The 41,588-nt window shown below is 67.2% G+C and carries 43 protein-coding genes, 4 tRNA genes and 1 pseudogene; 24 read left to right on the top strand and 24 right to left on the bottom strand.

Features of this window, described 5'->3' with window-relative positions:
* Positions 1-333: 333 nt before the first annotated feature.
* The 10 genes and pseudogenes from ACVOKU_RS17705 to ACVOKU_RS17660 form a co-directional block, all read right to left on the bottom strand.
* A tRNA-Arg gene (locus ACVOKU_RS17705) sits at positions 334-410 on the bottom strand.
* A gap of 32 nt (positions 411-442) precedes the next feature.
* A tRNA-Arg gene (locus tag ACVOKU_RS17700) sits at positions 443-519 on the bottom strand.
* A 58-nt stretch (positions 520-577) separates the two neighbouring features.
* A tRNA-Arg gene (locus ACVOKU_RS17695) sits at positions 578-654 on the bottom strand.
* Positions 645-1,572, bottom strand: a pseudogene (locus ACVOKU_RS17690) (alpha/beta hydrolase family protein). Before ACVOKU_RS17690 ends, ACVOKU_RS17695 begins: the two are co-directional and overlap by 10 nt.
* A complete protein-coding gene (gene thiD, locus ACVOKU_RS17685; RefSeq protein WP_111185422.1) occupies positions 1,569-2,378 on the bottom strand; it encodes a bifunctional hydroxymethylpyrimidine kinase/phosphomethylpyrimidine kinase in 810 nt (269 codons plus the stop codon). Before thiD ends, ACVOKU_RS17690 begins: the two are co-directional and overlap by 4 nt.
* A gap of 90 nt (positions 2,379-2,468) precedes the next feature.
* Positions 2,469-3,137, bottom strand: coding sequence for a YoaK family protein (locus ACVOKU_RS17680; protein WP_053517265.1), 669 nt, complete (start codon positions 3,135-3,137; stop codon positions 2,469-2,471).
* Positions 3,138-3,148: 11 nt separating this feature from the next.
* Entirely contained in the window at positions 3,149-3,655 is a 507-nt protein-coding gene (locus ACVOKU_RS17675; protein ID WP_481560518.1) for a hypothetical protein, read from the bottom strand.
* Complete coding sequence (locus ACVOKU_RS17670) at positions 3,652-5,052, bottom strand: PhoH family protein (protein ID WP_481560517.1); 1,401 nt, start codon at positions 5,050-5,052, stop codon at positions 3,652-3,654. Before ACVOKU_RS17670 ends, ACVOKU_RS17675 begins: the two co-directional genes overlap by 4 nt.
* Positions 5,053-5,133: 81 nt before the next feature.
* The gene (locus ACVOKU_RS17665) at positions 5,134-5,613 is read right to left on the bottom strand and encodes a peroxiredoxin (protein ID WP_065174941.1); all 480 of its coding nucleotides are present in this window, start codon (positions 5,611-5,613) and stop codon (positions 5,134-5,136) included.
* Positions 5,614-5,694: 81 nt separating this feature from the next.
* Positions 5,695-6,255 carry a glycine cleavage system transcriptional repressor gene (locus ACVOKU_RS17660; protein ID WP_025879444.1) on the bottom strand — a complete coding sequence of 187 codons (561 nt, stop codon included), beginning with the start codon at positions 6,253-6,255 and terminating at the stop codon, positions 5,695-5,697.
* A 164-nt stretch (positions 6,256-6,419) separates the two neighbouring features.
* On the opposite strand from ACVOKU_RS17660, the gene dapA reads away from it, so the two are divergent.
* Both dapA and ACVOKU_RS17650 read left to right on the top strand, forming a co-directional pair.
* On the top strand, positions 6,420-7,313 hold the full coding sequence (dapA, locus tag ACVOKU_RS17655) for a 4-hydroxy-tetrahydrodipicolinate synthase (RefSeq protein ID WP_111185428.1): 894 nt from the start codon (positions 6,420-6,422) through the stop codon (positions 7,311-7,313).
* Between the two features lie 32 nt (positions 7,314-7,345).
* Positions 7,346-7,864 (top strand): hypothetical protein, encoded by a 519-nt coding sequence (locus tag ACVOKU_RS17650; RefSeq protein ID WP_065174942.1) that lies wholly within the window; start codon positions 7,346-7,348, stop codon positions 7,862-7,864.
* Between the two features lie 122 nt (positions 7,865-7,986).
* On the opposite strand, the gene fdxA is transcribed toward ACVOKU_RS17650, so the two are convergent.
* Positions 7,987-8,310, bottom strand: a complete 324-nt coding sequence (gene fdxA, locus ACVOKU_RS17645) for a ferredoxin FdxA (RefSeq protein WP_049411316.1) — start codon at positions 8,308-8,310, stop codon at positions 7,987-7,989.
* Between the two features lie 192 nt (positions 8,311-8,502).
* Here fdxA and ACVOKU_RS17640 point away from each other — a divergent pair, with 192 nt between their 5' ends.
* Positions 8,503-9,924, top strand: a complete 1,422-nt coding sequence (locus ACVOKU_RS17640) for a sugar porter family MFS transporter (RefSeq protein WP_481560516.1) — start codon at positions 8,503-8,505, stop codon at positions 9,922-9,924.
* 173 nt (positions 9,925-10,097) lie between these two features.
* On the opposite strand, the gene ACVOKU_RS17635 is transcribed toward ACVOKU_RS17640, so the two are convergent.
* Positions 10,098-10,172 (bottom strand) — tRNA-Glu (locus ACVOKU_RS17635).
* Positions 10,173-10,224: 52 nt separating this feature from the next.
* On the opposite strand from ACVOKU_RS17635, the gene pcnB reads away from it, so the two are divergent.
* The 6 genes from pcnB to pgi all read left to right on the top strand — a co-directional run bounded on the left by pcnB (position 10,225) and on the right by pgi (position 15,831).
* Complete coding sequence (pcnB, locus tag ACVOKU_RS17630; RefSeq protein WP_065181273.1) at positions 10,225-11,604, top strand: polynucleotide adenylyltransferase PcnB; 1,380 nt, start codon at positions 10,225-10,227, stop codon at positions 11,602-11,604.
* A gap of 3 nt (positions 11,605-11,607) precedes the next feature.
* The gene (gene folK / locus ACVOKU_RS17625; protein WP_481560515.1) at positions 11,608-12,093 is read left to right on the top strand and encodes a 2-amino-4-hydroxy-6-hydroxymethyldihydropteridine diphosphokinase; all 486 of its coding nucleotides are present in this window, start codon (positions 11,608-11,610) and stop codon (positions 12,091-12,093) included.
* Between the two features lie 34 nt (positions 12,094-12,127).
* A complete protein-coding gene (gene panB / locus ACVOKU_RS17620) occupies positions 12,128-12,943 on the top strand; it encodes a 3-methyl-2-oxobutanoate hydroxymethyltransferase (RefSeq protein ID WP_053517276.1) in 816 nt (271 codons plus the stop codon).
* On the top strand, positions 12,940-13,779 hold the full coding sequence (gene panC / locus ACVOKU_RS17615; RefSeq protein WP_074901264.1) for a pantoate--beta-alanine ligase: 840 nt from the start codon (positions 12,940-12,942) through the stop codon (positions 13,777-13,779). Before panB ends, panC begins: the two co-directional genes overlap by 4 nt.
* A gap of 163 nt (positions 13,780-13,942) precedes the next feature.
* A complete protein-coding gene (gene panD / locus ACVOKU_RS17610; RefSeq protein WP_053517331.1) occupies positions 13,943-14,323 on the top strand; it encodes an aspartate 1-decarboxylase in 381 nt (126 codons plus the stop codon).
* Positions 14,320-15,831, top strand: coding sequence for a glucose-6-phosphate isomerase (gene pgi / locus ACVOKU_RS17605; protein ID WP_065174946.1), 1,512 nt, complete (start codon positions 14,320-14,322; stop codon positions 15,829-15,831). Before panD ends, pgi begins: the two co-directional genes overlap by 4 nt.
* 33 nt (positions 15,832-15,864) lie before the next feature.
* Here the strand turns inward: pgi and ACVOKU_RS17600 are convergent, their stop codons facing one another.
* Both ACVOKU_RS17600 and ACVOKU_RS17595 read right to left on the bottom strand, forming a co-directional pair.
* Entirely contained in the window at positions 15,865-16,434 is a 570-nt protein-coding gene (locus ACVOKU_RS17600; RefSeq protein ID WP_053517280.1) for a response regulator transcription factor, read from the bottom strand.
* A complete protein-coding gene (locus ACVOKU_RS17595) occupies positions 16,431-17,657 on the bottom strand; it encodes an ATP-binding protein (RefSeq protein ID WP_481560514.1) in 1,227 nt (408 codons plus the stop codon). Before ACVOKU_RS17595 ends, ACVOKU_RS17600 begins: the two co-directional genes overlap by 4 nt.
* Before the next feature lie 114 nt (positions 17,658-17,771).
* On the opposite strand from ACVOKU_RS17595, the gene ispG reads away from it, so the two are divergent.
* The 3 genes from ispG (at position 17,772) to ACVOKU_RS17580 (ending at position 20,616) form a co-directional block, all read left to right on the top strand.
* Complete coding sequence (gene ispG / locus ACVOKU_RS17590) at positions 17,772-19,037, top strand: flavodoxin-dependent (E)-4-hydroxy-3-methylbut-2-enyl-diphosphate synthase (protein ID WP_053517283.1); 1,266 nt, start codon at positions 17,772-17,774, stop codon at positions 19,035-19,037.
* Entirely contained in the window at positions 19,018-19,767 is a 750-nt protein-coding gene (locus ACVOKU_RS17585; RefSeq protein ID WP_481560513.1) for a phosphatase PAP2 family protein, read from the top strand. The genes ispG and ACVOKU_RS17585 overlap by 20 nt, the downstream gene beginning before the upstream one ends.
* A 201-nt stretch (positions 19,768-19,968) precedes the next feature.
* Positions 19,969-20,616: a response regulator gene (locus ACVOKU_RS17580; protein WP_065174949.1), complete on the top strand. Its 648-nt coding sequence runs from the start codon at positions 19,969-19,971 to the stop codon at positions 20,614-20,616.
* Between the two features lie 107 nt (positions 20,617-20,723).
* On the opposite strand, the gene eda is transcribed toward ACVOKU_RS17580, so the two are convergent.
* From eda to zwf, 5 genes are all read right to left on the bottom strand, one after another.
* Positions 20,724-21,383 carry a bifunctional 4-hydroxy-2-oxoglutarate aldolase/2-dehydro-3-deoxy-phosphogluconate aldolase gene (eda, locus tag ACVOKU_RS17575; RefSeq protein ID WP_065181278.1) on the bottom strand — a complete coding sequence of 220 codons (660 nt, stop codon included), beginning with the start codon at positions 21,381-21,383 and terminating at the stop codon, positions 20,724-20,726.
* Positions 21,384-21,512: 129 nt separating this feature from the next.
* Positions 21,513-23,429 (bottom strand): phosphogluconate dehydratase, encoded by a 1,917-nt coding sequence (gene edd, locus ACVOKU_RS17570; protein ID WP_481560512.1) that lies wholly within the window; start codon positions 23,427-23,429, stop codon positions 21,513-21,515.
* Positions 23,430-23,487: 58 nt separating this feature from the next.
* Positions 23,488-24,210: a 6-phosphogluconolactonase gene (pgl, locus tag ACVOKU_RS17565; protein WP_340044812.1), complete on the bottom strand. Its 723-nt coding sequence runs from the start codon at positions 24,208-24,210 to the stop codon at positions 23,488-23,490.
* Positions 24,207-25,214 (bottom strand): glucokinase, encoded by a 1,008-nt coding sequence (glk, locus tag ACVOKU_RS17560; RefSeq protein WP_481560511.1) that lies wholly within the window; start codon positions 25,212-25,214, stop codon positions 24,207-24,209. Before glk ends, pgl begins: the two co-directional genes overlap by 4 nt.
* Positions 25,211-26,647, bottom strand: a complete 1,437-nt coding sequence (gene zwf, locus ACVOKU_RS17555; RefSeq protein WP_197571627.1) for a glucose-6-phosphate dehydrogenase — start codon at positions 26,645-26,647, stop codon at positions 25,211-25,213. The genes glk and zwf overlap by 4 nt, the downstream gene beginning before the upstream one ends.
* A 354-nt stretch (positions 26,648-27,001) precedes the next feature.
* On the opposite strand from zwf, the gene ACVOKU_RS17550 reads away from it, so the two are divergent.
* Entirely contained in the window at positions 27,002-28,084 is a 1,083-nt protein-coding gene (locus tag ACVOKU_RS17550; RefSeq protein WP_053517292.1) for an ABC transporter ATP-binding protein, read from the top strand.
* Positions 28,085-28,153: 69 nt separating this feature from the next.
* On the opposite strand, the gene ygfZ is transcribed toward ACVOKU_RS17550, so the two are convergent.
* Positions 28,154-29,026 carry a CAF17-like 4Fe-4S cluster assembly/insertion protein YgfZ gene (gene ygfZ, locus ACVOKU_RS17545; protein WP_481560510.1) on the bottom strand — a complete coding sequence of 291 codons (873 nt, stop codon included), beginning with the start codon at positions 29,024-29,026 and terminating at the stop codon, positions 28,154-28,156.
* A gap of 39 nt (positions 29,027-29,065) precedes the next feature.
* On the opposite strand from ygfZ, the gene ACVOKU_RS17540 reads away from it, so the two are divergent.
* The 10 genes from ACVOKU_RS17540 to ACVOKU_RS17495 all read left to right on the top strand — a co-directional run bounded on the left by ACVOKU_RS17540 (position 29,066) and on the right by ACVOKU_RS17495 (position 36,115).
* The gene (locus ACVOKU_RS17540; RefSeq protein WP_074901279.1) at positions 29,066-29,236 is read left to right on the top strand and encodes a DUF1674 domain-containing protein; all 171 of its coding nucleotides are present in this window, start codon (positions 29,066-29,068) and stop codon (positions 29,234-29,236) included.
* 56 nt (positions 29,237-29,292) lie between these two features.
* Positions 29,293-29,685: a succinate dehydrogenase, cytochrome b556 subunit gene (gene sdhC / locus ACVOKU_RS17535; protein ID WP_004153151.1), complete on the top strand. Its 393-nt coding sequence runs from the start codon at positions 29,293-29,295 to the stop codon at positions 29,683-29,685.
* Entirely contained in the window at positions 29,682-30,068 is a 387-nt protein-coding gene (sdhD, locus tag ACVOKU_RS17530) for a succinate dehydrogenase, hydrophobic membrane anchor protein (protein WP_053517295.1), read from the top strand. The genes sdhC and sdhD overlap by 4 nt, the downstream gene beginning before the upstream one ends.
* A 31-nt stretch (positions 30,069-30,099) precedes the next feature.
* Positions 30,100-31,890 carry a succinate dehydrogenase flavoprotein subunit gene (sdhA, locus tag ACVOKU_RS17525; protein ID WP_481560509.1) on the top strand — a complete coding sequence of 597 codons (1,791 nt, stop codon included), beginning with the start codon at positions 30,100-30,102 and terminating at the stop codon, positions 31,888-31,890.
* 67 nt (positions 31,891-31,957) lie between these two features.
* The gene (locus tag ACVOKU_RS17520; RefSeq protein ID WP_053517298.1) at positions 31,958-32,743 is read left to right on the top strand and encodes a succinate dehydrogenase iron-sulfur subunit; all 786 of its coding nucleotides are present in this window, start codon (positions 31,958-31,960) and stop codon (positions 32,741-32,743) included.
* Positions 32,744-32,833: 90 nt separating this feature from the next.
* Positions 32,834-33,082 (top strand): FAD assembly factor SdhE, encoded by a 249-nt coding sequence (locus tag ACVOKU_RS17515; protein WP_312553291.1) that lies wholly within the window; start codon positions 32,834-32,836, stop codon positions 33,080-33,082.
* Positions 33,033-33,482: a hypothetical protein gene (locus ACVOKU_RS17510; RefSeq protein WP_481560508.1), complete on the top strand. Its 450-nt coding sequence runs from the start codon at positions 33,033-33,035 to the stop codon at positions 33,480-33,482. The genes ACVOKU_RS17515 and ACVOKU_RS17510 overlap by 50 nt, the downstream gene beginning before the upstream one ends.
* A gap of 23 nt (positions 33,483-33,505) precedes the next feature.
* A complete protein-coding gene (locus tag ACVOKU_RS17505) occupies positions 33,506-34,747 on the top strand; it encodes a lipoprotein-releasing ABC transporter permease subunit (protein ID WP_065174956.1) in 1,242 nt (413 codons plus the stop codon).
* Positions 34,740-35,558: an ATP-binding cassette domain-containing protein gene (locus tag ACVOKU_RS17500; RefSeq protein WP_065174957.1), complete on the top strand. Its 819-nt coding sequence runs from the start codon at positions 34,740-34,742 to the stop codon at positions 35,556-35,558. The genes ACVOKU_RS17505 and ACVOKU_RS17500 overlap by 8 nt, the downstream gene beginning before the upstream one ends.
* A 107-nt stretch (positions 35,559-35,665) precedes the next feature.
* The gene (locus ACVOKU_RS17495) at positions 35,666-36,115 is read left to right on the top strand and encodes a DUF6491 family protein (protein WP_053517332.1); all 450 of its coding nucleotides are present in this window, start codon (positions 35,666-35,668) and stop codon (positions 36,113-36,115) included.
* A 66-nt stretch (positions 36,116-36,181) separates the two neighbouring features.
* Here the strand turns inward: ACVOKU_RS17495 and ACVOKU_RS17490 are convergent, their stop codons facing one another.
* Genes ACVOKU_RS17490 through ftsY form a run of 3 tightly spaced genes read right to left on the bottom strand, consistent with a single transcriptional unit; the run spans position 36,182 to position 38,863 of the window.
* Complete coding sequence (locus ACVOKU_RS17490) at positions 36,182-36,451, bottom strand: oxidative damage protection protein (protein ID WP_053517303.1); 270 nt, start codon at positions 36,449-36,451, stop codon at positions 36,182-36,184.
* A 5-nt stretch (positions 36,452-36,456) separates the two neighbouring features.
* Positions 36,457-37,569 (bottom strand): A/G-specific adenine glycosylase, encoded by a 1,113-nt coding sequence (mutY, locus tag ACVOKU_RS17485; protein WP_481560507.1) that lies wholly within the window; start codon positions 37,567-37,569, stop codon positions 36,457-36,459.
* A complete protein-coding gene (gene ftsY, locus ACVOKU_RS17480; RefSeq protein WP_481560506.1) occupies positions 37,562-38,863 on the bottom strand; it encodes a signal recognition particle-docking protein FtsY in 1,302 nt (433 codons plus the stop codon). Before ftsY ends, mutY begins: the two co-directional genes overlap by 8 nt.
* A gap of 129 nt (positions 38,864-38,992) precedes the next feature.
* On the opposite strand from ftsY, the gene ACVOKU_RS17475 reads away from it, so the two are divergent.
* A complete protein-coding gene (locus ACVOKU_RS17475; RefSeq protein WP_128989068.1) occupies positions 38,993-39,292 on the top strand; it encodes a hypothetical protein in 300 nt (99 codons plus the stop codon).
* A 70-nt stretch (positions 39,293-39,362) separates the two neighbouring features.
* On the opposite strand, the gene htpG is transcribed toward ACVOKU_RS17475, so the two are convergent.
* Entirely contained in the window at positions 39,363-41,255 is a 1,893-nt protein-coding gene (gene htpG / locus ACVOKU_RS17470; protein ID WP_481560505.1) for a molecular chaperone HtpG, read from the bottom strand.
* Between the last annotated feature and the right edge of the window lie 333 nt (positions 41,256-41,588).

Below are 41,588 nucleotides of genomic sequence, written 5' to 3'. Positions count from 1 at the left end.
GTGGCATGAGGGGGGGGGTCGGGTTGCGTGAGACGCCGTAATCCGGCCCGTGGGGGCTTGGCCGCGGCATCCATGCCGCGGACACTCCCGCAACCGGACCCACCCCGCCTTCGACAGTTTTCCGCGATCTGTCGGAACGGCGTACTGCTCTGGTGGGTGTCGACCAAGGTCGACACCTACCAACAGCTGGGTGAACCTGTCGAAGGTGGGGCGGTGTCGGAATGCGCGCTGTTGCTGTTGCTCCGGCTTTGGCTTCGGCGGGTGCAGGGCGCAGCCCTGCCGAAGAACACACATAAAAAAAACAGCAGGCCGAGGCCTGCTGTTTCGGTGTAATGGTGCGCCCGGAGAGATTCGAACTCCCGACCGCCTGGTTCGTAGCCAGGTACTCTATCCAACTGAGCTACGGGCGCCAATTACATAAACCTGTTGTGTTGATCGTGTATGGTGCGCCCGGAGAGATTCGAACTCCCGACCGCCTGGTTCGTAGCCAGGTACTCTATCCAACTGAGCTACGGGCGCGCGGTACACAATCAAATTTTACTTCATTTCCAGCGGCGGATGCCGGAAACCTGTCGAGTGGTGCGCCCGGAGAGATTCGAACTCCCGACCGCCTGGTTCGTAGCCAGGTACTCTATCCAACTGAGCTACGGGCGCCCTGCGACAGGAGCGGAATTATGCGGATGTCGGCGCGTACCGTCAACCGTTTTTGTGAAGAATTTCATCCAGCTGAATGAAAAATTGGTGGGCGACCGCCTGTGGCGCCTTCATCCACGCGAAGTGGTCGGCACGCGCGCCCAGTTCTCCGGCGGATAGCACATGCAGGCGTGATGCCACATTCGGCAGTTTGTCCAGCAACGCCCGCATCGAACCGATCGGTGCCAGCCAGTCGTGCTCCATCACCACGGCCTGCGCGCTGCCGTGCACGCGTGCCATCTGCGCATCGAGATCCTCGGTCATGCCCGCGGCTGCGTAATGGTTGTTCAGCCCCACCCGCGACCAGTCGGCAATCAGGCCGCGTGCTTCGGTGCCCCCAAAGCCCAGGCGCCGGCCGTGCAGCACGCCCTGGCGGCGCGCGATCCAGGGCAGGAAGCGGTACACCAGCGGCAGCAGCCATCCGCGCGGAGGCGGAAACGTACGCCAGAACGGCGTGCCACTGGCGGCCAGCCACAGGTGCTCGAAGTGCTGCGGTTGCCGTCCTGCATGCACGCAGGCCAGCTGCCCACCCCGGCTGTGCCCACCGATGATCCAGGGCAGCACGCCTTCGTCGGCATCGGCGTTGGCGAGCAAAGCCTGGCTGGCAGGCAGGTCCTGCTCGAGCACTTCACGATAGCCCCAGTCCTGCGTGCGCGAAGGGCGCAGTGAACTGCTGCCGTTGCCACGCCACTCGTGCAGGTAGACCGCGATGCCTTTCGCAGCGAGGGCCTGCGCCAGTGGCAGGTAATGGCGCGCGGCCACGCCCAGTGCGGGGAGCCATAGCAGCCGCGCCAGCGGCTGCTCGGGTATGCAGGCCATCACCTCGAAGCGATGGCCGTCGCCGCATTCCACGGCCAGTGTCCGTGATGGCAGGCTCATGCGTGGGGCGCTGCGCCGAAATGATCCAGCACGCGCACATCGCTGCGCCCCGGCATGTAGCCCAGTTGCAGCCCGCGTGCCACGTAGTCGATCGATGCTTCGCAGGCGTTGGCCAGGCTCAGGCCATTGCACAGCTGCGCGGCGATGGCCGAGGCCAGTGTGCAGCCGGTGCCGTGGGCATCCAGCGGCAGGCGCGCGTGACTGAATTCCTCGCTGCTGACGCCATCGAAGTAGCGATCGATCACCCGGTTGCCCTCGTGCAGGTGGCCGCCCTTGAGCAGCACCGCGCCGGCCCCGAGATCCAGCAGTGCCGACGCGGCCCGCTCGGCGTCGTCTCCATCGCCGATGGTGCGGCCCACCAGCAGTTCTGCCTCCGGTGTGTTGGGAGTAACCAGCGTGGCCAGCGGAAGCAGACGCTCGCGCATTGCCTGCAGCGCGCTGTCTTCCAGCAGGCGCGCGCCACTGGTGGCGACCATCACTGGATCCAGCACCACATGTGCGGGCCGGTGACGCTGCAGCACATCGGCCACGGCGTGGATCACCTCGGCATTGGCCAGCATGCCCAGCTTCACCGCGTGGATGTCGAAATCATCGAAGCACGCGTCTAGCTGCGCGCGCAGGAATTCGATTGGCGGCACATGCACGGCGGTGACACCGCGGGTGTTCTGCGCGGTCAGTGCGGCGATCGCGGAGAGGCCATGCACGCGGTGTGCGGCGAAGGCCTTCAGGTCGGCCTGGATGCCGGCGCCTCCGCCGGAGTCGGAGCCGGCGATGGTGAGGGCGGAAACGGGAGTGGTCGGGCTCATGCGGCGATTGTGCCGTGGTCACCGGTATGGGGGTAGTGCCGGCTGCCGGCAGGGGCGGACGCCTCACGCTGCGCGTGCGTGCGGCGACGCTCAGTACCGCCAGCGTACCCATTGCTGGTACAGCACATAGACCAGCCCGGTCGCGCCGGTCAGCAGCGCGGGGGCAAGCAGGGCATCGTACTGCCAGCGCAGGAACAGCCACGCACCCATCACGCCACCTGCCAGGAAGCCGCTGATGATCAGGCCACTGAGCGTCAGCCGCCGCACCTGCAGCGGCAGCCCGCGCAACAGATGGCCCAGGCCGATGCCGAGATCGGTGAACATGCCGCTGAGGTGGGTGGTCCGTATCACCGCGCCGCTGAAGGTGGTGGCCATTGCGTTCTGCAACCCGCAGGCCATCGCCGCCGACAACGCGCCCCAGATCTGCTGCTGCTTGAACAAGGGAATGGCGGCCAGCAACAGCGCCGATTCCAGTGCCAGAGCGACGCCATAGCGCCGGCCGAGCTGCAGTGCGCTGTCCTGGATCAGCAGCCCGCTGAGCATCGCACCCAGTGAAAAAGCGATCAGCAGGCCCCACAGGTGCCCGACCGCGCGCCAGTCGCCCTGCGCCAGTGCCATGCCGAGCTGGCTGGTACTACCGGTCATGTGGCTGACGGCCTGATGCTCGAAGCCCAGAAAGCCGACCACGTTGACCATGCCGGCCACGCACGACAGCGCTACGGCACCGATCCAGACCCAGGTGGGAAGGCGTATGCCCATCGGCGCGGCCCTCAGGGACCGCCGAGACCGCCGTTGAACTGCAGCTCGCTGAACGCACCGGTGGCCGGGTCGAACACCGCGCCCCAGAACTGCTTGCCACCATCGCAGACGCGGATGGCCTCGCGCGCGGGCTTGATGCCGCTGTCGTCAGGCAGGCGGAACGCGTTGATGTAGACCAGGCGCCTGCCGGCGCTTTCGATGCCGACGTACTGGCGGTCGAAGTCCAGGACATCGGGCACCTGCGCCTGCAGCGAAGGCAGTGCGGCTTCCAGCTGGTCCACCTGTTGCCGGCTGGGGGCCCAGTAGCCGGTGACGCGGCCGGCATCCCGGCCCGGGCTGTGCCGCGAGCAGGTGTCGAGCACCTGCGCGGCGACGATCGGCCGGGTGACCACCCACGACTGGCCGGTGCGTTCGGCGGTCGGCACGCTGGCCGGCCCGCGGGTGGTGGTGCAGGCACCAAGGACGGCTGCGAGGGTGATCGCAGCCGTCGACAGCAGCAGGCGGGCAGAACGGTTCACAGCACCTCCGAAGCGTAATCGGCCAGCCGCGAGCGTTCGCCACGGCGCAGGGTGATGTGCGCACTGTGCGGCCAGTTCTTGAAGCGGTCCACCGCGTAGGTCAGGCCGGATGTCGTCTCGGTCAGGTACGGGGTGTCGATCTGCTCGACGTTGCCCAGGCAGACGATCTTGGTGCCGGGACCGGCACGGGTGATCAGCGTCTTCATCTGCTTAGGGGTGAGGTTCTGCGCCTCGTCCAGGATCAGATAGCGCGACAGGAAGGTGCGGCCGCGCATGAAGTTCATCGAGCGGATCTTGATGCGGCTGGCCAGCAGATCGTTGGTTGCCTGGCGTCCCCAGGTGCCGCCTTCCTGGTTGTGCGTGAGCACTTCCAGGTTGTCGGTCAGCGCGCCCATCCACGGTGTCATCTTCTCTTCTTCGGTGCCCGGCAGGAAGCCGATGTCCTCGCCGACGCTGACGGTGGCCCGGGTCATGATGATCTCGCGGTAGCGCTGCTGGTCCATCGTCTGTGCCAGCCCCGCGGCCAGTGCCAGCAGGGTCTTGCCGGTGCCGGCGGTGCCGAGCAGGGTGACGAAGTCGATCTCCGGGTCCATCAGTGCATTGAGCGCGAAGTTCTGCTCGCGGTTGCGCGCGCTGATGCCCCACACGGCATGGCTGCCGTGGCGGAAATCATCAACCAGCGACAGCACCACCTTGCCATCGCCGACCACGCGGCTGACGCGAAGCTCCACCTCGTCCTCGCCCGGCAGGTAGACGTACTGGTTCGGGTACCACTCCTCGTCGTCCCTGGCCAGGATCTCGTAATGGGTGCGGCCCTTGTCACTCCAGCTGCGCAGGTCGTCGCCATGGAGCTTCCAGAAATCCTCCGGCAGCTCGGTGGCGCCGGTGTAGAGCAGGCTGAAATCGTCCAGTGCGCGGTCGTTTTCGTAATCTTCCGAAACGATGCCGGCGATGGCCGCCTTGATCCGCAGGTTGATGTCCTTGGAGACGAACACCACCGGGATCTCCGGGGTCTGCTCCTTCAGCGCCAGGATGGCACCGAGGATGGCATTGTCCGGGATGACCTGGCCGAAGCTCTTGCCGGCTTCGAAATGACTGGTCTGGAAACGCAGCTTGCCGGCGCTGTGCTTGCCACGCAGCTGCAGGCCCTGTGGTCGCTGCAGCGGAATGCCGTCGGCCAGATTGTCCAGGCCGGAGGCCTGCACCAGCTCGTTGAGGAAACGGCTCACCTGGCGGGCGTTGCGGCTCGCCTCGGACGTGCCCTTCTTGCCGTTGTCCAGCTCCTCGATCACCTGCATCGGCAGGTAGACGTCATGCTCCTCGAATTTGAACAGCGCGGTCGGATCGTGCATCAGCACGTTGGTATCCAGCACGTAGATGCGCTTGCCTCGGGTCATCGTCGATTCCTGGTTACGGACAGGGAAAAACCACCACGACCTGCGGGGCAGGGTGATGGCGGACAAAGTGGGCGATGGGAATCACTTGGATTGGGCGGCCTTCAGTTCGGCAAGCACGGCGTCGGCATGGCCGGCGACCTTGACCTTGCGCCAGGACTGCGCGATGCGGCTGTCGGGAGAAATCAGGAAGGTGCTGCGCTCGATGCCACGTACCTGCTTGCCGTACATGTTCTTCATCCGGATCACATCGAAGGCGTTGCACAGCGCTTCGTCGCCATCGCTGACCAGCGGGAACGCGAAGCCCTGTTTGGCACAGAAGTTGTCGTGTGATTTCACCGAGTCACGGGAGACGCCGAGTACGGTGGCGCCGGCCTTGCGGAACTCCGGCAGCAGCGCGTTGAAGTCGATGCCTTCAGTGGTGCACCCCGGGGTGCTGTCCTTGGGGTAGAAGTACAGCACCAGCCATTGGCCCGCGAGGTCGCCGAGGGTGGTGTGTTCGCCGCCTGACAGGGCCAGCGGGAGCGAGAGGGTGGTGCGGTCCAGGGTATCGCCGTTGTTCATGAGGTCCTTGGTTCCGGAGCCTGGGGTATTTCTACGACAGTTGCATGAAACGCCGCGCGCCCGTGACGAACGCGCGAAAAATCAGAACTTCATCGGATCCATGATCGCGTCCAGGTTCAGGTGGTCGCAGAATTCGAGGAAATCATCGCGCAGGGCGGCGATGTGCATGTTGGCCGGCACGCCGATGGTGACCTGCGCGCTGAACATTTCCGCACCGGTCTGCATGGCGCGATAGCGCGTGCTCTGCAGGGTCTCGATGGTGATGCCCTGGCGGTCGAAGAAGTCGGCCAGCTGGAACAGGATGCCCGGTTTGTCAGCGGCGATCACTTCAACGATGTACGGCAGCAGATTGGACTGCGCCTGCTTGGCCTCGGTGCGGTACCAGACCAGTTTCAGGCCTTCCTCGCGCTCGAGCCGGGTCAGCATCGCTTCCAGCTTGGCGACCGAGTCCCACGACCCGGTCGCCAGCGCGGTGACCGATACATCGCGGCCAACCGTGGCCAGGCGCGCGTCCACCAGATTGCAGCCGCTGTCGGCAATGCGTCGGGTGACGGACAGCAGTGGGGACTCCGGATGCGTCGTATAGGCGTTGATCAGGAGGTGGTTTTCGCTCGGCGCGGGGCGCGGGGTGGTGTCGGTCAAGGCGATTCCGGGTAATGCATGCGTGAGTCTGAATGCCCGCCAGAGGCGGGGATCCACCGGAGTGCAGCATACTTGCCCGTGCTTTCGCGCCGCAAGTAACATTCAAGTCGCCCCCGCCCTTTCGTGGCGGGCGTTTTCCCTTCCCAGCCAAGAGCAGCACGTCCTTGTCCCTTTCCGGCCTCATCACCGCGCTGGCGACCCCGTTCCGGGCCGACGGTGCCCTCGATCCCGACGGTTGGCAGCGCCTGCTGCATCTGCAACTGGAAGGTGGCGTCCATGGCGTTGTCGTCGCCGGCTCGACCGGCGAAGCGGCGACGCTGTCCGATGCCGAGTACGACCAGCTGCTGGCCAGTGCGGTCGAACGCATCGGCGGACGCATCCCGGTCCTGGCCGGTACCGGCCTGTCCGGCACCGCCAAGACCATCGAACAGACCCGTCGCGCTGCCGCGCAGGGTGCCAGTCACGCTCTGGTGGTGACACCGCCTTACGTGCGTCCGACACAGGCCGGGCTGATCGCGCACTACCGGGCCGTGGCCGACCACGGCGGGTTGCCCGTGGTGCTGTACAACGTACCGGGGCGCACCGGATGCGACATGCTGCCGGAGACCGTGGCCGAGCTGGCGGATCATCCCAACATTGTCGGCATCAAGGAGGCCGTCGGCGACATCGGGCGCGTGAAGGCCCTGCTGGCGCTGCGCAGTTCCAGCTTCGCCGTGCTCAGTGGCGACGACGGCACGGCTGCGCGCTCGATCCAGGCCGGTATCGACGGGCTGATCTCGGTCGGCTCCAACGCGTTGCCTGGTGCGTACCGCCGGATGTGCGAGCTGGCTGCCGCCCACGACCATGACGCCACCGCATCCTGGGACGCGCGCCTGCAGCCGTACCACGATTTCTGCGGCATCGAATCCAACCCGATTCCGGTCAAGGCGCTGCTGCGCCGCATCGGCATCGGCCACGACCTGCGCCTGCCGCTGCTGCCACTGTCGGCAGCGCATCATCCGGCAGCCGATCATCTGGCCGGCGACATCGCCGCGCTTGAAGCCCTTTCCAGCCACTGACCTTCCGTCTTGGTCTGATCCAGGAGATCCACATGCGTCAATCCGTTTCCGCCGTCCGCGTGCTGTCCTTCGCGCTCATCGCCCTCACCACGGTCGTGACCACCACCGGCTGCTTCAAGCGCGGTGCCAAGGGCGACTACGCCCTGGCCCCGGAAATGCGTCCGCTGGAAGTGCCGCCGGACCTGAACCTGCCGTCCGCGTCGGGCGAGAACCAGGTGCCGAGGTTGGCCTCGACCACCGCCCCGGCTGCTGTGGCCGCTCCGGCTGCCCCGGCCGTGGGCAATACCGGTTTCACCATTCCGGGCAGCAAGGACGAGGCGTTCGCCAAGGTCGGCACCGCGCTGGAAGGCGTGCAGGGCGTGACCATCGCCAGCCGTGCCCAGCTGCTGGGCTCCTACGACGTGGCCTATGAAGGCAGCAACTTCCTGGTGCGCGTGGTGGCCGTCGATGCCGGCGCTTATGTCTCTGCGGTCGATCCGCGTGGCCTGCCGGCGACCGCCGAGGCCCCGGTGAAGCTGATTGCCGCACTGAAGGCCGCGCTGGCGAAGTAAGGAACCGCCGGCAGCTGCGGACCGGGCCACGCGCCCGGGTTCGGCCGGGCAGGGCCTGGCATTGCCGGAACAGGAAAAGGGCGCCCAGGGCGCCCTTTTTCATGGCGGCGGGTGCTGGCGCCTCAGCGCTCGAGCAGCTTCAGTTTGTCCGGTTTGCCATCCCACTCACCGGCGTCCGCCGGCGGGTCCTTGCGCACGGTCAGTACCGGCCAGGCCTTGGCCAGTTCGGCGTTGAGGGCGACGAAGCCCTCCTGTCCGGCGGGGACATCGTCCTCGGGGAAGATCGCGTTGACTGGGCACTCCGGCTCGCAGAGGGTGCAGTCGATGCACTCATCCGGGTCGATCACCAGGAAGTTCGGGCCTTCGTGGAAGCAATCCACGGGGCACACTTCCACGCAATCGGTGTGCTTGCACTTGATGCAGTTTTCGGTGACGACAAAGGGCATGGGCTTGGGGGTGGATCGATTCCTGAACCCGCCAATTCTAGAACAGGTTGCCCCCCGGTGTCGGCGCGGGCCTGAAAAGGGGGATCTGCCGGGCTCGAGGGCACGGCCCATTGGCGATGGGGCGGCGCCTGTGCGAGGCTGCGCGCTGCTGGCTGCCGTGGCAGCCGGACTGTCCTCCCTCCTGGAATGCCAATGTCCCCAGCTCAGCCCGCCGCCGCCGATGGTGGAGAGAACACCGCGTTCATCGTCCTGATCAGCTGCGTGGCCACCTTGGGAGGCTTCCTGTTCGGATTCGACAGTGGCGTGATCAACGGCACGGTTGATGGCCTGCGGCAGGCCTTCAACTCCAGCGAGGCGGCCCTGGGCTTCGAGGTTGCCTCGATGCTGCTGGGCTGCGCGATCGGCGCGTTTCTCGCCGGCTGGCTGGGCGACCGCCTGGGCCGACGCGGCGTTCTGATCGTGGCGGCGGTGCTGTTCCTGCTGTCGGCGCTGGGCGCGGGCGCCGCGCACGCCTCCTGGCTGTTCGTCACCGCTCGCGTGCTGGGCGGCTTCGCCGTCGGTGCGGCCAGCGTGATGTCGCCGGCCTACATCGCCGAGGTCGCTTCCGCACGCTACCGGGGCCGCCTGGCGACGGTGCAGCAGATGGCGATCATCTGCGGCCTGTTCGCCGCTTTCCTCAGCAACTACCTGCTGGCCCGTGCGGCAGGCACCTCCACCGAGCCCCTGTGGTTCGGGCAGGAGGCCTGGCGCTGGATGTTCTGGATGCAGGCGCTGCCGTCGGCGCTGTTCCTGTTGCTGTTGCTGGTGATTCCGGAAAGCCCGCGCTTCCTGGTGGTGAAGGGGCGCCAGGCGCAGGCCAGGGCGGTTCTGTCGCGGCTGTACGGCGACGCCGCGGCGGCCGCCAAACAGGCGGAGATCGAGGCCAGCCTGGACCAGGACCAGCACAAGCCGCGCTTCGGCGACCTGCTGGACAAGGCCACCGGCAGGCTTCGCCCGATCATCTGGGTGGGCATCGGCCTGGCGATGTTCCAGCAGCTGGTCGGCATCAACGTGGTGTTCTACTACGGCGCGGTCCTGTGGCAGGCCGTCGGCTTCTCGGAAAGCGATGCGCTGCTGATCAACGTTCTTTCCGGTGCGCTGAGCATCGGCGCCTGCCTGTTGACGGTGATGCTGATCGATCGGATCGGGCGCAAGCCGCTGTTGTGGGTCGGTTCGGTCGGCATGTCGGTTGCCCTGGCGCTGATGGTGGTGGCATTCGCCAGCGGCAGCCTGGTCGAAGGGCGCCTGCACCTGTCCGACGGCATGGGCCGGCTGGCGCTGGTGGCGGCCAACGTCTATGTGGTGTTCTTCAACATGTCCTGGGGCCCGGTGATGTGGGTCATGCTGGGCGAGATGTTCCCGAACCAGATCCGCGGCCCTGCGCTCGCGGTGGCCGGTGCGGCGCAGTGGACGTCGAACTTCGCCATCACCGTGACCTTCCCGCTGCTGCTGGCGGGTATCGGCCTGGCCGGTGCCTATGGCATCTACACGGTTGCGGCGATCCTCTCGATCTTCTTCGTCGTCCGCTACGTCCGCGAGACCAAGGGCAAGGAGCTGGAGCAGATGGAAGGCTGATGGCGCCGCCCTGGTTTCCAGCGCCTTCCTGTTCCGTGGCGGCGGCAGGCCAGCCGCTCCAGGACAGGCAGGGGCGGCTCGCCCCCGAGGCGACCCGCTCGACGCAACAGGCAAACCCCGGGAAACAGAAAAGCCCGCACGAGGCGGGCTTTTTCGGTTCCTGCTGTGGCGACTGGCGCTCCCTAGGGGACTCGAACCCCTGTTTTAGCCTTGAGAGGGCCACGTCCTAACCACTAGACGAAGGGAGCGTATATGTGTCGCTGCCGAGGCAGGAGCGCTAGTATATGCACCTCGATGCCATTGGGCAATCCCGAAACTTCAACCGGAAGCGCCAACATCATTTCTCCTGCTCCATCACCGTTCAGCCTGCGCGTCATCCCGCGCGACCAGCACACCATTTCCCGCAAGGACATCAGCCCGAACGCCCTGCGCGTGCTTTATCGCCTGCGCGATGCCGGCTTCGGCGCCTACCTTGTCGGCGGCGCGGTGCGTGACCTGCTGGTCAATGGCCAACCCAAGGATTTCGACGTGGCCACCGATGCCACGCCCGAACAGGTCAAACAGCTGTTCCGCAATTGCCGCCTGATCGGCCGCCGATTCCGCCTGGCCCATGTGGTGTTCGGCCGCGAGATCATCGAAGTCGCCACCTTCCGCGCCAACGTCGATGACGGCAGCGGCGACCGCGAAATGGAAAACGGCATGCTCGTGCGCGACAACGTGTACGGCAGCATCGAAGACGACGCGGTGCGCCGCGACTTCACCTGCAATGCCCTGTACTACGCGATCGAGGATTTCTCGGTGCGCGACTACGTCGGCGGTTTCGAAGACGTCCAGGCGCGCCTGATGAAGCTGATCGGCGACCCCGAACAGCGCTATCGCGAGGACCCGGTGCGCATGCTGCGCGCGGTGCGCCTGGCGGCCAAGCTCGGCTTCCAGATCGAAGAGGGCACCGCCGCGCCGATCCCGCACCTGGCAGGCCTGCTGAACGAAGCCGCGCCCGCGCGTCTGTTTGAGGAAGTGCTGAAGCTGTTCCTGTCCGGCCACGGTGTTGCCAGTTTCGAAGGCCTGGAGCGCTACGGCCTGCTCGACGTCCTGTTCCCTGAAAGTGGCAGGGCGCTGAAGGCGAACCGCACCGGTGCACTGCGCCGCATGCTGGTCGAGGGCCTGGCCAATACCGATGCGCGCGTGGCCAACGATGAGCCTGTCTCGCCCGCGTTCCTGTTCGCGCTGCTGCTGTGGCCGGCGTTCTGCCGGGCGCAGGCCACCCTGCTCAAGCAGGGCGTGGCGCCGGAAGAGGCGCAGCGTCGTGCTGCCGACCGCGTGACGGTGCAGCAGCTGAGCACCATCGCGCTGCCGCGCCGTTTCTCGCTGCCGATGCAGGAGATCTGGCTGTTGCAGTCGCGTTTCGGCTCGCGCCAGCGCAAGCGCGTGTTCCGCACGCTCACCCACCCGCGCTTCCGTGCAGCGTTCGATTTCCTGACGCTGCGCCAGGTCGCGTCGGCCGAACACGAGGCAGATGTGGCGTTCTGGCGTGAGGCGCAGGTGCAACCGGGCCGCGAGCTGGAATCGGCGCTGGATGCGATGCATGCCGAACCGGGCGACGAGGAAGAGGGCGCACCGCGCAAGCGCCGGCGCCGCCGTCGGCGCTCCGGTGCCACGGCTGGCAGCGCTGGCGAGTAAGCCATGACGCTGGCCTGGATCGGTCTGGGCGCCAATCTTGGCGACGCGGCCGCGACCGTCCGTGCGGCGATTGCCGCACTGGACGCGCTTCCTGACACGCGGCGCTGCCAGGCGTCGCGCCTGTATGCCACGCCGGCCTGGGGCAACGAGGATCAGCCGCCGTTCGTCAACGCGGTGGCGTCGGTGGAAACGCGCCTGCCGGCCGCCGCATTGCTGCGGGCGATGCTGGAGCTGGAGCGGCATTTCGGTCGCGTGCGCGATCCAGCCGTGCACTGGGGACCGCGGGCACTGGATCTGGACCTGCTGCTGTATGGCGCGCAGGTACTGGATGAACCGGGTCTGCAGGTGCCGCATCCCTACCTGCACGAGCGTGCCTTCGTGTTGGTGCCGCTGGCCGAAATCGCGCCGGATCTGGCCATTCCCGGCCATGGTCGCGTGCGGGATGCAGTGATGCGGGTGGATGCCTGCGGGATTGCGCCGATAGGGTGATAATGCCCGGGTTATCTCCCCCGGTTATCAGCACATGAGCACCCACGCAGACAGCAAGCCCTGGACCGTTCCCGCCTTGGCCGAGGCCAAGCGGAATGGCCAGAAGCTGGTCATGTTGACCGCCTACGACGCTGGCTTCGCCCGCACCTTCGACGCCAACGGCGTCGACCTGATCCTGATCGGTGATTCGCTGGGCATGGTCGTGCAGGGCCACGACTCCACCTTGCCGGTGACCGTGGCCGACATGGTCTATCACACCCGCGCCGTGGCCCGCGTGCTGCAGCGCGCGCTGCTGGTGGCTGATCTGCCGTTCGGTGCCGATGCAACCCCGGAACGCGCCCTCGATGCGTCGCTGCAGCTGCTGCAGGCAGGCGCGGAGATGGTCAAGATCGAGGGGGCCGGCTTCAAGGTCGATATCGTCCGTTACCTGGTCGAACGCGAGATTCCGGTCTGCTCGCATCTGGGCCTGACCCCGCAGTCGGTGCTGCGCCTGGGCGGGTTCAAGATCCAGGGCCGTGGCGATGCGGCCCGGCAGCTGGTGGAGGACGCCAGGGCCGTGGCCGACGCGGGCGCCAGCATCATCGTGCTGGAATGCGTGCCGACCCCGGTCGCGGCCGAGGTCACCGCTGCAGTGCCGGTGCCCACCATCGGCATCGGTGCCGGTCCGCAGTGCGATGGCCAGGTGCTGGTCCTGCATGACTTCCTGGGCCTGGACAGCGGCCACCGCCGACCGAAATTCGTCAAGGATTTCCTTGCCGAAGGGGGCTCGGTGGCCGGAGCCACCCGCGCCTACGCCGACGCCGTGCGTGACGGCAGCTTCCCCGACGAACAGCACGCTTACGCCCAATGATCCAGACCTTCAATGAGCTCGGCGCGCTGCGCGGGCAGATCGCCCAGTGGAAGCGCGAAGGCCTGCGCGTCGCGCTGGTGCCGACCATGGGCAACCTGCACGGTGGCCATCACGCGCTGGTGAGCCTGGCCCGCCAGTACGCCGACAGGGTGGTGGCCAGCATCTTCGTCAATCCCACCCAGTTCGGGCCCAACGAGGACTTCAGCCGGTACCCGCGCACGCCCGAGGCCGATGTCGCGGGGCTGGAGCAGGTCGGCTGCGATGCGGTGTGGCTGCCGAGCGTCGAGGCGATGTATCCGCTGGGCGTGGACAAGACCACGCGCATGCACGCGCCCGGCATCAGCGAGGTGCTGGAAGGTGCCAGCCGTCCGGGCCATTTCGACGGCGTCTGCACGGTGGTCGCCCGCCTGTTCCTGCAGGTGCAGCCGGACGTGGCTGTGTTCGGCCGCAAGGACTACCAGCAACTGGCGGTGATCCGCCAGATGGTGGCCGAGCTGTCGTTCCCGGTCCAGATCGTCGGCGCGGAGATCGTCCGTGATGACGATGGGCTGGCCAAGAGTTCGCGCAACCAGTATCTGAGCCCGGAACAGCGCCCCGTCGCGACGACCCTTCATCGGACGCTGCTGGCCATGCGCGAAGGCTATGTGGCTGGCCAGCCGCGCGAGCGCATCGAGGCCGATGCTACCGCCGCGCTGCAGGCGGCTGGTTTCCAGGTCGACTACGCCGTGCTGCGCACGCCCGAGCTGGCCGAGCCGGCATTCGAGGGCGGCGGCCGGGTGGCGCTGATCGCCGCGCGGCTGGGCACGACCCGGCTGATCGACAACCTGGAGTTCTGAGTTCCGCTGTGATGGTGGCGCCGGGCCATGCCCGGCGGATGAGGGGCCGCTGCCGCTGCGCTCGCCGGGCACGGCCCGGCGCTACCTGAACGGTTTGCCGGTCGTGATGCCCCGCGTTGCGCGGGTGCTAGAATCCACGCTTTCCTCTGCGTTGTACCGTGCCATGCACCTGTCCCTGCTCAAGACCAAGATCCACCGCGCCACCGTCACCCACTCCGAGCTGAACTACGAAGGCTCGATCGCCATCGATGACAACCTGCTGGCTGCCACCGGCATCCGCGAGTTCGAGCAGGTCCACATCTGGGACGTGACCAACGGTGCGCGCTTCTCGACCTATGCGATCCGCGCCGAAGCCGGCAGCGGCATCGTCTCGCTCAATGGTGGCGCCGCGCGCCACGTGCAGGTCGGCGACATCATCATCATCGCCGCCTTCGCCAGCATGACCGAGCAGGAAGCGGACAGCTTCAAGCCGAAGCTGGTGTACGTGGATGGCAGCAACCAGATCACCCACACCAACGACACGATCCCGACCCAGGCCGCATGACAACGAACAACGGATTCGACTCGCTGCATTCCCACGCCCAGCGCCTGAAGGGCGCAAGCATCCCCAGCCTGCTCGCCGCCGAACCTGGCCGTGTGCAGGAGTTGGCGCTGCGGGTCGGTCCGTTGTACGTGAACTTTGCCCGGCAGAAGTACGACGCCGCGGCGCTGCAGGCGCTGCTGGCGCTGGCAGCCGAACGCGATGTCGGGGGCGCCATCAACCGCCTGATGCGCGGCGAGCAGGTCAACCTGACCGAAGGCCGCGCGGCGCTGCACACGGCGCTGCGTGGTGACGTGGTCGACGCGCCGGTGGCCGCCGATGCCCATGCCACTGCACGCGAGATCCGTCAGCGCATGGGAGTCCTCGTGCGTGCGCTGGAAGACAGCGGCGTGACCGACGTGGTGAGCGTCGGCATCGGGGGATCCGATCTTGGCCCGCGGCTGGTCGCCGATGCGCTGCGCCCAGTCAGCGGCGCGCGCCTGCGCGTGCATTTCGTATCGAACGTGGACGGCGCGGCCATGCAGCGCACGCTGGCCACGCTTGACCCGGCGCGCACCGCCGGCATCCTGATCTCCAAGACTTTCGGCACCCAGGAAACCCTGCTCAACGGCCAGATCCTGCACGACTGGCTGGGTGGCAGTGAACGCCTGTATGCCGTCAGCGCCAATCCCGAGCGCGCAGCGAAGGCCTTCGCCATCGCCGCAGAGCGCGTGCTGCCGATGTGGGACTGGGTCGGTGGACGTTACTCGCTGTGGTCGGCGGTCGGCTTCCCGATTGCGCTGGCGATCGGCTTCGAGCGTTTCGAACAGCTGCTGGAGGGTGCGGCGCAGATGGACGCGCACGCACTGGATGCACCGCTGGAGCGCAATCTGCCGGTGCTGCATGGCCTGACCGACATCTGGAACCGCAACCTGCTGGGCTGCGCCACCCATGCGGTGATGACCTACGACCAGCGCCTGGCGTTGCTGCCGGCCTATCTGCAGCAGCTGGTGATGGAAAGCCTGGGCAAGCGCGTGCAGCGTGATGGCCAGCCGGTGACCACCGATACCGTGCCGGTGTGGTGGGGCGGTGCGGGCACCGATGTGCAGCACAGCTTCTTCCAGGCGCTGCACCAGGGCACCAGCATCGTCCCGGCCGACTTCATCGGCTGTGTGCACAACGACGATCCCTATACCGTCAATCATCAGGCGCTGCTGGCCAACCTGCTGGCGCAGACCGAAGCGCTGGCCAACGGTCAGGGCAGCGACGATCCGCACCGCGACTACCCGGGCGGTCGTCCTAGTACGCTGATCCTGCTCGATGCACTGACGCCGCAGGCGCTGGGTGCGCTGATCGCCATGTACGAGCACGCGGTGTACGTGCAGTCGGTGATCTGGAACATCAACGCCTTCGACCAGTTCGGGGTCGAGCTGGGCAAGCAGCTGGCCAACCAGTTGCTGCCGGCATTGCAGGGCGAGGGCGTGGCGATCGCCGACCCGATGACCCGCGAGATCCTGGCGCAAATCCGGTAGCGCCGGGCCATGCCCGGCGGACGCGACCCCGGCTCAACGGCTCGGATCGCGTTCCGGGCTTGGCCGCTTGGCCAGTTTGCGCTGCAGCGACCGTCGGTGCATGCCGAGCAGTCGGGCGGCAGCGGACACGTTGCCGCCCGTCTCGTGCATCGCCTGCTGGATGTGTTCCCACTGCAGGCGACTGATCGGCGTCATCGCGTCGGGGACTTCCATCTCGCCATCGTCGGCCGGGCCGTCGTCCTCTTCGCCCAGCGCGCGCAGGATCATCGGTACCGTTGCCGGCTTGGGCAGATAATCGTCTGCGCCCAGCTTGATGGCTTCCACGGCTGTGGCGATGCTGGCATAACCGGTGACCAGCAGGATCCGCATGTCCGCACGCAGGGCACGCAGGGGCTGGATCAGGGCCAGGCCGGAATCACTGCCGAGCTTGAGGTCGATCAGCGCGAAGGCCGGTGGATGCTGGCGGGCCAGCATCAGCGCAGTGGCCGCGTCCTGCGCGGTCTGCGTTTCCAGTCCCTTGCGCGCCAGGCTGCGCTGCAGGGTGCGCAGGTACAGCTCGTCGTCGTCGACCAGCAGGCCCTGGGTGGAGTGGTGCAGGCTCATGGGGTGTCCTCGCGTGGGGCCAGCGGCAGGCGGAAGCCGACGCGACTGCCGGCCCCCTGGGCCGGGCGCATCCACATCTCGCCGTCGAGGCGTTCGATGGTGGCATGGGACAGGGCCAGGCCGACGCCCATGCCCTCGCTCTTGCTGCTGCCGAACAGCGTGCCCGGCAGCACGGCGGCGCGGGCATCGAAGCCGTGGCCGTAGTCGCGGACTTCGCCGATCAGGTCGTCGCCGTCGATGCGCAGGCTCAGGTCCACGCGCGGGCGCCCGGCCTGTTCTCCGGCATCGGCCGCGTTGTTGAGCAGGACCATCAGCAGGTGGCCCACGCCGGGGTCCAGCGGCAGCCGCAGCGGCGCATCGTCGTTGCGGTGCAGGTCGATCGTGGGCCGCACCAGCCGCCATTGTTCCAGCACCTGCTGGGCGCTGGAGCGGCTGCGTCCGGGCATGTCGGCCGATGCCGGCGCGGCCAGTGCCAGCACCCGTTCGCGGCACTGCACGAGCAGTTCGCGCAGGGTTTCCATGTCCTCACGTACTTCCGGCTCCTCGCTGCGCTCGGCAACGTCGTCGGCCAGCAGGGTCATGGTCGCCAGGGGCGTGTTCAGTTCATGTGCCACCGAGGCGGCGTGGGTGGCCAGGGCGACAATGCCCTCGTTGCGGGCGAAGCGTTCACGCAGTGCCGAGAGCTCCAGTTCCCGTTGCCGCAGGGCCAGGGCCAGGCGCGTGGAGAACGTCAGCACGACGGCGGCGGAGATCAGGAAATTGGCGACTACGCCCCAGCGGTTCAGGTCCTGCGCACGGAAGTAACCGTCCGGCAGCGGCTGGCCGAACAGTCCGCTGGCGGCGTAGCCGAGCAGGCAGGCCAGGGCCACCGCCAACGCCCAGCGCAGGGGCAGGGCGAAGGCAGCCAACGCAATCAGGATCAGGAACAGGGAGCTGAACGGATTGGCCATGCCGCCGCTCCAGCTGATCATCCAGGTCAGGATGATCACGTCCACCAGGATGTGGCCGAAGGCTGTCAGTGGTGCGGTATCGGCCGCTTCCGGCCGCAGCTGGGTGTAGACGTTGAACAGCGCGAGCACGGCGACGCCGGCCCACAGCGGCAGCGGCGGCAACGGCAGGCCCAGCACCCAGGTGGCGACCAGGATGGTGGCGGCCTGGCCGGCCACGGCCAGCCATCGCAGGCTGCACAGGGTGCGGAGAAACGGGGCGTCGGGACCGGTCATTCGCGCCCATCGTATGCGTTCGCGGGCGGGTGTGCCTGCGACAATCGGCCGCAGCCGTGCCGGCGGCTGAATGCGAGTCACCCGGAAACCGGAGGCGGGCGCTAGAATGCCCGCATGCACGACGCCGTTACCCGCCCGACCCCGCCTTCCGAGCCCACCGCCTGGTCCCGTCGCCAGACCCACGCCGTCCAGATCGGCGGAGTCACCGTCGGCGGCGGCAGGCCGGTGGTGGTGCAGTCGATGACGAATACCGACACCTCCGACGTGGCCTCCAGCGTGAAGCAGGTCGCCGAGCTCTGGCGCGCCGGTTCGGAAATGGTGCGGTTGACCGTCAACACCGTCGAGGCCGCGGCCGCGATCCCGCGCATCGTCGACAAGCTGGCGATGATGGGCATCGACGTGCCGCTGATCGGTGATTTCCACTACAACGGCCATCAGTTGCTGACCGCCGAACCGGCGTGTGCCGAAGCACTGGCCAAGTACCGCATCAATCCGGGCAATGTGGGCTTCGGCAAGAAGAAGGACCTGCAGTTCGCGCAGTTGATCGAGTTCGCCATCCGCTACAACAAGCCGGTGCGCATCGGCGCCAACTGGGGCTCGCTGGACCAGGCGCTGGCGGCCAGGCTGATGGATGAGAACAACGAGCGCGAGCAGCCCTGGGACGCTGGACGTGTCCTGCGCGAGGCACTGATCCGGTCAGCGCTGGATTCGGCCGAACAGGCAGTGGAGCTGGGCCTGCCGCGCGACCGCATCGTGCTGTCGGCCAAGGTCAGTGGCGTGCAGGAGCTGATCGCGGTCTACCGTGACCTGGCACAGCGTTCGGAGTTCGCGCTGCATCTGGGCCTGACCGAAGCCGGCATCGGCAGCAAGGGCATCGTTGCGTCGGCAGCGGCGCTGAGCGTGCTGCTGCAGGAAGGTATCGGCGACACCATCCGCATCTCGCTGACGCCCGAGCCGGGCCAGTCGCGGACGCAGGAAGTGATCGTCGCCCAGGAGCTGCTGCAGACCACCGGCCAGCGCGCGTTCACGCCGCTGGTGACGGCCTGCCCGGGATGCGGCCGCACCACCTCCGAGTTCTTCCAGGAGCTGGCCAAGGTGGTGCAGAACCACGTGCGCGAGAAGATGCCGCTGTGGAAAGTGCAGCACCCGGGGGCGGAAAACATGACCCTGGCGGTGATGGGTTGCGTGGTCAACGGCCCGGGAGAATCGCGGCACGCCAACATCGGCATCTCGCTGCCGGGAACCGGGGAGGCGCCGTCGGCGCCGGTGTTCGTCGATGGCGAGAAGAAGGTGACCCTGCGTGGCGAGAACATCGCCCAGGAATTCGTCGCCCTGATCGACGACTACGTCGAACGCACCTATGTCCGAAGCGCAGGATAAGCCCGCGATCCTTGCCGCGCCGGAGCCGGCCTCCGGCTTCCGTCACTGGATGGCGCGCAATGCGTGGCGCCTGGTCCTGCTGTTCGCCGGCGTGCTGTTGCCGCTGGCCGGCTTCGTCGCGCTGGCCGACGAGGTGCATGAGTTTGAATCGTTCCATTTCGACGCGCCGCTGCTGTGGCAGATGCACGGCCTGCATTCGCCGTGGCTGGACCGGTTCTTCGTGCTGCTGTCCCGGCTGGGTTACGAGTGGTTCCTGATTCCCGCCGACGTGCTGATCGTCGCGGCATTGCTGGGCTACCGCCGCTGGCGCGAGGCCACCTTCGTGGCCGTCAGTTTCCTCGGATCGGCACTGCTGAACATGGGCAGCAAGCGGTTCTTCCAGCGGGACCGCCCCAGCCTGTGGGAGTCCATTGCACCGGAATCGACGTACAGTTTCCCCAGCGGTCACGCCATGGGCTCGATGACCCTGGCGGCAACCCTGGTGCTTCTGGCCTGGAATACCCGCTGGCGCTGGCCGGTGCTGGTGCTGGCCCCTGCGTTCAGCTTGCTGGTCAGCGTGTCCCGGGTCTATCTCGGGGTCCATTACCCGTCGGATATCCTGGCCGGGTGGTGTGCAGCGCTGGTTTGGGTGGTAGGGTGCTACCTGGTCATGTTCAGTCGTCGGCATCCCTGGCGACGCCGCGATTCGCCGCCATCGACGGCCAGCGAAGCATCAACACAGGGGGAGTGACGTGGATGGCTCTTCGCGGGCGTCTACGTGATAGATGAGCTGTTTCGTTGCCGCGGGTTCTGCAAGACAGGGGGTAAGTACAATGCGTGAGACTGTGATCAACCCGGCACTCTTGCCCGGTATGCACTTCGACCGCGCTTGCGAGGGTTCGGCACCCTGCCTAGCTTGACCCGCAATGGCCGCATTCGAAGAGGTACGTGAATGACGATTCGAGTCTACCTGGTGGACGACCACGCACTGGTCCGCACCGGGATGAAGATGATCCTGTCGGGTGAGACCGACATCGAGGTGGTGGGCGAGGCCGAGACCGGCGAGGACGCGCTGCGCGAGATCCGCCAGCTGCAGCCGGACGTGGTGCTGTGCGACCTGCACCTGCCGGGTGTCAGCGGCATGGAAGTGACCGAGCGCATCGTGCGCGGCCATCGCAGCACGCGCGTGGTGATCGTGTCCGTCCTGGAGGATGGCCCGCTGCCGAAGCGACTGCTGGAAGCCGGCGCGGCCGGGTACATCGGCAAGGGCTGCGACGCCCAGGAACTGCTGCGCGCGGTGCGCGACGTGGCAGGCGGGCGCCGCTACCTGGGCACCAGCATCGCGCAGAATCTGGCGCTGTCGACGGTGGAGGGGAATGGTTCGCCGTTCGACACCCTGTCTCCGCGCGAACTGGAAGTGGCGCTGCTGCTGACCCAGGGATTGCGCCAGGAAGACATCGCGCGCCGCCTCAGCCTCAGCGCCAAGACCGTCAACACGCACAAGGCGCGCCTGTTCGAGAAGATGGGTATCCACGACAACATCGCGTTGGCGCGCATGGCCAGCCAGTACGGGCTGGTGGATCCGGCACGGCCGCTGTGAGGGTTTCAGCCAACGGCTGAGGTGCGTCGCGCGCCCGGAATCCGTCTTCCAGTTCCGGCCCGCGGTCGCGGGGCCAAGCGTCGGCCCCGCGCTCACCCATCGGGCGCTCAGGTGCCGCGCACGCGCTTGACGATGGCCGCCGCCTGCGCGGCACTGGCGCGCACCTTGTCCCAGTCGCCGTCCGCAATCCAGTTGCCGGGCACCATCCATGAGCCACCGATGCAGACGACGTTCTTCTGCTCGAGGTATTCGGCGGCGGTGTTTTCCGTGATGCCGCCGGTCGGGCACAGCTTCAGATCGGCAATCGGACCGGCCACGCCCTTGATCATCGCCAGGCCGCCGACCGCCGTGGCCGGGAACAGCTTGCACACCCGGAATCCGCGCGCATGCAGCGACAGCAGCTCGGTCGGCGTCGCCGCACCGGGCACCACCGGCAGCGGCGCAGCGGCCAGCGCATCGGCCAGCGCGGGCGGCGTACCCGGGGTCACCAGGAAGTCCGCGCCGGCATCAATCGACTGCTGCATCTGCTCAACGGTCAGCACCGTACCGGCACCGACCACCACGTCCGGCAGTTCGCGTTTGAGCATGGCCAACGCCTCCATCGCCACCGGCGTGCGCAACGTCAGCTCGATTGCCGGCAGACCGCCTTCCAGCAGCGCCGCACTCACCGCACGGGCCTGGTCCAGCGTATGAATCGTCACCACCGGCAGGATGCCCGCCGCATGCAACAGCTCCGCCGCCTTCAGCTGATGTTGTTCGATACCCATAGCTCTGCTTCTGCCTTTGCTTCCGAATTTGATTTTCAGTGATCACTTCGCGGCGTTGATGCGCCGGAAAGTGTGACGCCGCCACCAGCACACTCACCGCCGCAACACACCCGCAACGCTCTTCAACCCTCAGGCGTCCTTCGCCTCATGCGGCGCTGCCGCAGCCGCCGCATCGTGTCCCAGTTCGTACTCGGCGTCGTAATCCCACGGCCCGCCATCGGCCGCTGCCGGCCCGCACGAAATCGAAATGGCGCCCTGATCGGCCGGCCCGACCACGCGACGGTTGATCGCGAACAGGTTGCGCCCCAGATCATTCGCCGCGGGCGCGGTGTTCGGGGCATGCGTGCGTGCTGCCCATTCGGCAGCGTCCACCAGGACCTCCAGCGTGCCTGCCTCGCCGTCCAGACGGATGATGTCGCCTTCGCGCACTTTCGCCAGCGGACCACCACGCGCGGCTTCCGGCGTGACATGGATCGCTGCCGGGATCTTGCCCGACGCCCCGGACAACCGGCCATCGGTGACCAGCGCAACGCGTCGGCCCTGGTTCTGCAGAAGGCCCAGCAGCGGCGCCAGCGAATGCAGCTCCGGCATGCCGTTCGCGCGCGGCCCCTGGTAGCGCACCACCGCCACGAAATCCTGGGGAAGCAGCCCGGCAGCATGCAGCTTGTTGAGCACCTGGGGCGCATCAACGACAACGGCCGGTGCTTCGATCGAACGGTATTGCGGCTTCACCGCCGACAGTTTGATCAACGACCGGCCCAGGTTGCCGCGCAGCAGGCGCAGGCCCCCCTGGCTCTCGAACGGAGCGTCGACGCCGCGCACCACCTCCTCGTCGGCACTGCGCTCCAGCCCGGGCAGATAGACCAGGGTGCCGTCACGCAGCTGCGGTTCGCGGGCGTAATCGGCCATGCCGCCGCGCGCCACACTGACCAGGTCGCCGTGCATCAGCCCAGCCCTGATCAATTCGCCGAACACGAAAGCCGGGCCGCCGGCCGCCGCGAAGCGGTTCACGTCGGCGTCGCCATTCGGATAGACGCGGGCCAGCAGGGGAATCAGCTGCGACAGCTCGTCGAAGTCGTCCCAGGTCAGCACGATGCCGGCGGCACGCGCGACCGCGATCCAGTGGATGGTGTGGTTGGTCGAGCCGCCGGTGGCCATCAGGGCGATGACGGCGTTGATGATCGCGCGCTCGTCGATGATCCGGCCGAGCGGACGGAAATCCTCGCCCAGCGCGGTGATCTCCAGCGCACGCTCGGTGGCCTCGCGGGTGAGCGCATCGCGCAGCGCAGTGCCCGGGTTGACGAAGGATGCGCCTGGCAGCTGCACGCCCATCGCTTCCAGCAGTACCTGGTTGGAGTTGGCGGTACCGTAGAAGGTGCAGGTGCCTGCGCCATGGTAGGAGGCCGACTCGGCCTCCAGCAGTTCTTCGCGGGTGGCTTCGCCGGCCGCATAGCGTTCGCGCACCTCGGCCTTCTGCTTGTTCGGAATGCCCGGTGTCATCGGGCCGGCCGGAATGAACACCGCCGGCAGGTGGCCGAACGCGAGCGCGCCGATCAGCAGCCCGGGCACGATCTTGTCGCATACGCCAAGGTAGACCGTGGTATCGAACATGTCATGGCTGAGGCCGATCGCGGTGGCCTGCGCGATCACATCGCGCGAGAACAGCGACAGTTCCATGCCGCCGCGGCCCTGGGTGACGCCGTCGCACATCGCCGGCACACCGCCGGCCACCTGCGCGGTGGCGCCCAGTTCACGGGCGATCCCGCGGATCTGCTCCGGATAGGTCTCGAACGGCTGGTGGGCCGACAACATGTCGTTATAGGCGGTGATGATGCCCAGGTTCGGCGTCACCCCGCCGCGCAGGCGGCTCTTGTCAGTGCCGCCGCAGGCAGCGAAACCATGGGCGAGATTGCCGCAGCTCAGGCGGCTGCGGAAGGGGCCTTCGCGCAGGGCGGCGTCGACAGCGGCCAGGTAGGCCGCGCGCGAGGCAGCGCTGCGACGGATGACGCGGTCGGTGATGGCTTGCAGTTGCGGATGGAGGCTCATTGGCTACCGGCGTTCGAGGTGGCGAGAGGTGGGCGGCGGCGATATGCCGCCACCGACATCAATCTGCCCAGTGGACGCGCAGGCGCGCGCCTTCCAGGTGGATTGCGTTGAGGATCGGGTACTGCTGGGCATTGTTGCTGTCCAGCGCCTGCCGCAGCACCTGCAGCTTCTGCTTGCCGCGCAGCAGCAGCAGGCGCTGGCGGCACTGGCGCAGGCCGTGCGGGGTCAGCGTGATCCGCAGCGGCCACTGGTTGGCGCCCGGGCAACCGGTCGCATCCAGTGCGGCATAGGGCAGGGGGCTTTCCAGCGCGCGGGTCAGGTCCTTCGAGCCGGGGAACAACGAGGCCGTGTGGCCATCATTGCCCATGCCGAGCGCGACCAGGCTGGGCGGCTGGCTGTGCTGTGCCTGCAGATTGGCGGTGTACACGCATTCCGGAAGCGGCTTGCCGATGCGCACCAGCGGGTCGAAATGTGCACCTTCGGCGCGCTTGAGCAGGTGCTCGCGTACCAGCCAGGCATTGCTGTCGCGATCCTGCGGCGACAGCCAGCGCTCATCGGCCAGGCTCACTTCCACGCGGTCCCAGTGCACTTCCATTTCTGCCAGCGCCTGGTACACCGGCGCCGGCGTGGTGCCACCGGACAGCAGGATGCGTGCGCGGCCGACTTCGTTGATGTCACGGTTGATGGTCTGTGCCATTTCGGTGGCCACCGCTTCGATCCAGCCATCGGCATCGCCGTGACTGACAAAATCGATGCGGTCGTCCTGGAAGACAGGGCTCATGCGGCAACTCCCGGAGCGTCACGTTCGGCATCGGCTGCATAGGCGGCAGCGCCCAGCAGGCCGGGGCAGGGGTGCATGATCGCCAGCGAAGGCACCCGCGCCATGATCGAGGAAAACCGGCCCTTGTGCTCGAAGCGCTGGCGGAAGCCGGAGTGCTGCAGCGAATCCAGCATTTTGGGCACTAGGCCGCCGGTCAGGAACACGCCATCCCAGGCCCCCTGGATCAGCACCAGGTCGCCGGCGATGGCGCCGAACACTGCGCAGAACACATCCACGGTGCGCATCGCCTGCGGATCGCCGAGCGCGGCACGGGCGGTGACGTCGGCCGGCTGCAGATGGCCCGGGTCGACACCGGCCATCTCACAGACCGCACGATGGATGTTGACCAGGCCGGGACCGCAGATGAGACGCTCGTTGGACACGCGGCCGAACTGCTCGGACAGGATCTCCAGGATCCGCACTTCTTCCGGCGTGCCCGGCGGGAAGCTGACGTGACCGCCTTCGGTTTCCAGCGGGTAGCTGCGGCCGTGGCGCACCACCAGGCCACCGACGCCGAGGCCCGTGCCGGGGCCGATCACTCCGTAGTTGCGTGGCTGGCCCGGTGCGGCCGGCGTCCAGTGCGCACCGCCGATCTGCACCACATCCTGCGGTTGCAGCAGGGCGACGGCCATCGCCTGTGCGGCGAAGTCGTTGATCAGGTGCAGCTCGTCGAAGCCGAGCATCGCTGCGGTGCGGCTGCGCGAGATCACCCACGGATGGTTGGTGATGCGTGCCTCGTCGCCATCGACGCGGCCGGCCACGGCAAACACGCCGCGGCGCGCGCTGGCCCCGGCCTGCTCAAGGTAGTGGCGGGCGGCATCGCCCAGCGACGGGAACTCGGCGACCGCGAACTCGCGGATGCTGTCCTTCTGCAGCGGCGCATCCAGCGAAGTGTCGGCCAGTGCGAAGCGGGCATTGGTGCCGCCGATGTCGGCGACCAGAACCGGCTGCGAGCCGCCACTCATGCCGAAGCTCCGGTGTCCGGCGCATCCACGCCCTGTGGCAGGAAGCCGGTGGCATCGGCCGGACCCCACTGGCCTGCAGGGTAAGGCTGGAGCGGCAGGCCGGCTGCCTTCCAGGCATCGGCGACGCTGTCGATCCACGCCCAGGCGGCGCGCACTTCGTCGTCGCGCACGAACAGCGCATGGTTGCCGTTGAAGGCGTCCAGGAACAGGCGCTCGTAAGCGATGCGGCGGTGCAGTCCCGTCGGCACCGACAGCTCCAGTTCCAGCGGATGCAGTTCCAGCGCGCCCCATTCCGGACCGGCCAGGCTGCTCATCAGGCCCAGCTCGATGTTTTCCTGCGGCTGCAGCTGGAACACCAGGCGATTGGGTGCGGCCTGCGCGCGCTGCGGGCGCTCGAACAGCCAATGGGTGACCGGCTTGAGGGTCACCACCACGCGGGTGGTGCGCTCGGGCAGGCGCTTGCCGGTGACCAGATGGAAGGGAACGCCGGACCAGCGCCAGTTGTCGATGTGCGCGGTGACGCCGGCGAAGGTTTCCACGTCGCTGCCTTCCGGCGGCTGGTAGGCCTGTGCCGGCTGGCCGTTGATGGTGCCGGCCGTATAGCGGCCGCGCACGCTGTCGCGGGCGGCATGCTGGGCGTCGAGGGGGCGCAGGGCGCGCAGCACCTTGACCTTCTCGTCGCGGATGCGGTCGGCTTCGAGCGAAGCCGGCGGTTCCATCGCCACCAGGCACAGCAGCTGCAGGATATGGCTCTGCACCATGTCACGCAGGGCGCCGGAGCGCGCGTAGTACGCGTCGCGGCCGTCCACGCCTTCGCTCTCTGCGACCAGGATGTGCACCGACTCGATGTAGTTGCGGTTCCACACCGCCTCCAGCAGGGTGTTGCCGAAGCGCAGGGCGATCAGGTTCTGCACCGCGGCCTTGCCCAGATAGTGATCCAGGCGGAACACGCGGTCTTCATCTATCCACTGGCCGATGGTGCTGATGATCTCCTCGGCACTTTCGCTGTCGCTGCCGATCGGCTTCTCCAGCATCAGCCGGGCCGGTGCGGCGAGGGCGCCACCCTTGGCCAGGCCTTCGCAAGTGGAGATGTACAGGCCCGGCGGAATGGCCAGGTAACTCACGCACCGGCGGTCCACCAGATCGGAGACGGCGGCGGCGACCGAGTCGACATCGCGCAGGTCCACCGAACGGTAGTCGATGCGGCGCAGCAGCGCGGCGATGTCGTCCTGCGAGGCCATCGGCATGGCCTGCTGCAGGCGCGGCCGCAGGATGTCATGGAAGGCCTCGGTGTCATGGCCGGACAGGGCCAGCGCACGGATGCGGAAATCCTCCGGCAGCAGACCATCGCCAAGCAGGCGCAGCAGCGAAGGGAACAGGTAGCGCTGGGCCAGATCACCTGTGGCACCGAACAGGAAGAGGGTGTCGTGCATCGCTCGAGTTTCAGATCCGGGTGACATCGTTGTCAATCGCTTCATGGCTGGGTTCGGGGGACATCCGCGCAACTGCCTGTCCGAGGTTCGCGGAACGCGATCTGCAGGGGATACCGGCAGGCCGTTCCATTCGAAACCACCGCACCGGCGAACGTTCCATTGTCCGCCGACGCAGGTCGGTGCGCACCGACCATCGGATAGTGCCACGTGAAAACGTTTACATGGCAGAATGGGCAACTGTATTCGATTGCAGTGCTCGCCGTCATGCGGCAGTCGCGCAATCATTGCTGCCATCGGGAGGGCCGAGGCAGTCCCAAAAGACAGCCCGGCGTCGGGCAGACCGGATCAGGTGATATGGCAAAAGTGCAGTTGCAGGGTGTGCGCAAGGTCTACGACAACGGCCAGGTTGCGGTGAAGGACGCCACGTTCGAGGTCGCCGATGGCGAACTGATGGTGCTGGTCGGTCCTTCCGGCTGTGGCAAATCGACCCTGCTGCGGATGGTGGCGGGCCTGGAGGAGATCAGCGGTGGCACGCTGAGTATCGGTGACCGCGTGGTCAACGATGTGGCACCAAAGGATCGCGATATCGCCATGGTGTTCCAGAGTTATGCGCTTTACCCGCACATGACCGTGGCCGAGAACCTGGCGTTCGGCCTGAAGCTGCGTGGCCACGACAAGGCGACCATCGACAGGCGGATTGCCGAAGCGGCGCAGACGCTTGGCTTGACCGAGATGATGGACAAGCTGCCCAAGGCGATGTCAGGTGGCCAGCGCCAGCGTGTTGCGCTGGGGCGCGCGCTGGTGCGCGAACCTGCGGTGTTCCTGCTCGACGAGCCGCTGTCCAATCTCGATGCCAAGCTGCGCCACAGTGTGCGTACCGAGATCGCGCAGCTGCACCGCAAGCTGGGCACGACCATGATCTATGTGACGCACGACCAGGTCGAAGCGATGACGCTGGGCCAGCGCATCGTGGTGCTCAAGGACGGCATCATCCAGCAGATCGATACGCCGATGGCGCTGTATGACCGCCCGGCCAACCTGTTCGTGGCCGGTTTCCTCGGCAGCCCGGCGATGAACGTGCTGCGCGGGACGTTGCAGGGCGATGCGGGCGGTGTGACGGTGGTCGAGGGTGAGTGGCGGGCGCCGCTGGGCCAGGCCACGATCGACTCCGCGTGGCTGCAGAAGCCGATCAACGTCGGCGTGCGTCCGGAGCACCTGCAGCCCGCCACGGGAGATGACGCGCATGCATTCACCGCGCGCATCGAGGGCATCGAGCCGGTCGGCAACGAGATCTTCGTCAACCTCAGCAGCGGCCAGCATGCACTGACCATGCGGGTGGCGCCGCAGGCGCTGCCGGCCGTGGGCGAGGACATCCGCGTGGCGATCCATCCGCAGGGCCTGCACTTCTTCAACGCGGAAACCGGCGAGCGCCTGTAAGAATCGGTGGCGCCGGGCCATGCCCGGCGTCATCGGCAGATCCACGCCCTGCGTGGGTAGGGCGCAGCCTCAGCGCGCCAGGCCATCCAGCAGCGGAATCCGCTGCGCGGGCGCATCGCCGACCTGCAGCGCGGCGTCGCTCGTTTCAAGTGGCAGCACCGCCAGCGCCAGATCGCCGGCCACGCTGGCGATCGTGCCCAGTGCCGCGCCGTCCTGCTGCACGCCGTCACCGGCCTGCGCCGGCGCATGGGTGTGCAGCAGCTGCACTGCGCGCTTGGCCTTGCCGAGGAAGTGGGTGCGGGCGACGATTTCCTGGCCCGGGTAGCAGCCTTTCTTCACGCTGTAGCCGTTCAGACGGTCCAGCCCCAACTGCTGCGGCGTCCACACCTCGCGCTGGCTCTGCTCCAGCCGGGGCAGGCCATACCGCAGGTCAGCCTGGCGCCAGGCCAATACAAAGGCCGCGGCGTCGTCCGGCCCACCGGCCGGGAAGGTGTCAGCGGCACCGATGCGCAGCGCGCGCGGCAGCGCGTCGCTGCCCAGGTCCAGCTCCCAACCGCCTGCATTGGCGGCGATCGCCGCGCCGGTAGCCGCTTCCGGTGCGGTGAACGCGCCGGCCACGGCCAGATCGTCGCGCAGCTGCACCTTGACCTTGCGGCGGAACACGAAACGCTGCAGTTGCGACGCAGTCGCATCCGCGTCGCCATCGGCGAACACCAGCATCACGTGATCCTCAGCCAGCCGGAGCAGCTGGAACACCGCCAGGGTGCGGCCCTTGGCACTCAGCCAGGCGCTCCACTGCCAGTGCTGCAGGGGCAGGGCGAGGACATCGCTGCTGAACTGGGCATGGGCGAAGGCAGCTGCGTCCACGCCCTGCAGGCTCACCAGCTGGTGGCCCGGAAGGCGTGGATATCCGACGAAAGCAGGGGGCAGGTTGTCAGGCACGTGAACGAGGTCTAAAATTTGTGCGTTGCGAGACCGACCATGATAGGCCAAACAACCCCCACTCCCGACGACGAAACTGAAGCCCCGCTGGTCCCTGCGGCACCCGTGCCCGTGGAACAGGAAAAGGCAGAGGAATTCGGCGGCCGCGGCGGACTCGATCCGGTGCGGTATGGCGATTGGGAGAAAAACGGACGCTGCATCGATTTCTGATCAGCATTGAGCCAACGCGGCCGCGTGCCGCCCAGCCGAGACAACGAGCCCAGCGAATGGCGACCAGACAACGCCCACTTTCCCCGCACCTTCAGGTGTATCGCTGGCAGATTCAGATGGCCACCTCGATCCTGCATCGAGCCACGGGCGTCTTTCTGTCTGTTGGTGCCCTCATCATCGCTGCGGGCCTGCTGGCCCTGATGATGGGGCCCGATTCCTGGAACTGCTTCACCGGCCATGCCGGGGCCTGGTATGGCCGCGTGTTCCTGTTTGCGTGGACATGGTCGTTCGCCTATCACCTGTGCAATGGCATCCGCCATGTGGTGCAGGACTTCGCCATCGGCTTCAGCATCCCCGCCTTCATCCGCAGCAGCTGGCTGTCGGTCATCGGCAGCCTGGTGATCACCCTGCTGGTGTGGGCCTACGTGATGTTTGGAGGTGCCGCGTGAGCAAGTTCCGTACTCCGCTGAAGAACGTGCGTGGCCTGGGTTCGGCCAAGACCGGCACCGAGCACTTCGTGCACCAGCGCCTGACCGCCGCCGCCCTGGTGGTGCTGGGGATCTGGTTCCTGGTCTTCGTGCTGGGCCTGCTGGGTTCCGACTACGCGACCGCCACTGCTGCCATCGCCAAGCCGTGGAACGCGGTGCCGCTGATCGGCCTGCTGATCGCCATGTTCTGGCACGCACAGCTCGGCATGCAGGTCGTGCTGGAAGATTACATCCACGAATCGCTGCTGGCCCTGGTGCTGCAGACCGCGGTGAAGTTCGTCGCCGTGCTCGGCATGATCGTCAGTGTGTTCGCGGTGGGCCGCATCGCCCTCGGCGTTGCCTGAGCCCAGGCACCTACACAGGAATCCAGACTAGATGTCCGCTTACAAGATCACCGAACACAAGTACGACATGGTCGTGGTGGGCGCCGGCGGCGCCGGCCTGCGTGCCACGTTCGGCCTGGCCGCCAAGGGCCTGCAGACCGTGTGCCTGACCAAGGTCTTCCCGACCCGTTCGCACACCGTCGCCGCCCAGGGCGGTATCTCCGCCGCGCTCGGCAACATGGGCGAGGACGACTGGCGTTACCACTTCTTCGACACCATCAAGGGGTCGGACTGGCTGGGCGACCAGGACGCCATCGAGTACATGTGCCGTGAGGCCATTCCGGCCATCATCGAGCTCGAGCACTACGGCGTGCCGTTCTCGCGTACCGCCGAAGGCAAGATCTACCAGCGCCCGTTCGGTGGCATGACCACCAAGTACGGCGAAGGCCCGGCGGCGCAGCGCACCTGCGCGGCGGCCGACCGTACCGGCCACGCGATGCTGCATACGCTGTACCAGCAGTCGCTGAAGCACGACGCGCGCTTCATGATCGAGTACTTCGCGCTCGACCTGATCTTCGACGACGAAGGCGTCTGCCGCGGCGTGCTGGCCCTGGACATGTCCGACGGCACGCTGCACCTGTTCCGCGCCCAGGGCGTGGTACTGGCCACCGGCGGTTACGGCCGAGCCTATTTCAGCGCAACTTCCGCGCATACCTGCACCGGCGACGGTGGCGGCCTGGCCATGCGTGCCGGCATCGCCATGCAGGACATGGAGTTCGTGCAGTTCCACCCGACCGGCATCTACGGCGCCGGCTGCCTGATCACCGAGGGTGTCCGCGGTGAGGGTGGCATCCTGCGCAACAGCAGCGGCGAGCGCTTCATGGAGCGCTATGCACCGCATTACAAGGATCTGGCATCGCGCGACGTGGTCAGCCGCTCGATGACCATCGAGATCCGCGAAGGCCGCGGCGTCGGCGAGCACAAGGATCACATCCTGCTCGACCTGACCCATCTGGGCCCGGGCGTGATCGATGACAAGCTGCCGGGCATCGCCGAGAGCGCCCGCATCTTCGCCGGCGTCGACGTGCACAAGCAGCCGATCCCGGTCATCCCGACCGTGCACTACAACATGGGTGGCATCCCGACCAACTACCACGGTGAAGTGGTGCGCAAGGTCGGCGACAACCCCGATGCCGTGGTGCCGGGCCTGTACGCCATCGGCGAAGCGGCCTGCGTGTCCGTGCACGGCGCCAACCGCCTGGGCTCCAACTCGCTGCTGGACCTGGTGGTGTTCGGCCGTGCGGTGGCCAACCGCTGTGCCGAGACCATCACGCCGGGCGCGTCGCACAAGCCGCTGCCGGCCGATGCCTGCGACAAGGCGCTGGGCCTGCTGGACAAGCTGCGCCACGCCAACGGCGATACCCCGACCTCGGTCATCCGCGACCGCATGCAGCGCACCATGCAGGCCGACGCGGCCGTCTTCCGCACCAGCCAGACGCTGAAGGAAGGCTGCGAGAAGATGGACAAGATCTTCGATTCGTTCCAGGACGTGAAGGTCTCGGACCGTTCGCTGGTGTGGAACTCGGACCTGATCGAGACCTACGAGCTGAACAACCTGCTGCTCAACGCGGTGGCGACGATCAACTCGGCCGAACAGCGCAAGGAAAGCCGCGGCGCGCATGCGCACGAGGACTTCCCGGACCGCGACGACGTCAACTGGCAGAAGCACACCCTGGTCAGCGTCGACGAGAAGGGCAAGTGCAGCTTCGACTACCGTCCGGTGCACATGTACACGTTGACCGATGACGTGTCCGTGGTGCCGCCGAAGCCGCGCGTGTACTGATCCGACCCCGCCTACCATGCAATCCGCGCCTTGAGGGCGCGGGCCGCCTGAGCCAACGAGAGCAGCCATGGCCGAGTTTTCACTCCCCAAGAATTCCAAGATCACGAAGGGCCAGCACTTCCCCGTCAAGAACGGCGGCAAGAACGTGCGTACCTTCAAGATCTACCGCTGGAGTCCGGACGACGACAGCAATCCGCGCACCGATACCTATGAGGTCGATCTGGACGCCTGCGGCCCGATGGTCCTGGACGCGCTGATCAAGATCAAGAACGAGATCGACCCGACCCTGACCTTCCGTCGCTCCTGCCGCGAAGGCATCTGCGGTTCGTGCGCGATGAACATCGACGGCACCAACACGCTGGCCTGCACCCGCGCCATCGCGGACTGCGGCAAGAAGGAAGTGCCGATCTACCCGCTGCCGCACATGAACGTGGTCAAGGATCTGGTTCCGGACCTGACCCACTTCTACGCGCAGTACGCCTCGATCAAGCCGTGGATCCGCACGCAGACCCCGGCGCCGCCGGATCGCGAGCGCCTGCAGTCGCCGGAAGACCGCAAGAAGCTCGATGGCCTGTACGAGTGCATCCTGTGCGCCTGCTGCTCGACCAGCTGCCCGAGCTACTGGTGGAACGGCGAGCGTTACCTGGGGCCGGCGATCCTGCTGCAGGCCTACCGCTGGATCATCGACTCGCGCGATGAGGACACCGGTGCGCGCCTGGACGATCTGGAAGATCCGTTCAAGCTGTACCGCTGCCACACCATCATGAACTGCGCCCGCACCTGCCCGAAGGGCCTGAACCCGGCGCTGGCGATTGCCGAGATCAAGAAGCTCATGATGGAGCGTCGCGCCTGATCCATCCCGCATGCGGCCGCATCGACGGCGGCCGCACGCACCCCAGCCGAGCCACGCCATGCGTGGCTTCGCTGTATCTGGAGGCCTGCAATGGATGAAGAGACCCTGCTGAAGAAGCTGCGCTGGCGCTGCCGGCGTGGCATGCGCGAACTGGACCAGCTGTTCGAGCGCTACCTTGACCGCGAATGGAGCACCGCGCCGACCGAAGAGCGCGAGGTTTTCCTGTTCCTGCTCGACTGTGAGGACGATAAATTGTGGCGCTGGTTCATGGGCTACGAGGTCTGCCCGCATGCGCACGCCATCCCGCTCATGGACAGGATCCGCGCCCTCAAGCCTTGAGTGGCGTCCTTCACGGCTGCAGGCGGGTGCCCAGCTGGCGGTACTGCTCGCCGCCCCCTGGCTGCTGCGCGCTTCGGATCTGCCCCGAGACGCCCTGGTTCCCGTCGTACTGCTGGTCTGGGCGCTGGGCCTGGCCGAGCTCTTCTGGCGCCTGCGCCGGCCGAAGGTGAGGGTGTGCCTGCCCGCGTTGCCCGCTCCGCTGCAGGTGGCGGGGCAGGCGCTGGACGCTCCACAGCTGGTGATCCGCGGCCCGTGGCTGTTGCTGCATGGGCACCAGGGGCGGCGGCAACGGCGGCTGCTGTTCTGGCCGGATGTGCTCGATGCCCGGCAGCGACGTGAACTGCGACTGGCCGTCGCCGCACGCGCCGTTTCCCGTCGAGCCCGGTCGGTGGCACCATAGGCTGAATCGTCCGGCGTGCCTGCATGTTCAAACCCATTCCCGTGGCCATCGGCCTGCGCTACCTGCGCGCCAAGCGCCGCAACGGCTTCATCTCCTTCATTTCGATGGCATCGATCCTGGGCATCGCGCTCGGCGTTACGGTGCTGATCACCACCCTGGCGGTGATGAGCGGCTTCCAGAAGGAAATCCGCAGCCGCCTGCTGCAGATGACGGCGCATACCACCATCAGTCGCGACGGCGAGCCCATGCCGGACTGGATGCGCGTGGTGGACGTGGCCAACAAGGACCCGCGCGTGGCGGGCGCCGCACCCTATATCGAGATCCAGTCGATGATCAGCGGCCCGCGCGTGCAGGGTGCGATCATCCAGGGCATCGACCCGGCACTGGAGCCGAAGGTGTCGGTGATCGACCAGAAGGTGGTCAAGGGCAGCTACGACAGCCTGAAACCCGGCAGCTTCAATCTGCTGCTGGGCAAGGAACTGGCGATCTGGCTGGGCGTCGACGTCGGCGACCAGGTGCTGGTGACCTTCGCCGAAGTGCAGGGCACACCTGCAGGTGCCGTTCCGCGGATGAAGCGCTTCACCGTCAGCGGCATCTTCGAGGCCGGCTACAACGAGGTCGACCGCGGCGTCGGCTTCGCCAACATGAAGGATCTCGAGCGCGTACTGCGCGCCGATGGCGCGACCGGCGTGCGCCTGAAACTGCACGACATGGACCGCTCGCTGGAAGTCGGCGTGGACCTTGCGCAGAACCTCGGCGGCGCCTATCGCGTAAGTGACTGGACCCAGCAGAACGCCAATCTCTACCACTCGCTGCGCATGGAGAAAGTGGTGATGGGCATCCTGCTGTCGCTGATCATCGCGATGGGCGCGTTCAATCTGGTGTCCTCGCAGGTGATGCTGGTCACCGACAAGCAGGCGGACATCGCCATCCTGCGCACGCTCGGCCTGACCCCGGCCGGGGTGATGCAGGTGTTCATGGTGCAGGGCTCGTTGATCGGCATCTTCGGCACGCTGGCCGGACTGATCGGCGGCATCACCCTGACCTTCAACCTGGAACGCATCCTCGGTGCCATCGAGCGCGTGTTCAACGTCAAGCTGCTGCCGGAAGACGTGTACTACATCACCGGCCTGCCGACGGACATGCAGACCGGCGACGTGGTGGTGATCACCGTGGTCGCGCTGCTGATGAGCTTCCTGGCCACCCTGTATCCCGCCTGGCGGGCGGCACGCACCCAGCCGGCGGAGGCCCTGCGCTATGAATGAAGCCTTTGACCGCGGCCAGGAAGTGATCCGCGCCGAGCACCTCGGCAAGATCTATGCCGAAGGGCGCATGCAGACCCCGGTATTCGACGGCCTGAACCTGACCGTCACCGCGGGTGAAACCGTGGCCATCATCGGCGCGTCCGGTGCAGGCAAGAGCACGCTGCTGCACCTGCTGGGGGGACTGGACGTACCCAGTGCCGGCGAGGTGTACGTGGCCGGTCAACGCATGTCGGCGCTGTCGGATACCGCGCGTGGCCTGCTGCGCAACCAGGCGCTGGGCTTTGTCTACCAGTTCCATCACCTGCTGCCGGAATTCACCGCGCTGGAAAACGTGATGATGCCGCTGCTGCTGTCCCGCTCGCATTCGCCGATGTCACAGCGGGCGATGTTCGCCGGCCTGGGCGTGGTGGGGACGGCGCTGGCCAGCATCGTCAACGGGGCCACCGCCTTCGTCCGTGGTCGTCCTGAAGTGGAGGAGGCGGCCGCGCGCGCAACCTTGCTGCTGGAGTCGGTCGGGCTGGGCCATCGCCTGGACCACAAACCGGGCGAGCTTTCCGGTGGCGAGCGCCAGCGTGCGGCGGTGGCGCGCGCGCTGGTGAATCATCCGGCCTGCGTGCTGGGCGACGAGCCGACCGGCAACCTGGACGATCGCACGGCCGGCACCGTGTTCGACCTGATGCTTGAACTCAATCGTGCCCGCCACACCAGCCTGGTGCTGGTCACCCACGACCGCGGCCTGGCGCGGCGCCTGGACCGGGTGCTGGAGCTGCGCGAAGGGCGCCTGCACGAGCTGGCCCACGCCGACGTCTGAGCGGCCGGCAACGTGCACCTCCCGGCGCCTGAACGGTGGCGCCGGGATTCTCGCCGCCCATACCCGGGCAGGCGCATGATGGCCCCCGGTTCCCCGTGGAGATCGACATGAAGACCCCGCTTGTGATCGCAGGGCTCTGCCTTGCCCTGGCCGCGTGTGCGACCACCGGCCGCCTGAGCAGTGCCGAGCGGCTGGACCTGTACCGGGCGCACGCCGGCGCACCGCAGAATGACATGCAGTTCTTCGGCAGCCTCAACGGCTGGACCGAACTGGGCGACAGTGCACTGGCGGTATGGACCCGGCCCAGCGAGGCCTACCTGCTGGAATTGAACGGCCCCTGCCAGGATCTGTCGTTTGCGACCGCCATTGGCCTGACCAGCCGCATGAACCGCGTGTCGGCCCGCTTCGACAAGGTGCTGGTCCGTGACCCGACCGGAGGCCCGCGCCTGCCATGCTTCATCAGCAGCATCCGCAAGCTTGACGTGAAGGCGCTGCGTGCTTCGGAACAGGAGCTGCGGCAGGCGCAGGTGCAGGAGCGCGAGGAGCCGGCGAACTAGGCCGGCAGCGCCGGGCCACGGCGGCAGATGCAGGGGCGCCGGGCACGGCCCGGCGCCATCTCCGGATCAGGCTTCCGGGACGAAGCCGGCGGGCTTCTCCGCGTCCTTCTCGAACAGGAACTTGACCAGTTCCCCTTCCAGGAACGCGCGGTGCTTTGGATCGCGCGGTGACAGGCGGTTCTCGTTGATCAGCATGGTCTGGTGCGCCAGCCATGCCGCCCAGGCCTGCTTGCCGATGTGGTTGAAGATGCGCTGGCCCAGTTCGCCCGGATAGGGCACGAAGTCCAGGCCCTCGGCATCGCGTTGTTCGTACTGGCAGAAGACGGTTCGGGGCATGGCACTCACTCGTGGTTGCGGGGTTTCTTGGATCTGCGTCGTGGCGGTTTGATCGCAGTGCCATCAAGCAGCTTGCGGATGGGAGCCGGCAAGCCCAGCGTCGGCAGTTCGTCGGCGGTGACCCAGCGCAGCGAGGATTCTTCCACGCGCAGGCCGCGTACCTGTCGCGACAGGATCTGCAGGTGCAGCCTGTAGTGGCTGAAGGTGTGCTGCAGCACCGGCAGCTCGTCGGCATCTTCCAGCGAGCCGTCCACGTGTGCATCGAACCAGTCCTGCAGCGCTTCACCGGCGTCGGCCTGCGGCAGGGTCCACAGTTGCGCCCAGATGCCGGTCTCAGGTCGCTTCTGCAGCAGCACGCGCTGCTGGGCATCGCGCAGCAGCAGGGCCACGGCCTCGCGTTCGGGCAGGGCCTTGCCGGGCTTCGGCGTGGGCAACTCGGCGGTCCGGCCTTCGCGGCGCGCCACGCAGTCCTGCTGCTGTGGGCAGATCACGCAGGCGGGCCTGGCGCGGCTGCACACGGTGGCACCGAGGTCCATCTGTGCCTGCGTGTAGTCGGCCATCCGGCCGTCCGGCACCCGGGCGGCGTGCGCTTCGGCGATGGCCCACAACTGCTTTTCGATGGCTGGCAGGCCGGGGAAGCCTTCGATGCCGTGATAGCGGCTGAGCACGCGCTTGACGTTGCCGTCGAGGATCGGAAACCGGTCGTTCCAGGCCTGGCTGAGGATCGCGCCTGCGGTGCTGCGGCCGATGCCGGGCAGCGCATGCAGCGCGTCGAAATCACGCGGCAGTTCGCCGTCATGCAGTTCCACGCAGCGCTGGGCCGCCGCATGCAGGTTGCGCGCACGGGCGTAGTAGCCCAGCCCGGCCCACTGCGCCATCACCGCATCGTTGCTGGCGGCGGCCAGCGCGGGCAGGGTGGGGAAATGCTGCAGGAACCGCTGGAAGTACGGGATGACCGTGGCCACCTGGGTCTGCTGCAGCATGATCTCCGACAGCCAGACCCGATAGGGGCTGCGCGGATGCTGCCAGGGCAGGTCGTGGCGGCCGTGGTCGTCGAACCAGTGCAGCAGGCGGGCGACGAACGGGTCGCCCGCGGGCACGATGGTGGCCTCAGGCACTGCCAAGCGCTTCGGGCAACAGCGCGTCGACGAAGGCTTCCGGATCGAATTCACGCAGATCTTCCGGGCGCTCACCGATGCCGGCGAAACGGATCGGAATGCCGAACTCGCGGGCCAGTGCGAACACCACGCCGCCCTTTGCGGTGCCGTCCAGCTTGGTCACCACCAGGCCGGTCACGTTCACCGCGGCGTTGAACTGGCGCAGCTGCGACAGCGCGTTCTGGCCGGTGGTGCCGTCAATCACCATCAGCACCTCGTGCGGCGCAGCGGGATCGATCTTGCCGAGCACACGACGGATCTTGCCCAGCTCGTTCATCAGGCCGGACTGGGTATGCAGGCGGCCGGCGGTATCGGCAATCAGCACCGACGTGCCGCGCGCCTTGCCGGCCTGCAGCGCGTCGTAGGCCACCGAGGCGGCGTCGGCATTCTGGCCCTGGGCCACCACGGCCACGCCGTTGCGCTCGCCCCAGGCCTGCAGCTGGGCCACGGCAGCGGCACGGAAGGTATCGCCGGCGGCCAGCATCAGGCTGTGACCGTCGTCCTTGAAGCGCTTGGCCAGCTTGCCGATGGTGGTGGTCTTGCCGACACCGTTGACGCCAACGGTCAGCACCACGAAGGGCCTGGCGTTGCGATCGATCACCAGGGGCCTGGCGACCGGCTGCAGGATCGCGATCAGGTCGGCACGCAGTGCGCCCAGCAGTGCGTTGGCATCGGCGAACTCACGTGCCTTCATGCGTCTGCGCAGGCCTTCGACCAGCTCGGTGGTCGCACCGACGCCGACATCGGCGGTGATCAGCGCGGTTTCCAGTTCGTCCAGCAGGTCATCGTCGAGCTTGGGATTGCGCGAGAACAGGCCGCCAAAGCTGCGCGCGATGACGCTGTTGCGCAGGCGTTCGCGCCAGCCGGACTTGCCCGCCGGGGCCGGTGCGGCATCCACCAGCACCGGCAGGTCGGCGGCCGGTGCGGAGGGCTGCTGTGCGGGAATCACCGGAGCCAGCGGAGCGAGCACGGCGGCGGCGGCACGTGCCTCGGCCTCGACGTCTTCCGGTGCCAGGACGCGTTCGGCCGCTGCCGGCGCCGGCGGGGACGCCGGGGCAGCGGCGGGCGGCGCCGGGACGGGCACCGCCTCAGCCGGAGCCACGGCTGGCGGTGCGTCGGCTACGACCGTGGTGTCCTCGACGGGCGCGGCCGACGGGAATGCCGCCGCCAGCTCTTCAGCCGAGTAGTGCTGGGTCTTGGGCGCGTCCGGTGTGGCGGCGTCCTGGGGCTTCTTGCGGCGGAAAAAACTGAGCATTGGCAAAAGGCGCTGAAATCAGAGGGATATGCTACCACCCGGGCCCGTCTGCCCGATGTGGACTCAAGGTCGCGGCCGGGCAGCCGCTAATGGCTTCGGAGGGCTGCACCGAGCGGCCCGGAGACCGCCATGGACAACGTGATGGCAACGGCCTGGAGCGGCATGCGGGCAGCGGGACAAGGCGTGCAGGTGGCCGCGCACAACGTGGCCAACCTGGCGACAGCCGATGCGCCGCGCCTGCAGTTGCAACGCGCGGCGGTGGAGCAGGGTGGGGTGCAGACCCGGGTGACCGCTGCCGGCGCCGATCCCGCCGCGCCGCTCGCTGATTTGCTGGCGGCAAACGCGGAGGTGGTGGCCTTCGCCGCCAACGCTTCGCTGGTCCGCCGCCAGGACCAGATGCTGGGGTCGCTGCTGGATCGCCGGGCCTGAGCAGCCCGGCCTGGCAGATGCCAGCCAGCGCCCGGCAGCGCCGGGTCATGCCCGGCGACCACCCTGCGTGTCAGGCCGACAGCTCCAGCAGCAGCTTGTTCAGGCGCGCAACATAGGCGCCCGGGTCCTTCAGGCTGTCGCCGGCCGCGAGCGCGGCCTGGTCGAACAGCACGCGGCCGAGATCGTCGAAACGATCACCATCGGCCTCGCCATCGAGCTTGGTGATCAACGGGTGCCCCGGATTGATCTCCAGCACCGGCTTGCTGTCAGGCACCTTCTGGCCGCTGGCTTCCAGGATCTGGCGCATCTGCAGGCCCAGATCCTGTTCGCCGATGGCCAGCACCGCTGGCGAATCGGTCAGCCGGTGCGACACGCGGACTTCGGCCACGTCGTCGCCGAGCACCGCCTTCAGCCGTTCGATCAGGGCCTGCTTGTCCTTGGCCGCCGCTTCCTGTTCCTGCTTGTCCGACTCGGTCTCCAGCGCGCCGAGGTCGAGGTCGCCACGGGCGATGTCGACAAAGCCCTTGCCGTCGAAGTCGGTCAGGTAACCCATCAGCCATTCGTCGATGCGGTCGGTCAGCAGCAGCACTTCCACGCCCTTCTTGCGGAACACTTCCAGGTGCGGGCTGTTGCGGACCTGGCTGTAGCTCTCGCCGGTCAGGTAGTAGATCTTGTCCTGGCCTTCGGCCATGCGACCGATGTAGTCGGCCAGCGAGACGGTCTGGGCATCGCCCTCGCCACGGGTGGAGGCGAAGCGCAGCAGGCCGGCCACCTTCTCGCGGTTGTTGTAGTCCTCGGCCGGTCCTTCCTTCAGCACCTGGCCGAATTCCTTCCAGAACGTGGCGTACTGCTCGGGCTTGTCGGTTGCCAGCTTCTCCAGCATGTCCAGCGAGCGCTTGGTCAGCGCGGCCTTCATCGAATCGATGACCGGGCCGGACTGCAGGATCTCGCGCGAGACGTTCAGCGACAGGTCGTTGGAATCGACCACGCCCTTGATGAAGCGCAGGTACAGCGGCAGGAACTGCTCGGCCTGGTCCATCACGAACACCCGCTGGACATACAGCTTCAGGCCCTTGGGCGCATCGCGGTGATACAGATCGAACGGTGCACGGCCCGGCACGTACAGCAGCGAGGTGTACTCCAGCTTGCCTTCGACCTTGTTGTGGCTCCACGCCAGCGGATCGCTGTGGTCGTGTGCCACGTGCTTGTAGAACTCGCTGTACTCGGCGTCGCTGATCTCGGTGCGCGGACGGGTCCACAGCGCGCTGGCACGGTTGACGGTTTCCCATTCGACCGCCGCGCCCTCTTCACTCCCTTCCTTCGGCATCTGGATCGGCAGGCCGATGTGGTCGGAGTACTTCTTGAGGATGCTGCGCAGGCGCCAGCCATCGGCAAAGTCGTGTTCGCCGTCCTTCAGGTGCAGCACGATGCGGGTGCCGCGCTCGGGCTTGTCGAGGGTCGCGACGTCGAAGTCGCCTTCGCCGCGCGAGGTCCAGCGCACGCCTTCGCTGCTGGCCAGGCCGGCCCGCCGCGAGGTGACTTCGACTTCGTCGGCGACGATGAACGCGCTGTAGAAGCCGACACCGAACTGGCCGATCAGCTGCGAGTCCTTCTTCTGGTCGCCGGACAGCTGGCGCAGGAAGTCGCCGGTGCCGGACTTGGCAATGGTGCCGAGGTGGGCGATGGCCTCGGCGCGGCTCATGCCGATGCCGTTGTCCTCGATGGTGATGGTGTGGGCGGCCGGGTCGAAACTGACGCGCACGCGCAGGTCGCTGTCGTCTTCCAGCAGGGACGGCTGGGTCAGCGCCTCGAAGCGCAGCTTGTCGGCCGCGTCGGCGGCATTGGACACCAGCTCGCGCAGGAAGATCTCCTTGTTGGAGTACAGCGAGTGGATCATCAACTGCAGCAGCTGCTTGACTTCGGTCTGGAAGCCAAGGGTTTCGGTCTGGGTCGTCTCGGTCATCGATAGGGCTCCGTGTGCAATGCCGCGCCAGCGCGTGCGGCCTCGCCAAGGGGTAGGGGTGATTGTCCCGAAATCAAGGGGGTTGGTCGGGCAGGGCGGCGCCCTGCACCCGCAGAGGCCGGAGCAAAAGCAACAGCGGGCATTCCGAGGGATGGCGGGGCACTGCGGGTTCGCGGGGGCGCCGTGAATCTGTGGTGGTCAAGTATTTCTGGACACTCGCCAGGGGGGTTAGGCCACCTGCGCTTCGTGGGGCGCAGGTGGCACAAGGCCGTTGGCGTTATGAAGCCGACGGTGGTTGTACCAGTCCACAAACTTCTCGATGTCCGCTGCGGC

The organism is Stenotrophomonas sp. STEN147, from assembly GCF_056757995.1.
This window is presented reverse-complemented; position numbering and strand designations above follow the sequence as displayed.

Excerpts from the sequence above, each read along its gene's own strand:
- ACVOKU_RS17500 (WP_065174957.1), top strand. The coding sequence starts at position 34,740 with ATGAATGAAGCCTTTGACCGCGGCCAGGAAGTGATCCGCGCCGAGCAC.
- htpG (WP_481560505.1), bottom strand. The coding sequence starts at position 41,255 with ATGACCGAGACGACCCAGACCGAAACCCTTGGCTTCCAGACCGAAGTC.
- thiD (WP_111185422.1), bottom strand. The coding sequence starts at position 2,378 with ATGAGCCCGACCACTCCCGTTTCCGCCCTCACCATCGCCGGCTCCGAC.
- pgi (WP_065174946.1), top strand. The coding sequence starts at position 14,320 with ATGACAACGAACAACGGATTCGACTCGCTGCATTCCCACGCCCAGCGC.
- ACVOKU_RS17595 (WP_481560514.1), bottom strand. The coding sequence starts at position 17,657 with ATGACCGGTCCCGACGCCCCGTTTCTCCGCACCCTGTGCAGCCTGCGA.
- ACVOKU_RS17600 (WP_053517280.1), bottom strand. The coding sequence starts at position 16,434 with ATGAGCCTGCACCACTCCACCCAGGGCCTGCTGGTCGACGACGACGAG.
- sdhC (WP_004153151.1), top strand. The coding sequence starts at position 29,293 with ATGGCGACCAGACAACGCCCACTTTCCCCGCACCTTCAGGTGTATCGC.
- ACVOKU_RS17515 (WP_312553291.1), top strand. The coding sequence starts at position 32,834 with ATGGATGAAGAGACCCTGCTGAAGAAGCTGCGCTGGCGCTGCCGGCGT.
- folK (WP_481560515.1), top strand. The coding sequence starts at position 11,608 with ATGACGCTGGCCTGGATCGGTCTGGGCGCCAATCTTGGCGACGCGGCC.
- ACVOKU_RS17665 (WP_065174941.1), bottom strand. The coding sequence starts at position 5,613 with ATGAACAACGGCGATACCCTGGACCGCACCACCCTCTCGCTCCCGCTG.
- ACVOKU_RS17490 (WP_053517303.1), bottom strand. The coding sequence starts at position 36,451 with ATGCCCCGAACCGTCTTCTGCCAGTACGAACAACGCGATGCCGAGGGC.
- ACVOKU_RS17520 (WP_053517298.1), top strand. The coding sequence starts at position 31,958 with ATGGCCGAGTTTTCACTCCCCAAGAATTCCAAGATCACGAAGGGCCAG.
- ACVOKU_RS17505 (WP_065174956.1), top strand. The coding sequence starts at position 33,506 with ATGTTCAAACCCATTCCCGTGGCCATCGGCCTGCGCTACCTGCGCGCC.
- fdxA (WP_049411316.1), bottom strand. The coding sequence starts at position 8,310 with ATGCCCTTTGTCGTCACCGAAAACTGCATCAAGTGCAAGCACACCGAT.
- panD (WP_053517331.1), top strand. The coding sequence starts at position 13,943 with ATGCACCTGTCCCTGCTCAAGACCAAGATCCACCGCGCCACCGTCACC.
- glk (WP_481560511.1), bottom strand. The coding sequence starts at position 25,214 with ATGAGTGGCGGCTCGCAGCCGGTTCTGGTCGCCGACATCGGCGGCACC.
- ACVOKU_RS17550 (WP_053517292.1), top strand. The coding sequence starts at position 27,002 with ATGGCAAAAGTGCAGTTGCAGGGTGTGCGCAAGGTCTACGACAACGGC.
- sdhA (WP_481560509.1), top strand. The coding sequence starts at position 30,100 with ATGTCCGCTTACAAGATCACCGAACACAAGTACGACATGGTCGTGGTG.
- ispG (WP_053517283.1), top strand. The coding sequence starts at position 17,772 with ATGCACGACGCCGTTACCCGCCCGACCCCGCCTTCCGAGCCCACCGCC.
- ACVOKU_RS17585 (WP_481560513.1), top strand. The coding sequence starts at position 19,018 with ATGTCCGAAGCGCAGGATAAGCCCGCGATCCTTGCCGCGCCGGAGCCG.
- panB (WP_053517276.1), top strand. The coding sequence starts at position 12,128 with ATGAGCACCCACGCAGACAGCAAGCCCTGGACCGTTCCCGCCTTGGCC.
- ACVOKU_RS17475 (WP_128989068.1), top strand. The coding sequence starts at position 38,993 with ATGGACAACGTGATGGCAACGGCCTGGAGCGGCATGCGGGCAGCGGGA.
- ACVOKU_RS17640 (WP_481560516.1), top strand. The coding sequence starts at position 8,503 with ATGTCCCCAGCTCAGCCCGCCGCCGCCGATGGTGGAGAGAACACCGCG.
- ACVOKU_RS17650 (WP_065174942.1), top strand. The coding sequence starts at position 7,346 with ATGCGTCAATCCGTTTCCGCCGTCCGCGTGCTGTCCTTCGCGCTCATC.
- edd (WP_481560512.1), bottom strand. The coding sequence starts at position 23,429 with ATGAGCCTCCATCCGCAACTGCAAGCCATCACCGACCGCGTCATCCGT.
- ACVOKU_RS17670 (WP_481560517.1), bottom strand. The coding sequence starts at position 5,052 with ATGACCCGAGGCAAGCGCATCTACGTGCTGGATACCAACGTGCTGATG.
- zwf (WP_197571627.1), bottom strand. The coding sequence starts at position 26,647 with ATGCACGACACCCTCTTCCTGTTCGGTGCCACAGGTGATCTGGCCCAG.
- ACVOKU_RS17510 (WP_481560508.1), top strand. The coding sequence starts at position 33,033 with ATGCGCACGCCATCCCGCTCATGGACAGGATCCGCGCCCTCAAGCCTT.
- ACVOKU_RS17580 (WP_065174949.1), top strand. The coding sequence starts at position 19,969 with ATGACGATTCGAGTCTACCTGGTGGACGACCACGCACTGGTCCGCACC.
- ACVOKU_RS17680 (WP_053517265.1), bottom strand. The coding sequence starts at position 3,137 with ATGGGCATACGCCTTCCCACCTGGGTCTGGATCGGTGCCGTAGCGCTG.
- panC (WP_074901264.1), top strand. The coding sequence starts at position 12,940 with ATGATCCAGACCTTCAATGAGCTCGGCGCGCTGCGCGGGCAGATCGCC.
- ftsY (WP_481560506.1), bottom strand. The coding sequence starts at position 38,863 with ATGCTCAGTTTTTTCCGCCGCAAGAAGCCCCAGGACGCCGCCACACCG.
- ACVOKU_RS17540 (WP_074901279.1), top strand. The coding sequence starts at position 29,066 with ATGATAGGCCAAACAACCCCCACTCCCGACGACGAAACTGAAGCCCCG.
- ACVOKU_RS17495 (WP_053517332.1), top strand. The coding sequence starts at position 35,666 with ATGAAGACCCCGCTTGTGATCGCAGGGCTCTGCCTTGCCCTGGCCGCG.
- pgl (WP_340044812.1), bottom strand. The coding sequence starts at position 24,210 with ATGAGCCCTGTCTTCCAGGACGACCGCATCGATTTTGTCAGTCACGGC.
- eda (WP_065181278.1), bottom strand. The coding sequence starts at position 21,383 with ATGGGTATCGAACAACATCAGCTGAAGGCGGCGGAGCTGTTGCATGCG.